Source organism: Xenorhabdus sp. SGI 60, assembly GCF_056632175.1.
Window position 1 is genome coordinate 1 of sequence record NZ_CP196860.1, and the last position, 57,671, is coordinate 57,671.

At 44.7% G+C, this 57,671-nt stretch carries 45 protein-coding genes, 1 tRNA gene, 3 rRNA genes and 4 pseudogenes; 18 read left to right on the plus strand and 35 right to left on the minus strand.

Annotated features, from left to right (window positions below):
• The 5 genes from ACSJJG_RS00005 to ACSJJG_RS00025 all read left to right on the plus strand — a co-directional run.
• Nucleotides 1–498, plus strand: a 498-nt coding sequence (locus ACSJJG_RS00005; protein ID WP_045973253.1) for a helix-turn-helix domain-containing protein, incomplete at its 5' end; no start/stop codon positions are given.
• A gap of 4 nt (nt 499–502) precedes the next feature.
• Nucleotides 503–1,603 carry a DNA polymerase III subunit beta gene (dnaN, locus tag ACSJJG_RS00010; protein WP_481087999.1) on the plus strand — a complete coding sequence of 367 codons (1,101 nt, stop codon included), beginning with the start codon at nt 503–505 and terminating at the stop codon, nt 1,601–1,603.
• 17 nt (nt 1,604–1,620) lie between these two features.
• On the plus strand, nt 1,621–2,712 hold the full coding sequence (gene recF, locus ACSJJG_RS00015) for a DNA replication/repair protein RecF (RefSeq protein WP_481088000.1): 1,092 nt from the start codon (nt 1,621–1,623) through the stop codon (nt 2,710–2,712).
• An 18-nt stretch (nt 2,713–2,730) separates the two neighbouring features.
• The gene (gene gyrB / locus ACSJJG_RS00020) at nt 2,731–5,145 is read left to right on the plus strand and encodes a DNA topoisomerase (ATP-hydrolyzing) subunit B (protein WP_481088001.1); all 2,415 of its coding nucleotides are present in this window, start codon (nt 2,731–2,733) and stop codon (nt 5,143–5,145) included.
• Nucleotides 5,146–5,568: 423 nt separating this feature from the next.
• Nucleotides 5,569–6,210 carry a hypothetical protein gene (locus tag ACSJJG_RS00025; protein ID WP_481088002.1) on the plus strand — a complete coding sequence of 214 codons (642 nt, stop codon included), beginning with the start codon at nt 5,569–5,571 and terminating at the stop codon, nt 6,208–6,210.
• A 92-nt stretch (nt 6,211–6,302) separates the two neighbouring features.
• Here the strand turns inward: ACSJJG_RS00025 and asd are convergent, their stop codons facing one another.
• The 3 genes and pseudogenes from asd to ACSJJG_RS00040 form a co-directional block, all read right to left on the minus strand.
• The gene (gene asd, locus ACSJJG_RS00030; protein WP_481088003.1) at nt 6,303–7,412 is read right to left on the minus strand and encodes an aspartate-semialdehyde dehydrogenase; all 1,110 of its coding nucleotides are present in this window, start codon (nt 7,410–7,412) and stop codon (nt 6,303–6,305) included.
• Nucleotides 7,413–7,801: 389 nt separating this feature from the next.
• Nucleotides 7,802–9,250 carry a flavin-containing monooxygenase gene (locus ACSJJG_RS00035; protein ID WP_481088004.1) on the minus strand — a complete coding sequence of 483 codons (1,449 nt, stop codon included), beginning with the start codon at nt 9,248–9,250 and terminating at the stop codon, nt 7,802–7,804.
• Nucleotides 9,251–9,492: 242 nt separating this feature from the next.
• Nucleotides 9,493–9,603, minus strand: a pseudogene (locus ACSJJG_RS00040) (IS1 family transposase); the annotation flags it as partial.
• Here ACSJJG_RS00040 and ACSJJG_RS00045 point away from each other — a divergent pair.
• Nucleotides 9,550–9,744 (plus strand): hypothetical protein, encoded by a 195-nt coding sequence (locus ACSJJG_RS00045; protein WP_481088005.1) that lies wholly within the window; start codon nt 9,550–9,552, stop codon nt 9,742–9,744. The pseudogene ACSJJG_RS00040 and the gene ACSJJG_RS00045 sit on opposite strands and share 54 nt — an antisense overlap.
• Before the next feature lie 190 nt (nt 9,745–9,934).
• Here the strand turns inward: ACSJJG_RS00045 and glmS are convergent, their stop codons facing one another.
• From glmS to asnC, 15 genes are all read right to left on the minus strand, one after another.
• Nucleotides 9,935–11,764 carry a glutamine--fructose-6-phosphate transaminase (isomerizing) gene (gene glmS / locus ACSJJG_RS00050; RefSeq protein WP_481088006.1) on the minus strand — a complete coding sequence of 610 codons (1,830 nt, stop codon included), beginning with the start codon at nt 11,762–11,764 and terminating at the stop codon, nt 9,935–9,937.
• Between the two features lie 117 nt (nt 11,765–11,881).
• Entirely contained in the window at nt 11,882–13,285 is a 1,404-nt protein-coding gene (gene glmU / locus ACSJJG_RS00055) for a bifunctional UDP-N-acetylglucosamine diphosphorylase/glucosamine-1-phosphate N-acetyltransferase GlmU (protein WP_481088007.1), read from the minus strand.
• 143 nt (nt 13,286–13,428) lie between these two features.
• On the minus strand, nt 13,429–13,851 hold the full coding sequence (locus ACSJJG_RS00060; RefSeq protein ID WP_047770884.1) for a F0F1 ATP synthase subunit epsilon: 423 nt from the start codon (nt 13,849–13,851) through the stop codon (nt 13,429–13,431).
• 21 nt (nt 13,852–13,872) lie between these two features.
• On the minus strand, nt 13,873–15,255 hold the full coding sequence (atpD, locus tag ACSJJG_RS00065; RefSeq protein ID WP_481088008.1) for a F0F1 ATP synthase subunit beta: 1,383 nt from the start codon (nt 15,253–15,255) through the stop codon (nt 13,873–13,875).
• Nucleotides 15,256–15,289: 34 nt separating this feature from the next.
• Nucleotides 15,290–16,153, minus strand: a complete 864-nt coding sequence (gene atpG, locus ACSJJG_RS00070) for a F0F1 ATP synthase subunit gamma (protein ID WP_481090334.1) — start codon at nt 16,151–16,153, stop codon at nt 15,290–15,292.
• 72 nt (nt 16,154–16,225) lie between these two features.
• Nucleotides 16,226–17,767 (minus strand): F0F1 ATP synthase subunit alpha, encoded by a 1,542-nt coding sequence (gene atpA / locus ACSJJG_RS00075; protein WP_481088009.1) that lies wholly within the window; start codon nt 17,765–17,767, stop codon nt 16,226–16,228.
• Nucleotides 17,768–17,781: 14 nt separating this feature from the next.
• Nucleotides 17,782–18,315 (minus strand): F0F1 ATP synthase subunit delta, encoded by a 534-nt coding sequence (gene atpH / locus ACSJJG_RS00080; protein WP_047770881.1) that lies wholly within the window; start codon nt 18,313–18,315, stop codon nt 17,782–17,784.
• A gap of 12 nt (nt 18,316–18,327) precedes the next feature.
• The gene (gene atpF, locus ACSJJG_RS00085) at nt 18,328–18,798 is read right to left on the minus strand and encodes a F0F1 ATP synthase subunit B (protein WP_481088010.1); all 471 of its coding nucleotides are present in this window, start codon (nt 18,796–18,798) and stop codon (nt 18,328–18,330) included.
• Nucleotides 18,799–18,856: 58 nt separating this feature from the next.
• On the minus strand, nt 18,857–19,096 hold the full coding sequence (gene atpE, locus ACSJJG_RS00090; RefSeq protein ID WP_045967711.1) for a F0F1 ATP synthase subunit C: 240 nt from the start codon (nt 19,094–19,096) through the stop codon (nt 18,857–18,859).
• 51 nt (nt 19,097–19,147) lie between these two features.
• A complete protein-coding gene (gene atpB / locus ACSJJG_RS00095; RefSeq protein ID WP_047770879.1) occupies nt 19,148–19,972 on the minus strand; it encodes a F0F1 ATP synthase subunit A in 825 nt (274 codons plus the stop codon).
• 31 nt (nt 19,973–20,003) lie between these two features.
• Nucleotides 20,004–20,381 carry a F0F1 ATP synthase subunit I gene (atpI, locus tag ACSJJG_RS00100; protein ID WP_481088011.1) on the minus strand — a complete coding sequence of 126 codons (378 nt, stop codon included), beginning with the start codon at nt 20,379–20,381 and terminating at the stop codon, nt 20,004–20,006.
• Nucleotides 20,382–20,989: 608 nt separating this feature from the next.
• The gene (gene rsmG, locus ACSJJG_RS00105) at nt 20,990–21,610 is read right to left on the minus strand and encodes a 16S rRNA (guanine(527)-N(7))-methyltransferase RsmG (RefSeq protein ID WP_481088012.1); all 621 of its coding nucleotides are present in this window, start codon (nt 21,608–21,610) and stop codon (nt 20,990–20,992) included.
• 11 nt (nt 21,611–21,621) lie between these two features.
• A complete protein-coding gene (gene mnmG, locus ACSJJG_RS00110) occupies nt 21,622–23,511 on the minus strand; it encodes a tRNA uridine-5-carboxymethylaminomethyl(34) synthesis enzyme MnmG (protein ID WP_481088013.1) in 1,890 nt (629 codons plus the stop codon).
• 375 nt (nt 23,512–23,886) lie between these two features.
• A complete protein-coding gene (gene mioC / locus ACSJJG_RS00115; RefSeq protein ID WP_481090335.1) occupies nt 23,887–24,327 on the minus strand; it encodes an FMN-binding protein MioC in 441 nt (146 codons plus the stop codon).
• A gap of 91 nt (nt 24,328–24,418) precedes the next feature.
• Nucleotides 24,419–24,880: a transcriptional regulator AsnC gene (gene asnC / locus ACSJJG_RS00120; protein ID WP_074018962.1), complete on the minus strand. Its 462-nt coding sequence runs from the start codon at nt 24,878–24,880 to the stop codon at nt 24,419–24,421.
• A 166-nt stretch (nt 24,881–25,046) separates the two neighbouring features.
• Between asnC and asnA the strand changes: the two genes are divergently transcribed.
• Nucleotides 25,047–26,039 carry an aspartate--ammonia ligase gene (asnA, locus tag ACSJJG_RS00125; protein WP_481088014.1) on the plus strand — a complete coding sequence of 331 codons (993 nt, stop codon included), beginning with the start codon at nt 25,047–25,049 and terminating at the stop codon, nt 26,037–26,039.
• A gap of 3 nt (nt 26,040–26,042) precedes the next feature.
• Here asnA and viaA read toward each other — a convergent pair.
• Nucleotides 26,043–27,499 (minus strand): annotated as a pseudogene (gene viaA, locus ACSJJG_RS00130) (ATPase RavA stimulator ViaA).
• Between the two features lie 4 nt (nt 27,500–27,503).
• Nucleotides 27,504–28,991 (minus strand): ATPase RavA, encoded by a 1,488-nt coding sequence (gene ravA / locus ACSJJG_RS00135; RefSeq protein ID WP_481088015.1) that lies wholly within the window; start codon nt 28,989–28,991, stop codon nt 27,504–27,506.
• A gap of 528 nt (nt 28,992–29,519) precedes the next feature.
• On the opposite strand from ravA, the gene rbsA reads away from it, so the two are divergent.
• The 5 genes and pseudogenes from rbsA (at nt 29,520) to rbsR (ending at nt 34,929) form a co-directional block, all read left to right on the plus strand.
• Nucleotides 29,520–31,040, plus strand: a complete 1,521-nt coding sequence (rbsA, locus tag ACSJJG_RS00140; RefSeq protein ID WP_481088016.1) for a ribose ABC transporter ATP-binding protein RbsA — start codon at nt 29,520–29,522, stop codon at nt 31,038–31,040.
• 5 nt (nt 31,041–31,045) lie between these two features.
• Nucleotides 31,046–32,017: a ribose ABC transporter permease gene (gene rbsC, locus ACSJJG_RS00145; RefSeq protein ID WP_481088017.1), complete on the plus strand. Its 972-nt coding sequence runs from the start codon at nt 31,046–31,048 to the stop codon at nt 32,015–32,017.
• A 24-nt stretch (nt 32,018–32,041) separates the two neighbouring features.
• Complete coding sequence (gene rbsB / locus ACSJJG_RS00150) at nt 32,042–32,932, plus strand: ribose ABC transporter substrate-binding protein RbsB (RefSeq protein ID WP_481088018.1); 891 nt, start codon at nt 32,042–32,044, stop codon at nt 32,930–32,932.
• Between the two features lie 64 nt (nt 32,933–32,996).
• Complete coding sequence (gene rbsK / locus ACSJJG_RS00155) at nt 32,997–33,926, plus strand: ribokinase (RefSeq protein ID WP_481088019.1); 930 nt, start codon at nt 32,997–32,999, stop codon at nt 33,924–33,926.
• Nucleotides 33,927–33,928: 2 nt separating this feature from the next.
• A pseudogene (rbsR, locus tag ACSJJG_RS00160) lies at nt 33,929–34,929 on the plus strand (ribose operon transcriptional repressor RbsR).
• A gap of 4 nt (nt 34,930–34,933) precedes the next feature.
• On the opposite strand, the gene mdtD reads toward rbsR, so the two are convergent.
• Entirely contained in the window at nt 34,934–36,319 is a 1,386-nt protein-coding gene (gene mdtD / locus ACSJJG_RS00165; protein WP_481088020.1) for a multidrug transporter subunit MdtD, read from the minus strand.
• A gap of 583 nt (nt 36,320–36,902) precedes the next feature.
• On the opposite strand from mdtD, the gene ACSJJG_RS00170 reads away from it, so the two are divergent.
• From ACSJJG_RS00170 to rrf, 4 genes are all read left to right on the plus strand, one after another.
• Nucleotides 36,903–38,445: ribosomal RNA gene (locus ACSJJG_RS00170) — 16S ribosomal RNA — on the plus strand.
• A gap of 87 nt (nt 38,446–38,532) precedes the next feature.
• Nucleotides 38,533–38,608: transfer RNA gene (locus tag ACSJJG_RS00175), tRNA-Glu, on the plus strand.
• A gap of 189 nt (nt 38,609–38,797) precedes the next feature.
• Nucleotides 38,798–41,709 (plus strand): 23S ribosomal RNA (locus tag ACSJJG_RS00180).
• Between the two features lie 80 nt (nt 41,710–41,789).
• Nucleotides 41,790–41,905, plus strand: a 5S ribosomal RNA gene (gene rrf / locus ACSJJG_RS00185).
• Together the 16S, 23S and 5S rRNA genes with 1 tRNA gene alongside form the textbook arrangement of a ribosomal RNA operon.
• Nucleotides 41,906–41,983: 78 nt before the next feature.
• On the opposite strand, the gene actP is transcribed toward rrf, so the two are convergent.
• The 3 genes from actP to acs form a co-directional block, all read right to left on the minus strand.
• Nucleotides 41,984–43,633, minus strand: coding sequence for a cation/acetate symporter ActP (actP, locus tag ACSJJG_RS00190; RefSeq protein ID WP_481088021.1), 1,650 nt, complete (start codon nt 43,631–43,633; stop codon nt 41,984–41,986).
• Nucleotides 43,630–43,941, minus strand: coding sequence for a DUF485 domain-containing protein (locus tag ACSJJG_RS00195; RefSeq protein WP_481088022.1), 312 nt, complete (start codon nt 43,939–43,941; stop codon nt 43,630–43,632). The genes actP and ACSJJG_RS00195 overlap by 4 nt, the downstream gene beginning before the upstream one ends.
• A 127-nt stretch (nt 43,942–44,068) precedes the next feature.
• Nucleotides 44,069–46,024, minus strand: a complete 1,956-nt coding sequence (acs, locus tag ACSJJG_RS00200) for an acetate--CoA ligase (protein ID WP_481088023.1) — start codon at nt 46,022–46,024, stop codon at nt 44,069–44,071.
• A 380-nt stretch (nt 46,025–46,404) separates the two neighbouring features.
• Between acs and sodA the strand changes: the two genes are divergently transcribed.
• The gene (sodA, locus tag ACSJJG_RS00205; protein ID WP_481088024.1) at nt 46,405–47,031 is read left to right on the plus strand and encodes a superoxide dismutase [Mn]; all 627 of its coding nucleotides are present in this window, start codon (nt 46,405–46,407) and stop codon (nt 47,029–47,031) included.
• Between the two features lie 129 nt (nt 47,032–47,160).
• On the plus strand, nt 47,161–47,832 hold the full coding sequence (yiiM, locus tag ACSJJG_RS00210; protein ID WP_481088025.1) for a 6-hydroxyaminopurine reductase: 672 nt from the start codon (nt 47,161–47,163) through the stop codon (nt 47,830–47,832).
• Nucleotides 47,833–47,892: 60 nt separating this feature from the next.
• On the opposite strand, the gene trpS is transcribed toward yiiM, so the two are convergent.
• From trpS to pilM, 11 genes and pseudogenes are all read right to left on the minus strand, one after another.
• Nucleotides 47,893–48,927, minus strand: a complete 1,035-nt coding sequence (gene trpS, locus ACSJJG_RS00215; protein WP_481088026.1) for a tryptophan--tRNA ligase — start codon at nt 48,925–48,927, stop codon at nt 47,893–47,895.
• 4 nt (nt 48,928–48,931) lie between these two features.
• Nucleotides 48,932–49,654, minus strand: a complete 723-nt coding sequence (locus ACSJJG_RS00220) for a phosphoglycolate phosphatase (protein ID WP_481088027.1) — start codon at nt 49,652–49,654, stop codon at nt 48,932–48,934.
• Nucleotides 49,654–50,328 (minus strand): ribulose-phosphate 3-epimerase, encoded by a 675-nt coding sequence (gene rpe, locus ACSJJG_RS00225; RefSeq protein WP_481088028.1) that lies wholly within the window; start codon nt 50,326–50,328, stop codon nt 49,654–49,656. Before rpe ends, ACSJJG_RS00220 begins: the two co-directional genes overlap by 1 nt.
• Nucleotides 50,329–50,386: 58 nt before the next feature.
• Nucleotides 50,387–51,205: an adenine-specific DNA-methyltransferase gene (gene dam / locus ACSJJG_RS00230; RefSeq protein ID WP_481088029.1), complete on the minus strand. Its 819-nt coding sequence runs from the start codon at nt 51,203–51,205 to the stop codon at nt 50,387–50,389.
• An 85-nt stretch (nt 51,206–51,290) separates the two neighbouring features.
• Complete coding sequence (locus ACSJJG_RS00235; protein WP_481088030.1) at nt 51,291–52,223, minus strand: SPOR domain-containing protein; 933 nt, start codon at nt 52,221–52,223, stop codon at nt 51,291–51,293.
• A 260-nt stretch (nt 52,224–52,483) separates the two neighbouring features.
• The gene (gene aroB / locus ACSJJG_RS00240) at nt 52,484–53,581 is read right to left on the minus strand and encodes a 3-dehydroquinate synthase (protein ID WP_481088031.1); all 1,098 of its coding nucleotides are present in this window, start codon (nt 53,579–53,581) and stop codon (nt 52,484–52,486) included.
• 45 nt (nt 53,582–53,626) lie between these two features.
• Nucleotides 53,627–54,148, minus strand: coding sequence for a shikimate kinase AroK (aroK, locus tag ACSJJG_RS00245; protein WP_038237472.1), 522 nt, complete (start codon nt 54,146–54,148; stop codon nt 53,627–53,629).
• Between the two features lie 435 nt (nt 54,149–54,583).
• Nucleotides 54,584–55,641 (minus strand): annotated as a pseudogene (locus ACSJJG_RS00250) (secretin N-terminal domain-containing protein).
• Entirely contained in the window at nt 55,638–56,192 is a 555-nt protein-coding gene (locus ACSJJG_RS00255; RefSeq protein WP_481088032.1) for a hypothetical protein, read from the minus strand. The pseudogene ACSJJG_RS00250 and the gene ACSJJG_RS00255 overlap by 4 nt, the downstream one beginning before the upstream one ends.
• Nucleotides 56,182–56,622, minus strand: a complete 441-nt coding sequence (locus ACSJJG_RS00260) for a PilN domain-containing protein (protein ID WP_481088033.1) — start codon at nt 56,620–56,622, stop codon at nt 56,182–56,184. The genes ACSJJG_RS00255 and ACSJJG_RS00260 overlap by 11 nt, the downstream gene beginning before the upstream one ends.
• A 107-nt stretch (nt 56,623–56,729) precedes the next feature.
• The gene (gene pilM / locus ACSJJG_RS00265) at nt 56,730–57,578 is read right to left on the minus strand and encodes a type IV pilus biogenesis protein PilM (protein WP_481088034.1); all 849 of its coding nucleotides are present in this window, start codon (nt 57,576–57,578) and stop codon (nt 56,730–56,732) included.
• Nucleotides 57,579–57,671 lie beyond the last annotated feature (93 nt).

Sequence of the window (57,671 nt, forward strand, 5' to 3'; positions counted from 1 at the left end):
GTTGCCATTCTGATGAAGAAAGCTGATGAGAATCAAATCCAGTTGCCAGGGGAAGTGGCTTTCTTTATTGCTAAACGCCTGCGATCTAATGTTCGTGAACTCGAAGGCGCTTTGAATCGAGTCATCGCCAATGCCAATTTTACAGGCCGTGCGATTACTATTGATTTTGTACGCGAAGCATTACGTGACTTATTGGCTCTACAGGAAAAGCTGGTAACCATCGATAATATTCAGAAAACGGTGGCTGAATATTACAAAATCAAGGTTGCAGATCTGCTTTCCAAGCGCCGTTCACGCTCCGTTGCCCGTCCGAGACAAATGGCAATGGCGCTGGCAAAAGAGCTGACCAATCACAGCTTGCCTGAAATCGGGGATGCCTTTGGTGGACGTGACCATACAACTGTACTTCACGCTTGTCGTAAAATTGAACAACTGCGTGAAGAGAGTCACGATATCAAAGAAGATTTTTCTAACTTAATCAGAACATTGTCTTCCTAGCGCTATGAAATTCATCATTGAACGTGAGCAATTATTAAAACCTTTACAACAGGTTAGCAGCCCCTTGGGTGGTCGCCCTACCCTGCCTATTTTAGGCAACTTATTATTACAGGTAACAGAAGGTTCCCTGCTGCTGACAGGCACCGATTTGGAAATGGAAATGAAGGCTCGGGTGACACTTACCCAGCCACATGAACAAGGTGCAACAACTGTCCCCGCACGTAAATTTTTTGATATCTGGCGTGGGTTGCCTGACGGAGCAGAAATCAGTGTAGAACTGGATGGCGAGCGCATTCTCGTCCGTTCTGGTCGCAGCCGCTTTTCACTCTCTACATTACCTGCGGCTGATTTCCCCAATCTTGATGACTGGCAGAGCGAAGTCGAATTTTCTCTGCCTCAGGCCACACTGAAACGCCTGATCGAATCCACCCAATTTTCCATGGCGCATCAGGATGTTCGCTATTACTTGAATGGTATGTTGTTTGAAACTGAAGGTGAAGAACTGCGTACCATTGCCACAGACGGCCACCGTTTGGCCGTTTGTTCCATGAGCATCGGGCAAGATCTGCCGTCCCATTCAGTGATCGTACCCCGCAAAGGCGTCATTGAATTAATGCGTCTGCTCGATGGCGGTGACAATCCGCTGCAATTGCAGATTGGCAGCAATAACATTCGTGCTCATGTTGGTGATTTTATCTTCACATCGAAGTTGGTTGATGGCCGTTTTCCTGATTATCGTCGTGTATTACCCAAAAATCCTGATAAAACGTTGGAAGCCAATTGTGACACGCTTAAGCAAGCATTTTCGCGGGCAGCAATTTTGTCCAATGAAAAATTCCGCGGCGTTCGCATCTACTTGAGCGAAAATCAACTTAGAATTACCGCCAATAACCCAGAGCAGGAAGAGGCAGAAGAGATTGTTGATGTCAGTTACCAGGGTGCTGAAATGGAAATTGGCTTCAATGTCAGCTACGTACTGGATGTTCTGAACGCATTGAAATGCGAGCAAGTGAGTCTCCTGCTAACAGATGCCACATCCAGCGTAAAAATTGAGAATTCAGCCAGTCAGGCTGCGACTTATGTCGTGATGCCAATGCGCCTGTAACAAAATTTACTCATTATATGATTCTCTCGCGTTTGCTGATCCGCGATTTCCGTAATATCGCGGATGCTGACCTGCCACTGGCAACCGGTTTTAATTTTCTGGTTGGGCCGAACGGTAGCGGCAAAACAAGTATATTGGAAGCCATTTATACCTTAGGCCACGGCCGTGCTTTTCGCAGTATTCAGGCAGGCAGGGTAATTCGTCATGATTGCGAAGAATTCATTCTTCATGGGCGAATTGATCAGCAATCCCATGAACGTACTTTATCGGTAGGATTAAGCAAAAACCGTCAGGGCGATAGCAAAGTCAGGATAGATGGCAGTGATGGGCACAAAATTGCTGAATTAGCGAAAATACTACCGATGCAACTTATCACACCAGAAGGTTTTACGTTGCTAAATGGTGGCCCGAAATATCGTCGGGCCTTTATTGATTGGGGATGTTTTCACAATGAGCCACGCTTTTTTACTGCCTGGGCGAACCTGAAAAGGCTGCTTAAGCAGCGGAATGCCGCATTGCGACAAGTCACCCGCTACAGCCAAATCCGGCATTGGGATCGAGAACTTGCCCCATTGGCAACCGAAATTAGTCAATGGCGGGCTGAATATATTGCAGAAATTTCCGAGGATATAGAAAAAACCTGCAAACAATTTTTACCTGAATTCACACTGAGTATCAGCTTCCAGCAAGGTTGGGACAAAGAGAGTGAATATGCGGAACTGCTCGCGCGGCAGTTTGAGCGCGACAGATCGCTAACCTACACCGCTTCCGGCCCGCATAAAGCCGATCTGCGGATCAGGGCGGACGGTACACCAGTAGAAGATATGCTGTCCCGTGGTCAGTTGAAGTTACTGATGTGCGCATTGAGGTTAGCACAGGGTGAATATTTCACCCGACAGAGCGGGCAAAAATGCCTGTATCTGCTTGATGATTTTGCCTCAGAACTGGATGCCGGCCGTCGTCAGCTATTAGCCGAGCGTCTAAAATCTACGCAAGCCCAGGTGTTTGTCAGTGCAATCACATCCGGGCAAGTTACAGACATGATTGATGTAAATAGCAGGATGTTTCGCGTAGAACATGGCAAAATAGAGGTTCAACCACAGGATTAAGATGAGCGAGAAACGTTGATGTCGAATACATATGACTCCTCAAGTATCAAGGTATTAAAAGGGCTGGATGCCGTCCGTAAACGTCCAGGCATGTATATCGGTGATACCGATGATGGTACTGGCCTGCACCACATGGTCTTCGAGGTTGTTGATAACGCTATCGACGAAGCCCTCGCAGGTCATTGTGACAAAATAACTGTCACTATCCACGCAGATAATTCAGTTTCTGTGCAGGATGATGGCCGCGGTATTCCGACCGACATACACGAAGAAGAAGGTGTTTCAGCAGCAGAAGTTATTATGACTGTGCTGCATGCGGGGGGTAAATTCGATGATAACTCCTATAAAGTTTCCGGTGGACTGCATGGCGTGGGAGTGTCTGTTGTTAACGCCTTATCGGAAAAACTGGAACTGACTATCCGCCGTGACGGTAAGGTGCACGAACAAACCTATGGTCTGGGCGTGCCACAGTCACCATTGAAAGTCGTCGGAGATACTGAGCAGACAGGAACGACTGTCCGTTTCTGGCCAAGTATGGATACGTTTAAGATTAACACTGAGTTCGAATACGAAATTCTGGCAAAGCGTCTGCGTGAATTATCATTCCTTAACTCCGGTGTTGCCATTCGTTTAGTTGACAAGCGTACCAATGCCGAAGATCTCTTCCACTATGAGGGGGGCATCAAAGCGTTTGTTGAATTCCTGAGCCGCAATAAAAACCCCATTCACCCGAATGTCTTCTATTTCTGCACCGAAAAAGAGGGTATCTGTGTTGAAATTTCCATGCAATGGAATGACGGTTTTCAGGAAAACATTTACTGTTTCACCAATAATATTCCTCAGCGTGATGGGGGAACCCACCTGGTTGGTTTCCGTACCGCGATGACCCGTACCCTCAATAGCTACATGGACAAAGAGGGTTACAACAAAAAATCTAAAGTCAGCGCTACCGGTGACGATGCCCGTGAAGGCCTGATTGCGGTGATTTCCGTTAAAGTGCCTGATCCTAAATTCTCTTCTCAGACCAAAGATAAGCTGGTTTCTTCCGAAGTGAAAACGGTGGTCGAAACCCTGATGAATGAGAAGCTGGTGGAATACCTGCTGGAAAACCCAAACGATGCCAAAACCGTCGTCGGCAAAATCATTGATGCAGCCCGCGCCCGTGAAGCCGCCCGTAAAGCGCGTGAAATGACCCGCCGTAAAGGTGCCATGGATCTGGCTGGGTTGCCGGGCAAACTGGCTGACTGTCAGGAGCGCGATCCGGCGCTGTCTGAACTCTATCTGGTGGAGGGTGATTCCGCAGGCGGTTCAGCAAAACAGGGACGTAACCGTAAGAACCAGGCTATCCTGCCATTGAAAGGTAAAATCCTGAACGTTGAGAAAGCGCGCTTTGACAAGATGCTCTCCTCACAGGAAGTTGCCACGTTGATCACAGCCTTGGGTTGCGGCATTGGCCGTGATGAGTACAATCCAGACAAGCTGCGTTATCACAGCATTATCATCATGACCGATGCCGACGTTGATGGATCACACATCCGCACCCTGTTGCTGACATTCTTCTATCGTCAGATGCCGGAAATCATTGAGCGTGGCTATGTCTATATCGCTCAACCACCGCTGTATAAAGTGAAGAAAGGTAAACAAGAGCAATACATCAAAGATGACGATGCAATGGAAGCCTACCTGATGTCCATCGCATTGGATGGTGCAGCGTTGTATACCAATCCACATGCACCAGCCCTGAAAGGTGAAGCATTGGAAAAATTGGTGACTGAATTCAATGCCGCTCATAAAATCATCCGTCGCATGGAACGGCTGTATCCGCTGGCCCTGCTGAACAACCTGATTTACCATCCAAAACTGACCGAAGATACCTTGAACGATCAGGCAGAAGTGGAAGAGTGGGTAAGCACACTGGCTATTCGTCTGAATGACAAAGAACAGAATGGCAGCACTTACAGCTATCAAATCCATGAGAACCGTGAACGCCAAATTTTCGAACCCATTCTGTGCATTCGTACACATGGCGTTGATACCAACTACAATCTGGATTTCGATTTTATCCACGGTGGCGAATATCGCCGTATCACCAAACTGGGTGAATTGATCAGGAATTTGATTGAGGAAGGTGCATACATTGAACGTGGTGAACGCCGTCAGGCCGTAAGCAGCTTTGAACAGGCTCTGGAATGGCTGACTAAAGAGTCACGCCGTGGTCTTGCCGTCCAACGCTATAAAGGTCTGGGAGAGATGAACCCTGATCAGTTGTGGGAAACGACCATGAACCCAGAAACCCGTCGCATGATGCGTGTAACAGTGAAAGATGCGATTGCAACTGACCAACTGTTCACAACCTTGATGGGGGATGCGGTTGAACCTCGCCGGGCATTTATTGAAGAGAATGCCTTGAAAGCGGCGAATATTGATATCTGATATTCCCGACACTATTTACAGAACTATACTTAATAAATTTCAAGTTGCAGACAATAAAGCTGCAACTTGAAAAATGACAGGTTTATATCCACCAGAAAAATAAAAAATTATAACAATCTATAAATATAAACCTGCTGGATAATATAATATAAATATCCTCACCATGATATAGGGAAATTAACTATACATGAATTATCCCTATCTCTTAATATATAGTCACTCCCTATTATTAAGTTTGTTCTGCGCAACAAAATCTGAACAATGACCGCCTTAAAAAATTATTGACAATATCTGACTTATAAAGTTAATTAATATCCAAATTCATTCATCTAATCCGATTTATCGGAAGCTATATCATTATCCGTAGAGATATTTACATATTTATATATCTATATATTTAGTAATGTCATTTAGGAGAAGATCATGCAAAACTTTACTACCCAAACATCCACCATGCCTCATATTATTGATGCCGCGATGGTGAGTCAAAATGAGCTATGTCGTATATCCGACAATGCCGATGCTCTCCGGGCTAAAGCAATGGAACTGACTGATTCGTGGGAAGGTGTCATGTTCGCATTAACTCATGAAGAAATTGAAAATATCGCTCTCGCTGTTGGTTTCATTCCAGAAGTAGCCAGTAAAATTCACCATGAAATTAAATCACTTTCCTATGCCAAAATCCAATCCAACACAGGCTCAGATTCACTTGCTACCAAACATAACATGGATATTAGTCTTCTTGCGCTTCGGGGTGTAACAGACTTTGATTGTGCTTTATCTCATGTTAATGACAGTAATCTGGAAGAAATTCTGGATGAAAACCAAGAGATATTCCAGAAAATCCGTAATGCACTTCCCACTTATGAAGCCCGAATGAATTTTAGGCCCGAAACGGCCTCTGCTGTGCTTAAGTCTCTGGGTGCAGATATATCACCTGAATTGCTTTATGAAATTTGTCCAAAATACCATACGACATCGGTTATAGACCTTGAAAACCGCAAAGGGGTCAGTACCGAGTTTATTCGTTGTGTCACGTTAACATTGGGTACAACCATTTGCTAAAAGCAAAAAATAATCAATGCCGCCAATATTTCTATCGGATGGCGGCATTATCCCAACAAATACAGTGCTTCAATAAAAAACGTAACTCTTTTCTACAGCAGAATACGCAACATACGGCGCAAAGGCTCTGCTGCTCCCCATAGCAACTGATCACCCACCGTAAAGGCAGATAAATATTCCGGCCCCATATTCAGCTTACGCAGACGTCCTACTGGTGTATTCAACGTGCCGGTAACCGCTGCCGGCGTTAACTCCCGCATCGTTAGCTCCCGATCATTTGGAATAACACGAACCCAATCATTATGGGAAGCCAATAGCATTTCAATTTCCTGGATCGGGATATCTTGTTTCAATTTCAAGGTAAATGCCTGACTATGGCAACGCAATGCCCCAATACGGACACACAAGCCATCAATCGGGATCACATTATTGCCTGTGTTCAAGATCTTGTTGGTTTCCGCCTGACCTTTCCACTCTTCGCGGCTCTGCCCGTTTTCCAGTTGCTTATCGATCCACGGAATTAAGCTCCCCGCCAAAGGAACACCAAACTGGTCAGTTGGCAATGCACCACTGCGGGTAAAATCCGTTACACGTTTTTCAATATCCAAAATTGCGGAAGCGGGGGTCTGTAATTCTTTAGCAACCAGATTATGCAACATCCCCATTTGCACCAACAGCTCACGCATATGGCGAGCACCGCCGCCAGAAGCGGCCTGATAGCTTGATACCGACGCCCACTCAATCAAATCATTGGCAAACAATCCTCCCAACGACATCAACATCAAGCTGACGGTACAGTTACCGCCAACAAAGGTTTTGATGCCTTTATTCAGGCTATTTTGAATATGTTGGAGGTTAACAGGATCAAGAATAATGACAGCGTCATCATTCATACGTAATGCAGAAGCGGCATCAATCCAATATCCCTGCCAGCCGGTTGCTCTCAGTTTAGGGTAGATTTCATCGGTATAATCTCCACCCTGACAGCTAATGATAATATCCAGCGTACCCAGTGCCTCAATATCAAAAGCATCTTGTAACACACCTGATTTTCCGGCGAATTCTGGCGCAGGAAGCCCGTGCTGGGAGGTTGTGAAGAAAACCGGATTTATTGCGTCAAAATCCCGTTCTTCTACCATTCGCTGCATCAATACTGAGCCGACCATACCGCGCCAGCCGATAAAACCTACACACTTACTCATGTTTACCCTGCCTTGAAAGATGTTCATCTGATACCACTGATATCATTAAAACTGACAAAATATAGCAAAAGGTGCAAGTATATTTATGAGCTATAGCACTAGAACTTTTAAAGCGATGGGTCCAAAGCTATTGGATGCCCCGCTAATTTAGAAAATACCGCTAAATGCCATTTTTAAGCTATATTGAGATTTGCCCCGCTAATTTAGAAAATACCGCTGTAAAAGATCTCTTCTTTGTAACTGGTGATTATCTACTACAAAGGAACTGCCCTCGGTTTATTACCATGGCAAGAATGTATTTCAACCGAAGGGCATATTTTTGGCGCTATCTCAGGAATAGTTTTCTTTTGGATGACCAAGAAATCTCATCACAAATCGTTAGTTAAAATTTACTTCCATCGTAATGCTGTATCATCAATAGCTTGCCCCAATATCTCTTTATCCTTTTTATAATTATGGGAAACACGCCAATTTTGGCTGCGTCCCTGACGAGGAAGACCAGATTCACCACGTTTCACATAACCTGAACGCAATTCGCCAAAAATATGCTCATTAACCACGACTTCATCTGGTTGCGCGTGTGGTGTGACCGCCTTGGCATGACGACGATCCATTTCATTTAACAAACGACAAATATATTCGGCTGAGAGATCAATTTTTAATGTCCAGGCATTATTGATATAGCCAACCAGATAAGCAAAATTAGGAATATTCTGTACCAATGCTCCCTTATATAACAATTGGCTATGACTTTGTGGCTTTTGTCCATCAATAAAAAGTTCTATTCCTCCCATAAGATGTAATTGCAGCCCTGTGGCTGTCACTATGATATCTGTGGGTAATTCCTTACCAGATTGCAACAAAATGCCATTTGCAGTAATACGTTCAATCTGGTCGGTAACGATAGACGCTTTGCCTTCTTTCAATACTTTAAACAGATTACTGTCGGGAACAAAGCACAACCGTTCATCCCATGGCATGTACTTTGATGTCAAGTGTTTCATGTCAAAACCAGAGCCAACCTTTCTGCGAGCCAATCCCAATAAAAACGATTTGAGCAACTTAGGAAAATATCGACTTATCTTATATAGCGAACTGAAAAATAAGATATTGCGATTTTTACTTAACGTGTAAATCCAACGTTGGGGAATAAAGCCCTTTAGCAATTCTGCAATCTTATCCCTTCCGGGTATTGATAAAATGTAACCAGGAGAACGCTGTAGCATAGTGATATGTTCAGTATCATTAGCCATTGCCGGCAGTAAAGTGATTGCGGTTGCGCCACTTCCAATCACAACGACTCGCTTTCCTTTGTAATCCAATGCGTCGGGCCAATATTGAGGATGAATGATAGGGCCTTTGAAATCTTCAAGACCGGAAAATTTGGGGGAATAAGGTTCATCATAGTTATAGTAACCTGTCGCCATGATAAGAAAATGACAGATAAATTGCCGAGTGTTTCCACTGACTTCATCAATGGCAGTCACAGTCCATTGACAAGTTTCATTTGACCAGTCAGTTTGAGTGATTTTTAACCCGAACTGCATTTTCTTATCAACTTCATACTCTGTCGCCACTGAATGGAGATAGCGCCTAATTGCAGGACCATCAGCGAAAATACTGGTATCTGTCCAAGGACGGAATTTATAGCCATAGCTCATCATATCCGAATCTGTACGAATACCGGGATAGCGAAATAAATCCCAAGTTCCTCCCATATTATGGCGACGTTCTAAGATCCCCACTTTTTTATCAGGACATTCCCTTGCCAAATGACACGCCATACCAATGCCAGAAACTCCGGCCCCTATGATCAAAACATCATAATGGTTGCTCATGTGACCTCTCCTGCAAAAAGATTCTCTTAACCAGATAAGTAACTGATTCAATATGTCATGTTATTTTTTATTTGCAGGAACAACCATTTGCATTTATGTGGGGGGAGTATCAGGATGTTAATGATTGGTTATTCAAAAAATAAATAGCTGTTACTTTATAGCAGCCAATAAATCCTGAATTTTTAGAAAAATGGGCGTTGTTCTATCGGGCGCAGAATTCCCAATTCAACAAATCCGAGGGTCGCGTATTCAAGTTGAAAGGTTCGTTTGCAGGATAAACAGCAAAAGAGATAGCGTTGATGTCCTGCATCGCCTTTACCGTGTTTTTTGACGAATTCAGTTTGTTGACAAAATTAGACATTAACTATTTCAATTGTCGCCATTTAATCTCTCCGAAAAAAGAGCGATTATACACATATCGCCCATCAACGGTGTTGACGATACGTCAGACCGAAATGACGGCTACCACCAACGATTACCGTCATTTCATTTAATGTCGCCATTTAATCTCTCCAAAAGGATACACAACATCAACGGGAAGGACCAAGAGCAACCAACAAAAAGTATGATACTTTAATACTAAGTATGGATCTTTATTACTCAGTATGGGACTTTATTCCTCCCCTACATTTTTTACACATAATATTTTTTATGACTTCCCCCCACATTCAAAATAGGAGACTCTTACTCCACCGTCACCGATTTCGCCAAATTCCTCGGCTGATCCACATCCGTACCTTTGATCAATGCAACGTGGTAGGACAGTAATTGCAGTGGCACGGTATAGAAGATCGGTGCGATCAACTCTTCTACGTGTGGCAGGGAGATGATCTTCATGTTTTCACTGTTGGTGAAACCTGCATCCTGATCGGCGAAGACATACAACAAACCGCCACGGGCACGGACTTCTTCGATATTGGATTTCAGTTTTTCCAGCAGTTCGTTGTTTGGTGCAACGATGATGACCGGCATATCCGCATCGATCAGTGCCAACGGACCATGTTTCAATTCACCGGCAGCGTAGGCTTCTGCGTGGATATAGGAGATCTCTTTCAGTTTCAGTGCACCTTCAACCGCGATCGGGTATTGATCGCCACGGCCAAGGAACAGGGCATGATGTTTTTCAGAGAAATCTTCTGCCAATGCTTCAATCATCTTGTCTTTAGATAACATACTTTCAATACGGCTTGGCAGGGCGTGTAGAGCATGAACAATATCTTGTTCCAGTGCTGCATCCGCACCTTTCAGGCGTCCGATGTAAGCCACCAGCATCAGCAATACAGTTAGCTGGGTGGTAAAGGCTTTGGTGGATGCCACGCCGATTTCTGACCCTGCTTTGGTCATCAGGACAAATTCAGATTCACGTACCAAAGAGGAACCAGCAACGTTACAGATGGTCAACGAAGTCAGATAGCCTAGTTCTTTAGATAAACGCAGGGCAGCCAGGGTATCAGCCGTTTCACCAGATTGGGACAGGGTGATCAGCAGGCTTCCTTTACGGCGAGCCGGCTTGCGATAACGGAATTCAGAAGCGATTTCAACATCACATGGAATACCTGCCAGTGATTCGAACCAGTAGCGCGAAACCATTCCCGCATTGTAGGAAGTACCGCAGGCAACGATTTGGATATGCTCAACTTGTGACAGTAATTCCGCCGCATTAGCGCCCAACTCTGACAGATTTACCTGACCATTGCTCAAACGGCCTTCCAATGTGCTTTTGATCGCCATTGGCTGTTCGTAAATTTCTTTCTGCATGTAGTGACGGTATACCCCTTTATCACCGGCATCATACTGAATGTTGGATTCAATTTGCTCGCGCTCAACTGCTTCACCCTGTACATCAAAGATGCGAACGGTACGACGAGTGATTTCTGCGATATCACCCTCTTCCAGATAGATAAAGCGACGAGTCACTGGCAGTAATGCCAATTGGTCAGATGCCAGGAAGTTTTCACCCACCCCTAAGCCAATGACCAACGGGCTGCCAGAACGCGCAGCAACCAGCACATCAGGATGACGGCTATCCATAATTACGGTGCCATAAGCGCCACGTAATTGTGGGATCACACGCTGCACCACTTCCAGCAGTGAACCGCCTTGTTGCTGTTCCCAATGAACAAGATGGGCAATGGTTTCTGTATCTGTATCAGAAGAGAAGGTGTAACCACGCACTTTTAATTCTTCGCGTAGTTCTTCGTGGTTTTCAATAATGCCATTATGTACAACCACAATATGTTCAGAAACATGGGGATGGGCATTACGTTCGTTTGGTTCACCGTGAGTCGCCCAACGAGTATGAGCAATCCCCGTTCCGCCAATGACAGGCTGTTTGTCTACTTCATCAGCCAACATCTGCACTTTACCTACTTCACGCAGGCGAGTCATGCGGTTTTCACTGTCAATGACAGCCATACCCGCAGAATCATAACCCCGATACTCCAGGCGACGAAGGCCTTCGATCAGTATTTCTGCAATATCCCGTTGTGCTACTGCACCAACAATTCCACACATTTTGTTTTATTCCCAAAAACAGGGCGATGAAGCCCTTTTATGTCGCCAACCTGATTGTGTTTCGGCTTTGCCGTCCCCGAGCTTTGTAGAGATGGGGATTTTTATTATGGATATATCTTATTTATTTTTCTTCACTGGACGCTGCCAGTTTTTAATATGGGTTTGCTTTACACGACTGATAACCAAGTCATTCTCAGCAACGTCTTTTGTTACTGTGGTTCCGGCACCAATCGTCGCGCCTTTCGCAACCGTAACTGGCGCAACAAGCTGTGTGTCAGAACCAACAAAAACATCATCACCAATGATGGTCTTAAATTTATTGGCGCCATCATAGTTACAAGTAATGGTTCCCGCACCAATATTGACATTATTGCCAATTTCAGAATCACCAAGATAAGTCAGATGACCTGCCTTGGAACCTGTGCCAAGCGAGGATTTTTTCATTTCAACGAAATTGCCCACATGCGCTTTTTCCGCCAATTTGGAACCCGGGCGTAAACGGGCAAAAGGCCCAATAGTACACTCTGCCGCAATTTCAGAATCTTCAATGACGGTGTACGGGTCAATAACTGCCCCATCACCAATAACACAATTTTTCAGGATACAACCAGAGCCGATTTGAACATTATTTCCCAGTGTGACATGACCTTTAATAATCACATTGGTATCAATCACCACATCACGACCGTGTTCTAGTGTTCCGCGCAAATCAAAACGGGCAGGATCTAACAACATGACGCCCGCCAGCAGTAATTTGTCCGCTTGCTCAGATTGGTAAATACGTTCCAGAGCAGAAAGTTGCAGACGATTGTTGACCCCTTCCATTTCACTTAAACGGCTTGGGTGTACGGCCTTGATTTGACGGCCTTCTTTGTGTGCAAGCGCAATAACATCCGTCAGGTAATATTCGCCCTGTGCGTTATTGTTTTCCAGCCTGGATAACCACCGTTTCAAATCACCGCTATTCGCCACCAAAATACCGGTGTTAATTTCGTTGATTTTACACTGTTCTTCCGTTGCATCTTTATGTTCGATAATACCCGTCACTTCACCATCTTCACGGATGATACGACCATAGCCCGTTGGATTATCCAGTATGGCAGTTAATAAACCAATTCCACCCTCTGGTTTAGCTTCAATCAAACGCGCCAAGGTATCTTTGCCAATCAAAGGCACATCACCGTACAGGATCAAAATATCTTCATCATCCGAAAAATACGGAGCAGCTTGCTGCATGGCATGACCTGTACCAAGCTGTTCAGCTTGCAGTACCCAATTCAGATCCTGGTTGAGAAGTGCTTGTTTCATCAAATCACCACCATGCCCATAAACCAGGTGAACATTTTGGGCGCCCAACGCCATTGCGGTATCAATAACATGCTGAACCATTGGCTTACCGGCCAGCAAGTGCAGAACTTTAGGAAGAGCGGAATACATACGAGTTCCCTTGCCTGCGGCAAGGATCACGACACTTTTTGTACCGACATTATTTGCGTTGTCATTATTTACAATGATAGACATAAGAAACCTGACAATCCCAATTTTTAAGTATGAAAGTAAACCTGTTTGCGAAATAAATTGCCACATATTTCGTAATGCAAAAAAGCCAGTTAGTTTTCACCAACTGGCTTTTTATCTAACTGCCTATACCCTTTGGGTATTTATTACATCATTTTTTTTGTCAATTCGATAACACGAAGTTTCGCGATCGCTTTCGACAATTCAGCAGATGCCTGAGCATAATCAACATCGCCGTGAGAATTACGGATGTGTTCTTCCGCCTTGCGCTTGGCTTCAAGCACTTTAGCTTCGTCCAAATCCTTACCACGGATCGCTGTATCGGCCAGTACGATAACGCCATTTGGCTGAACTTCAAGAATACCACCAGACAGGTAGATAAATTCTTCTTCACCAAACTGCTTAACAATACGTATCATGCCCGGTTTTATGGCAGTAAGCAGTGGTGTGTGTTGAGGATAGATCCCCAGTTCACCTTCACTACCTGTCACCTGAATTTTCTGTACCAGCCCTTCAAACAACAGTTTTTCAGCACTGACTACGTTCAGGGAGAACGTCATTGCAGCCATATCAACCTCCCGTCAGCCGTATTAAAGCGTTTTCGCTTTTTCCATCGCTTCTTCGATGGTGCCAACCATGTAGAACGCCTGCTCTGGCAGATGGTCATAATCACCGTTCAGGATGCCTTTGAAGCCTCGGATAGTGTCTTTCAGAGGAACAAATTTACCTGGTGAACCGGTGAAGACTTCTGCAACGAAGAATGGCTGAGACAGGAAGCGCTGGATCTTACGGGCACGTGCCACAACCAGTTTGTCGTCTTCAGACAGTTCGTCCATACCCAGAATAGCGATGATGTCTTTCAGTTCCTGATAACGTTGCAGGATAGACTGAACACCACGAGCCACGTCATAGTGCTCCTGACCAACAACCAGTGGGTCAAGCTGACGGCTGGTTGAATCCAGTGGATCAACCGCAGGGTAGATACCCAGAGATGCGATCTGACGGCTCAATACGACGGTTGCATCCAAGTGAGCAAAGGTTGTCGCAGGTGATGGGTCAGTCAAGTCATCCGCAGGAACGTAAACGGCCTGTACGGAGGTGATAGAGCCAGTTTTAGTCGAGGTGATACGCTCTTGCAGAGCGCCCATCTCTTCCGCCAATGTTGGCTGATAACCTACCGCAGATGGCATACGCCCCAACAGTGCAGATACTTCAGTCCCTGCCAGAGTATAACGATAAATGTTATCAACGAACAACAGAACGTCGCGGCCTTCATCACGGAATTTTTCTGCCATCGTCAAACCAGTCAATGCAACACGCAGACGGTTTCCTGGTGGCTCATTCATCTGACCATACACCAGAGATACTTTATCCAGTACGTTTGAATCGGTCATTTCATGATAGAAGTCGTTACCTTCACGGGTACGCTCACCTACACCAGCAAATACAGAGTAACCGGAGTGCTCGATCGCGATGTTACGGATAAGCTCCATCATGTTAACGGTTTTACCTACACCCGCACCACCGAACAGACCCACTTTACCACCCTTAGCGAATGGGCAGATCAAGTCCATAACTTTAATACCGGTTTCCAGCAGTTCCTGAGAGTTAGATAACTCTTCATAGGATGGTGCTGTACGGTGAATTGACCAGCGCTCTTCTTCGCCGATTTCACCTTTCATGTCAATGGGATCGCCCAATACGTTCATGATACGGCCCAGTGTTGCTTTACCCACTGGTACTTCGATTGGGTGTCCTAAATCAGTCACGTCCAAATTACGGCGCAGGCCATCGGAAGTACCCATTGCGATACAACGAACGATACCACCACCTAACTGCTGCTGAACTTCCAGCACCAGTTTTTCTTCACCGTTTTTAACCTCAAGGGCATCGTATACTTTTGGTACGCTGTCCTGAGGGAATTCGACGTCCACCACGGCGCCGATTACCTGGATAATCTTTCCAGTAGCCATCTTGAATCCTCTACGTAATTCGTAAACCTAGCTGTTAAACCGCAGAAGCACCCGAAACGATTTCGGTGAGTTCCTGAGTGATGCTGGCCTGACGAGCCTTGTTGTAAACCAACTGCAACTCTTTGATCAGGTTGCCACCGTTATCGGTCGCGGCTTTCATCGCTACCATTCGTGCGGCCTGTTCACTAGCCAGGTTTTCAACGACGCCCTGATAAACTTGCGATTCTATATAACGACGCAGCAGGGTATCCAACAGCGCCTTAGGATCAGGTTCATACAGATAGTCCCAGGACTTCTTCTTCAGTGTTTCATCGTCTCCGGCGGGCAGAGGCAATAACTGAGTGATCGTCGGAACCTGAGACATTGTATTCATGAACTTGTTTGTCACTATATACAGTTTATCCAGACGCCCTTCGTCATATGCTTGCATCATGACGTGGACTGGCCCGATCAGTTCGGATAATGATGGGTTATCTCCCATCCCTGTTACTTGAGCAACAATGTTGCCACCAACAGAAGAAAAGAAGGAAACCGCTTTTGATCCAATAAGCGCCAAATCAACTTGAACGTTTTTATCAGACCAGTCTTTCATTTCTATCAGCAATTTTTTGAACACGTTAATGTTCAAACCGCCACATAAACCACGGTCAGTCGAAACAACCACGTACCCAACACGCTTCACTTCGCGCTCTTCAAGGTATGGATGTTTGTATTCCAGATTACCTAACGCAAGGTGTCCAATCACACTGCGAATGGTTTCTGCATAAGGACGGCTGGCTGCCATGCGATCCTGCGTTTTACGCATTTTGGACGCGGCGACCATCTCCATCGCTTTAGTGATTTTTTGCGTGTTCTGCACACTGGCGATTTTGGTACGTATCTCTTTTGCGCCGGCCATTTCTGCTTCTCCGAATTCAACCAGACGGCCCATTTTTTATTCATCAACAGAATAAAACTGGGCCGAATAGTGTTACCAGGACTGAGTCGCCTTGAAGGATTCCAACAGAGCTTTCAGCTTCGCTTCGATCTCTCCATTGTAATCACCAGACTGGTCAATCTCTTTCAGAAGATCAGCATGTTCACGGTTAGCATAAGCCAACAGCGCAGCTTCGAAACTGACCACTTTTGCGATTTCGATATCTTCCAAATAACCACGTTCAGCAGCAAACAGAGACAGAGCCTGCTGTGCAATGGACATCGGCTGATATTGTTTCTGCTTCAACAACTCAGTGACTTTCTGACCATGATCTAACTGCTTACGCGTTGCATCATCCAGATCAGAAGCAAACTGGGAGAATGCTGCCAGTTCACGGTACTGAGCCAGAGCGGTACGAATACCACCAGACAGTTTCTTGATGATCTTAGTCTGAGCAGCACCACCTACACGGGATACGGAAATCCCTGGGTTAACCGCTGGACGGATACCTGAGTTAAACAGAGAAGATTCAAGGAAGATCTGACCATCAGTGATGGAGATAACGTTTGTTGGTACGAACGCAGAAACGTCACCCGCCTGAGTTTCAATGATTGGCAGTGCAGTCAGAGAACCGGTTTTACCCTTCACTTCACCATTAGTGAATTTTTCAACATATTCAGCGTTAACACGCGCTGCACGCTCCAGCAAACGGGAGTGCAGGTAGAAAACGTCACCAGGGTATGCTTCACGTCCGGGTGGACGACGCAGCAACAGGGAAATCTGACGGTATGCTACAGCCTGTTTAGACAGATCATCGTAAACAATCAGAGCATCTTCACCGCGATCACGGAAGTATTCACCCATCGCACAACCAGAGTAGGGTGCCAGATATTGCAGGGCCGCAGATTCAGAAGCGGATGCAACAACAACGATGGTGTTTTCCAGGGCGCCATGTTCTTCCAGTTTACGAACTACGTTAGCAATGGTAGAGGCTTTCTGGCCAATCGCAACATAGACACATTTGATACCAGAATTACGCTGGTTGATGATCGCATCAATAGCCAGAGCAGTTTTACCGGTCTGACGGTCGCCGATAACCAGCTCGCGCTGGCCGCGGCCGATTGGGATCATGGCATCAACGGATTTGTAACCAGTTTGGACAGGCTGGTCAACGGATTGGCGATCGATAACACCTGGCGCGATAACTTCTACCGGTGAGAAGCCATCGTTCTCAATAGCGCCCTTGCCGTCAATTGGCTCACCCAGTGTGTTAACAACACGACCCAGCAGACCACGACCAACAGGCACTTCCAAAATACGGCCAGTACATTTGACTTTCATGCCTTCGGCCAAGTCAGCATACGGACCCATCACAACCGCACCTACAGAGTCGCGCTCCAGGTTCAGTGCAATTGCGTAACGGTTGCCAGGCAGAGAAAGCATTTCACCCTGCATGACATCAGCTAAACCGTGGATACGAATGATACCGTCGTTAACGGAAACTATCGTACCTTCATTGTGAGCTTCGCTCACGACATTGAACTGAGCAATACGCTGTTTGATCAGTTCGCTGATTTCGGTGGAATTCAGTTGCATATGCTCCAGTCCCCTTAAGACTGCAAGACGTCTGTTAAACGATTCAGACGGCCACGAATACTGCCGTCAATCACCATGTCACCCGCGCGGATAATCACGCCGGCAATAACAGACTTGTCAATTTTGCAATTCAGCTTCACTTTGCGTGACAGACGTTTTTCCATCGCCGCAGAAATTTTAGCCTGCTGCTGCTCATTCAGTTCGGTCGCAGAAGCCACTTCAACATTGATAGTCGATTCAAGTGACGCACGCAATTGGATAAATTGCTGGAAGACTTCTGGCAGTACCAGCAAGCGACCATTTTCTGCCATTACACGAATAAAGTTCTGAGCATGCTCATCAACCTGCTCACCACAAAGGGTGATGAAGGTTTTAGCTAACGTTTCCGGTGCTAATGAACCGGAAAGCAGCTCACCAACCTGCTCATTGCGAGTAACCTCAGCAATAAACGCCAGCATATTCTGCCAGTGTTCAAGCGACTGGTGTTCTACAGCAAAGTCAAAAGCTGCTTTGGCGTAGGGGCGAGCTACCGTAGCGAATTCAGACATGCCCCTCCCTCCTTACAGTTCAGCGACCAGTTTATCAACGATGTCGCTGTTAGCAGCTTCATCCACGGAACGTTCGATGATTTTCTCGGCACCTGCGATAGCCAACATCGCAACCTGTTTACGTAACTCTTCACGCGCACGCTTGCGTTCAGCTTCAATTTCAGCATGAGCTTGCGCCACAATTCTGTTACGTTCCAGCTCTGCTTCTGCTTTCGCATCATCAATAATTTGGGCTTTTTGTTTATTAGCCTGCTCAATGATAACTTGTGCATCAGCTTTCGCTTTTTTCAGTTGGTCGGTCGCATTGGCTTGCGCTAAGTCCAGGTTCTTTTTGGCACGCTCTGCTGAAGCCAAACCGTCAGCAATCTCTTTCTGACGTTTTTCAATGGCCGCCATAATTGGTGGCCATACATACTTCATGCAGAACAAAACAAACAGGACAAACGCGAAGGCCTGGCCGAGGATTGTTGCGTTAATATTCACGACACAATACCTCTATTTCAATTAATAAATTGGCGTAATTTTAAGTTCTGCTATCTTATTAACCGCCAACAGCGAACATCATAAACAAGCCCAGGCCCACAGCAATCATCGGGATGGCGTCAACCAGGCCCATGACGATAAAGAACTGCGTACGCAGCAGAGGAATCAGATCAGGTTGGCGAGCAGCGCCTTCCAGGAATTTACCCCCGAGGATGCCGATACCGATCGCAGCACCGATAGCAGCCAAACCCATCAGAATAGCGGCAGCTATGTACAGCAGATCCATGTTTATATCCATGACAGTCTCCAGTTTGTTTCAAGTTAAAACACAATTATTGATTGATAAAAATTAATGCTCTTCAGATGCCATCGACAGATAAACAATCGTCAGAACCATGAAAATAAAGGCTTGTAACGTAATAATTAGTATGTGGAAAATCGCCCAAGGCAGGCTGAGTAACCACTGTGCTCCCCACGGTAGAAGGGCCGCAATAAGAATAAAGATCAATTCGCCAGCATACATATTACCAAACAGTCGCAGACCGAGTGATATAGGTTTAGACAGCAAGCTGACCCCTTCCAAGATTAAGTTAATTGGAATAAAGAGTGGATGATTGAAAGGCTGCAATGTCAGCTCCTTCGCAAAGCCACGAATTCCTTTCATCTTAATGCTGTAGAACAGAATGAGGACAAAAACACCGAGGGCCATCGACAAAGTGACACTGACGTCTGCGGTTGGAACAATACGCAGAGCAGGCAAGCCGAAGAAGTGTTCACCGATTAGAGGAATAAAATCGATTGGCAGCAAATCCAATGCGTTCATAAGTAACACCCAGACGAACACAGTCAAAGCCAGAGGAGCTATCACTTTGCTCTTGCCGTGATACATATCACGCACGGTGTTATCAACGAAGCCGATTACCATTTCTATTGCAGTCTGAAATTTGCCCGGAACACCGTCAGTGGCGCGAACCGCGACTCTTCTGAATACAAATAGAAACAACATCCCTAATACGATGGAGAAAAAAAGCGAGTCGATATTCAACGTCCAAAACGTCGCCTCATAACCACTAGCGTGGGGATTGACCAACTCAAAGGTACGCAAGTCCAACTGAAGGTGCTTCAGGTGATGACTTATGTACTCCGAAGTTGAAACTTCTCCTGATGCAGACATGATGCTTTTTACCCTTTTGTTGTTAAAAACGCTAACCGTTCATTACGGCAGGTGCGATGATCTGCACAATCAGCACCGCTAAATAGGCCACACCAAGTGGTGCAAATGCCGCCTTGAACACCCCTAAAGCGACTATCAGCACGGTTATCGTAATGATAACCTTCACCCCTTCGCTAATCGCGAAAAACCATGCAATCCGTACTGGAACCCCTTCTTCTTTTACCTTTTGGAAGCGGCTAAGTAGCATAAAAACGGCATTTGGTAGCCAACATGCTAGCCCACCAGCAAAAGCAGAAGCGCCCCACTCTATACTTTTGGTACAAAAAGCTACACTGAGAATAACAAAAGTCATTAACTGCAAAAATAACAGTTTCAGTGCCATTCTACCGCTGTAAAGGGATACAGACATGACTTTTGTTTTCTCCCTGTGGTACACCATCACATATCAGGCTTTGCTGAATGTTGTATAAAACTGGCTTTGCTTAAGAGTGTCAAGTGACAAAAACGTGCAAATTATACGGGCCGCCAAAATGAATTCAATCCATAAGTAGCGAAAAAGTGAATAATTATTTAAATTTCTAACTTTGATGCTAGATCGCTCACAAATACCATTTAATATTCTGCAATGACTAATGGTATGACCTCAAAATTAAACGTGATATACATCACATTAAACAAAAATCATTAATTATGTTTATCATTAAATATGTGATAAAAATCTTTTATTTTTTATCGAAAATCAAACTATTAATATTATAGCTATGAAGTTTTATCTGATATACCGATAAAAAAGGTTAAATGATTATTTTCTCACTTTCTCTAAAATTTATTTATAAAGAAAATCGATAGCAATCTTTGAAAAGAGAAATTCTACCAATATAAAAATAACGTTGGTTTTCTGTGAATCACCTGTAAATAAAGTTGAATCCATGGAAGAGAATAATGAGTAACGCCAGTTACATTTTAAATGTCGTTGGCGTCACTCATTATTTAGATTTTTATTGACAAATAGCAAAGTTAGTTTGACTTAAGTATTACCAGATGACGCTGTTCATCTAACTCTGTGACTTGGAGAGGAACGACCGTGTCGAGCACAATCCCCGTTGGCAATTCAGCCAATTCATCTTCCGGCAGTACACCTTTCAAAGCATAAAAACGCCCTTCAAGTGGTTTAGGAAGATGGTTGCACCATGACAGCATGTCTTGCAGTGAAGCAAATGCACGGCTAATCACCCCATCAAAAAGAGGTTCAGGAATAAATTCTTCAACCCGACGCTGCACAGGTTCAATATTGTTTAAGCCTAATTCATGTTGAACCTGACGCAAAAAGCGAACGCGTTTTCCCAAACTATCCAATAAAGTGAAATGGGAATCCGGACGTACAATGGCCAGTGGGATGCCTGGCAAGCCAGGCCCTGTTCCAACATCAATAAAACGCGTCCCACGCAGGAATGGATTAACAACGATGCTATCCATAATATGCCTAACCAGCATTTGTTCCGGATCGCGGACAGATGTCAGGTTATAAGCTCTGTTCCATTTATTCAGCATGTCAACATAGGCAATGAGCTGCTGTTTTTGTGGCAGTGATAACGTAATGTCAGTTTTCGCCAGCAGTGATTCCAATTTATTAAGCAAAATCTGTCCTCTTAGGCGCTACGACGCAATAAACCTTGTTTTTTCAGCCATACCAGCAAAATAGAAATTGCTGCTGGAGTGATGCCTGAAATCCGTGAAGCTTGGCCAATTGAACTTGGTTTATGGTCATTCAGTTTTGCAACAACTTCATTGGAAAGCCCGCTCACTTGTTGGTAATTCAAATCAACAGGCAATGCAGTATTTTCATTACGTAACTGTTTTTCGATCTCTTCTTGCTGACGGGCAATATAGCCTTCATATTTCACTTGAATTTCAACCTGATCCGCAGCTTGAGGCTCAGTCAGCCCAGGAGAGAAACGCGGTAACGACGTCAATAATTCATAATTCATCTCAGGGCGGCGCAGCAAATCTTCACCGTTGGCTTCTTTTGACAGCGGTGTTTTCAGCATCTGGTTGATATCCTCTAAGTTATCAGAGTGAGGATGAACCCAGATATTGCGCAGGCGCTGGCGTTCTTGCTCGATCATGTCAAATTTGCGGCAAAAATGCTCCCAACGGAGATCATCCACCAAGCCAAGTTTACGGCCTTGTTCAGTCAGACGAAGATCTGCATTGTCTTCGCGCAGCATCAAACGATATTCAGCGCGGGAGGTGAACATGCGATAAGGCTCTTTGGTGCCAAGTGTGCATAGATCATCAACCAATACGCCAATATAAGCCTGATCACGGCGTGGGAACCAACCTTCTTCACCATAAGCATAGCGTGCAGCGTTAAGACCAGCCAGTAATCCTTGCGCGGCGGCTTCTTCATATCCTGTGGTGCCATTGATCTGACCAGCAAAAAACAGGCCGTGAATAAATTTACTTTCCAGTGTTTGCTTTAAATCACGTGGATCGAAGAAGTCATATTCGATCGCATAGCCAGGGCGAATAATACGGGCATTCTCCATGCCTTTCATGGAGTGAACAATTTGCATCTGAACATCAAATGGCAAACTGGTAGAAATACCGTTTGGATAGATTTCGTTACTGGTTAATCCTTCAGGTTCCAGGAAGATCTGGTGAGCGTTACGATCTGCAAAACGCATAACTTTGTCTTCGATGGAAGGACAGTAACGAGGGCCGATCCCTTCAATGATCCCCGCATACATTGGACTGCGATCCAAGTTATTGCGGATCACTTCATGGGTTTTTTCATTGGTATACGTGATGTAACACGGGATTTGCCGTGGGTGTTGATCAATGTTACCCATGAATGAAAATACGGGTGTAGGGTTATCGCCCAGTTGTTGTTCAAGCTGGCTAAAATCAATGGTTCGTGCATCAATGCGAGGAGGTGTCCCTGTTTTTAGGCGAGCTACACGCAATGGCAATTCACGTAAACGGTGAGATAATGAGATCGCTGGAGGATCACCTGCCCGTCCTCCACTGTAGTTTTCCAGTCCGATGTGAATTTTTCCATCAAGGAAAGTCCCTACGGTCAGAACTACAGATTTAGCTTTGAATTTCAACCCCATACGAGTAACAACACCTGTAACTGTGTCATTTTCAACAATGAGATCTTCAACGGGTTGCTGGAAGATCATTAAGTTAGGTTGATTTTCCAGTGCTGTTCTTACAGCTTGTCGGTAAAGTACTCGATCCGCTTGTGCTCGTGTTGCCCGAACAGCAGGGCCTTTGCTGGCATTGAGTGTTCTAAACTGAATCCCGGCTTGATCCGTGGCTTTTGCCATTAGGCCACCAAGTGCATCGATCTCTTTTACCAGATGCCCTTTACCGATCCCACCAATGGCTGGATTACATGACATCTGGCCCAAAGTATCAATATTGTGAGTCAGTAGTAAGGTTTGACGCCCCATACGTGCGGAGGCCATCGCCGCTTCAGTACCGGCATGACCTCCGCCGATAATGATGACGTCAAAGTGCTCTGGATAAAACATGTGCGAACCTTCAATAGTGAGAATGCTTCATATGCATCAGGGAGAGAATTCTACCTAAGTTTGGAGCTTAGACCAAGAGGTGAGAGATCGTCATTAATTAAAAGAAGATCTTTTTATTTAAAGATCTCTTTATTAGATCTTTTATTAGGATCGCGATCATCTGTGGATAAGTGGATTTTCCATATAAAGATCATGATGCTGTAAAGGATCATTTACTGTGAATGATCCGTGATCCAACTCAGTATAAGCTGGGATCTAAATGCCTAGTTATTCACAGCCTCTCAATTGTAACTCGGTTATTAAATGGATAACTACGGGTTAACCCCTGCTTTTCAGACAAGTTATCCACAGTTGATCGTTATATTTTTAATCGGATCAGAGTAACTTTGCCCACTCTTTAACCCATTCTTCGGCTGGATCTTCGGGGATTTCATATTGCAGAATGTCGATTTCCAATCGATCACCGATCCGTTTTGCTCCGTGATCTTCTAATAAGCGTTCCAGTGATCTTATCGCGCCACAGAAGGTATCATATTCGGAACTGCCGATACCGACGGCACCAAATATGATATTGCTGAGATCCGGTTGCTGTTGTGTGATCTCATCTGCCAGAAGTTGGAGATTATCAGGTAAGTCCCCAGCTCCATGCGTTGAAGTAACTACAATCCACAACCCTTCACGTGGGAGATCTTCCAGTGAGGGGCCATGAAGCATCTTCGTTGAAAAGCCATCATTTTCTAAGATCTCAGCCATATGTTCTGCGACGTATTCGGCGCTACCCATTGTGCTGCCGCTGATTAAGGTTATTGTGCTCATCATGATCCTTGCTAAATTAAAGAATATCTATTGTACGTAGTGAATCTACTGGGATCTACCTGTGGATAATGTGGTTAACTGGTTTTTCGTTTTAAGGTTTTATTGTCCTCATTATCGGGTTTTGCAGGGAGATCAACGTTTCTGTTGACTGGATTTCGTCAATCGTCTGGATCTTGTTGATAAGTACGTCCTGAAGAGCTTCTATGGATCGGCACATGACTTTAATGAAGATACTGTAGTGCCCCGTGGTGTAATAAACTTCAACAACTTCATCAAGCATGTCGAGTTTCTTCAATGCTGCCGGATAGTCTTTGGCGCTTTTTAATATGATGCCAATAAAGCAGCACACATCGAACCCCAGTTGTTTAGCACTGATATCAACCCGAGTTCCTGTAATGATCCCAGATTGTTTCATTTTTTCTACGCGGACATGAATCGTTCCTGGGCTTACTGCGAATTTTTTGGCTAATTCTGCATAAGGTGTACGTGCGTTCTCCATTAAAGCGTGAAGTATGTCACGGTCTAAATTATCGATCTGATAAATTTCCGCCATTTTCAACCCCTGTTTTTGAATAATATTCATTTTTATAGTGTAAAAATTATTGTTTATAAATATTTTACACTATTTTTATCATCATATATTGAATTTGTACCTCATTTTGTTGCTTAATCTATATCAACAGGACACAGGGCCACTAAAAAATTTTGAGAGCTGCATCATGAAAACATCCTTTATTGAAAAGCAACAGCAGATTAGTTTTGTGAAATCATACTTTTCCCGTCTGTTAGAGAAAAAACTTGGCTTAATCGAAGTGCAGGGACCTATCTTAAGTCGTCTTGGTGATGGTACTCAGGACAACTTATCGGGTCATGAAAAAGCAGTTCAGGTGAAAGTGAAAACTTTGCCAGACGACACATTCGAAGTGGTTCATTCTCTGGCGAAATGGAAACGTAAGACATTAGGTCGCTTTGGTTTTCAAGCTGAACAAGGATTGTATACTCACATGAAAGCTCTGCGTCCTGATGAAGATCGCTTAACGCCTATCCACTCTGTTTTTGTTGATCAGTGGGATTGGGAGAAAGTGATGGGTGAAGGTCAGCGTTCACTCGACTATTTAAAACAGACAGTAGGTAAAATTTACGAAGCAATAAAAGAAACACAACAAGCAGTAAGTAAGGAATTTGGTCTGGCACCGTTCCTGCCAGATCAAATTCACTTTATTCACAGTGAAGAGCTTCTGAAACGTTACCCTGATCTGGATGCTAAAGGTCGTGAACGTGAGGCTGCCAAAGAGTTTGGTGCTATTTTCCTGATGGGCATTGGTGGTAAGTTGTCCGATGATCAGGCTCATGATGTACGTGCGCCGGATTACGACGATTGGACTACACCAAACGGTGATGGTTTCTTTGGCTTAAACGGTGACATTATTGTCTGGAACCTCGTTTTGCAGGATGCTTTTGAAATTTCTTCTATGGGTATCCGTGTTGATGCAGAGACGCTGAAACGTCAGCTTGCACTGACTGGTGATGAAGATCGTCTGCAATATGATTGGCATCAAGCGCTGATCAGCGGTGATATGCCACAATCTATCGGTGGTGGTATCGGGCAATCCCGCTTGGTGATGTTGCTGCTGCAAATGGCACATATCGGTCAGGTTCAGTGCGGTGTCTGGTCACCTGAGATTATTGAATCCGTTGAAGGTGTACTCTAAGTTTTAATTTTGCCATCTTCTTTGTAAACGGCTTATAAGCCCGGTATCAAAACACCAGATATAGTCGAATATCTGCATAATACCGGGCTTTCCGTAATGGGAAAGGGAGACCGCATGGAAGCGGTGTTGCTGATGTTGTTGCAGATTTTTTATCTGATGGATTAGGGAGCCTGGCAAACGTTGGGCAATGAAATCTGAAATAACAACAGCATCAGCATCTTCCCAAATATTTTCTTTCATTTTTTCAACGGTTGCATTTAAACAAGATGCCAGATCGGTTCCTCCCCTAAAGGTTTGTCCCAGAAAATGCATTGCTTGAGTGAGTCCATCCGGTGAGGTTAAGTCATAATGAATAAGTTGTGTCGAGAACAACATAATATGACAGTGACGATTATCCGCTAGTGCAATACGCATCAAAGCCAGACAGAATGTTTTTGCACATTGCTCATTAAATCCGCCCATTGAACCTGAAGTATCGACACAAACAATAAATGGTCCTCGAGGTTGTTTTTCATTATGGTGATGTGTAACGGGTTTGAGAGTGGTTTTCGGTTGCCAATCGTCTCCTTGTAGGCGATAGGATAGTAATTTTTTCTCCACCAACCGCCGGTAAAATTCGTATTCCAACGCTTCAATACCCAGCATAGCCATCTCGGTGGGTAATAACCTTAAGATATCGTCGCTTTGCCTAATCCCGCTAATTTGCTCCGGTATAGTATCTGGCGCCCTTTCAAGTCGGGTGAATGGCTCCAGAACGGCATTTTCTTGAGGGATTGCTTTTGCTGCCTGACTGCGGCCAAGTAATTGCGCCATTTTTTCCAGCTCAGGTTGCTGTTTAAGAAAGTCAGCATAGAGAGTAAATAGTCGTATATTTTTCGTGGTCAGGTGAAGTTGTCCTTTACTCATATCCCATAATCGGCCTGCCGCGTGATCATTGTGATCAAATATGGGATCAAAGTTACCACTGAGTGTTAATCGCTTCTGGATCTCTGCAAATAGTTGCTCTTTTTCTTGTTCTAATAGTGTTTTGTTAAAGGACGTCGCTTGCAGGATCAGGCTGAAACGCCAGCGTTGGATAAATAAAACCTGTTCTGAATGGGTGTGTTCAGATAACGCGTTGAACAGTGTGTCAGCTTCTTTGCCAAAGGGGGATTCGAGTTGTTGAAGTTTCTCTATGATACCAGATAACTGTTGATAGAAATCTGTCGTATCAATTGTCTGCATGTGTTGGTATAACTGAAACTCTTCGGCTAATGGAGCAGGGATAAGTGTCTCGTTTATTTTCTGCTGCAATGCTTGTTGCCATGAGGAAGATCTTTCAGCAATGCGTTCTTAAGCCTTGGGAACTTGCTAAAGAAAATAACGAGCTGGGGAGAACCTAACAGTACCAAAATGATCTCTTCGATCAGCTCGCTTTCATTGATAGAGAGCAAGAGATCGAGTGTAGCTAGTGTTAACATGTCGTTATCCCATTTTTGATCTCAACTGTTTCTGTTTTTCAGTTAATTGCAGGAAACTCTGTTCAATGTTGACAAGCCAATGTTCTTCGATAAATAAACAGGGTTGATGCTGACTGAATAAATTGCGTTGTTGTTGAATTTCATCGCTGATGGATATCAGTTTTTCATGCCATTCTGTATTGGTATTTTTTGACGTACTAAATAGGCAGAGAACGGCGCTATTACGGCTAATATCCAGCACTGTAAGCAGGTTCTTTTCATTGATTTCTGCCGTGATAGTTTGAGGAAAACCAATGCCATTTAAACAGGCAGAGAGTTCTCCGGTATTATTTTTTAGAGCGTTTTCCAGAGAGTTTTTATCTATTTCGATGAAATTGACTTCAATATTATGCAGGTGTAATGAAGGACGTAAAAATAGGGTCAGTTTTTCATCTGCTATATCTTCGGGCAGTGAATAAAGGGTCTTACGGCCAAACAGAGAGGATTTGGCGACTAATTGCAGAGGATGGTCATTTTCTTCTTGGTTGGATTGTACCCATTGCTGGTATAACTTCTCCATTTTTTGCATGAGGGAATGTTGTCGATAAGCCTGTTCTGTCAATAAGATATGCAAAAATTGGGACAAGAATTTTAAGCTATTCAAGTCGTGCCATAGGCAATCTTTTAATAGCACGATATCTAACGGGGATATCTCATTTCTGCCACTGAAAAAGGTACAGGCTTGCAGTAAACGGATGGATTTTTTCCAACGGCGATCTGAGACATCAGCCGTGCTCTCAGTCGCATTGACTTGCTGGCGTAATTGATAAATCAGCTCGAAGATATGATCTGGCAGGGATACATGATTGATCTTGTCTTGCCATTGCTGAAATTCATCATCGGTGATTTGAATATGGGCAGGCACGGGATTGCCATTTTCATTGTTTCGGTCAGTTAGCAAGGCGCGAAAATTTTTCTTTTCCTGAATCTTGTCCAGCCAGAGTCGAATCAACATGCGATCGTAGAGTGCTTCCAGACTGCTATCACTATCCGGGAGTTCATTGGATGCAGTAACCAGTAAACGCATCGGTAGTTGTTCTTCCAGGTTGCCATTTCTGAATTTCTTTTCATTAATCGCGGTGAGTAACGTATTCAAAATGGCGGGACCTGCTTTCCAAATTTCATCCAAGAAAACGATTTCCGCTTCGGGTAAATAACCTTCAGTAAGGCGCTGATAACGGCCTTCATCTTTGAGCGCTTGAATGGAAAGTGGGCCGAAGATCTCTTCTGGGGTGGAAAAACGGGTCATCAGATACTCAAAAGCGCGGGCGTTTTGGAATGCAAATTTGAGCCGGCGCGCGATAAGACTTTTAGCTATTCCTGGGGGACCAAGAAGAAAAATGCTTTCTCCACATAAGGCCGCCAGTAGACACAGGCGGATAGCTTGTCGTCTTTCATAGAGACCGCTTTCTAGATACTGACCTAACTGGGATATTTTTTCGACCAATTGCATATGATTTACACCATGGTTCGGATAGTTACCTTCCTTTATTTATAGATAAAATTCACTCTATGCAAAGATTTTGATGATAATTTATTAAGCTTCAATGGCCTGTTTTAAAAAATCGATTCAGCATAAATTATTCAATAAGTTAGCTTTTTTTCTTTATTTATCTCCCCATTAAACGTTTCTATGATGATCACATTTTTATATTAATCATGTTGTCTTTGATGGTTAGCTTTATATGATGACGGTTTAGCGAAACGTTTCGCTAAACCGTTTATAAAAATGAAAAAAAGCGTTTTATTACATTCTGATATTTCAGTCGTTATTTCGGGTGGGGGGCACCCCGGTCCGGGTGGTGAGGGGGGGGGGGGGGTCTATCCCGTCGTCTACCCAAAGAATTGATTTAGCGCTAACCCAGGGAACACCCGATCTGTTTTTGATGTTGTTGTTCAGGAAGTACAAGTTGAAGCGGCCATTTTGGCCGCTGAAATTATTGAACACAATTCGCAACTGCATGAGCAAATTGAGGTTATTATGGAGCCATTACTAGAGTTAAAAGGGATTGATAAGGTTTTTCCCGGGGTAAAAGCATTGTCAGGAGCTGCACTGCGTGTTTATCCCGGAAAAGTGATGGCGTTAGTCGGCGAAAACGGTGCCGGAAAATCCACAATGATGAAAGTCTTGACCGGTATTTATACAAAAGATGCGGGTACAATTCGCTATCTTGGGCAAGATGTCGTTTTCTCTGGTCCTAAATCCTCCCAGGAAGCTGGTATTGGTATCATACATCAAGAGTTAAACCTCATCCCCCAACTAACGATTGCAGAAAACATTTTTTTGGGTCGTGAATTCGTCAATAAACTGGGCATCATCAACTGGAAAAGAATGTATGAAGAAGCCGATAACTTGCTCAGGCGTCTAAATATCCGCTACAGCAGCCATCGGCTTGTTTCTGAATTGTCCATTGGTGAGCAGCAAATGGTAGAAATTGCCAAGGTGCTGAGTTTCCAATCCAAAGTTATCATTATGGATGAACCTACAGATGCCTTGACGGATACCGAAACAGAATCCTTGTTTCATGTCATACGGGAACTGAAAGCACAAGGATGTGGCATTGTCTATATTTCCCATCGTTTGAAAGAGCTTTTTAAAATTTGTGATGATGTGACGGTATTGCGTGATGGTCAATTTATTGGTGAACAGCCGATTAATGCCCTGAGCGAAGAGCGATTGATCGAAATGATGGTGGGGCGCAAGCTGGAAGATCAATACCCGCGTTTAGATCTACCGAGAGGTGAAAAAAGGTTGGAAGTTGAAAACCTCTCTGGATCGGGGATCAATAATGTCAGCTTTTCTTTGTTTAGTGGAGAAATTCTGGGGATTTCAGGGTTAATGGGCGCTGGCCGTACTGAATTAATGAAGGTGATTTACGGGGCTTTGCCAAAAATTAAAGGCAAGATCTTGCTTGATGGAAAACCGCTGACGATCCGTCGTCCACAGGAGGGATTAGCCAATGGTATTGTCTATATTTCGGAAGACCGCAAACGGGATGGATTAGTCTTGGGAATGTCGGTTAAAGAGAATATGTCCCTCACCGCATTACGCTATTTCAGCCGAAATTTTTGTCTCTTGAATCATTCCGCAGAACAACAATCCGTTGCCGACTTCATTAAGTTATTCAATATAAAAACTCCCTCAATGGAACAAACTACAGGATTGCTTTCCGGTGGTAATCAGCAGAAAGTTGCGATTGCCCGTGGATTGATGACTCGTCCAAAGGTGTTGATCCTTGATGAGCCAACCCGAGGCGTAGATGTTGGGGCGAAAAAGGAAATCTATCAGCTTATCAACCAGTTTAAAAAAGAAGGCTTGAGCATTATTTTGGTTTCTTCTGAAATGCCTGAAGTGATGGGAATGAGTGATCGTATTCTGGTCATGCATGAAGGTTGTATCAGTGGGGAATTCAGTGTGAATGGTATTTCTCAGGAAGTGTTGATGGCCGCTGCTGTTGGTAAACAGAATACGATGCAATTAAAAGAGAATGGTCAAGGATAATGGATATGAATTCTAGTACAGCGCCAGCCTCCCGACGTTGGTTCACGAAAACATGGTTGATGGAGCAGAAATCACTTATTGCGCTCTTATTTTTGATTGCCGTCGTTTCTTCCCTTAGCCCCAATTTTTTCACATTGAATAACCTGTTTAACATCCTCCAGCAAACTTCTGTCAACGCTATCATGGCGGTAGGCATGACGTTGGTTATTCTGACATCAGGAATTGATCTATCAGTTGGTTCTTTGTTGGCTCTGACTGGTGCTGTAGCGGCATCAATGGTTGGAGCAGATATCAATGCTTTGGTCGCTGTTGCTGGGGCTTTGGCATTGGGGGCTACAATTGGGGCCTGTACTGGTGTGATTGTTGCAAAAGGCCAGGTTCAAGCATTTATTGCAACATTGGTGATGATGTTATTGCTACGCGGAGTGACTCGGGTTTATACCGATGGGAGTCCGATTAATACCGGTTTCAGTGACAATGCTGATCTGCTTGGTTGGTTTGGTATTGGGAGTCCATTAGGAGTGCCTGCGCCTGTGTGGATTATGTCGCTGGTGTTTGTCGTGGCATGGTTCATTCTTCACCACACTCGTCTTGGTCGTTACATCTACGCATTAGGCGGAAATGAATCTGCAACACGTTTATCAGGTATTGGTGTTGATAAAATAAAAATAATCGTTTATTCCCTATGTGGCCTGTTGGCTGCACTGGCCAGTATTATCGAAGTTGCCCGATTATCTTCTGCTCAACCGATGGCTGGAAGCGGTTATGAACTGGATGCTATTGCAGCAGTCGTACTGGGGGGAACCAGTTTGGCAGGAGGCAAGGGGCGAATTGTTGGTACGTTGATTGGTGCGCTAATCTTAGGATTTTTAAACAATGGATTGAATTTATTAGGAATTTCTTCCAACTACCAGATGATCGTCAAGGCAGTTGTTATTTTACTGGCGGTCTTGGTTGATAAAAAAAGCAGCAAATAATCTTACCCTATAGGAAAAAATAATATGAAAATGAAGAAACTGGTAACTATTTTCTCCGCCATGGCATTAAGTGCCACTATCAGTGCTAATGCATTGGCGAAAGATAGCATAGCATTGGTTATTTCAACCTTGAATAACCCTTTCTTTGTCACAATGAAAGATAGCGCGCAGAAAGAGGCTGATAAACTGGGTTATAACTTGATTGTACTTGATTCCCAGGATAATCCAGCCAAAGAATTAGCCAATGTGCAGGATTTGACGGTTCGTGACATAAAATTGATGTTAATTAACCCAACTGACTCAGATGCCGTTGGTAATGCCGTGATCATGGCAAATAAGGCGAATATTCCGGTTATTACGCTTGACCGTTCAGCGCATAAGGGCAATGTGATCAGCTATATTGCTTCTGACAGCCGTTTAGGTGCCAAAATGGCCGCTGATTTTATCGCTAGAAAATTAGGTAATAATATCAAGGTCATTCAATTAGAAGGTATTCCCGGCGCTTCAGGTGCACGTGAACGTGGTGAAGGTTTTGGTCAGGCAGCCCAAAAACACAAATTCAACATGTTGGCTAGTCAGCCCGCTGATTATGATCGCACAAAAGGGATGAATGTTATGCAGAACTTGCTGACAGCTCATCCGTCGGTACAAGCTGTTTTCGCTCAAAATGATGAAATGGCTCTTGGTGCATTGCGAGCGTTGCAGGCAGCCGGTAAAGAAGATGTGTTGGTTGTCGGATTTGATGGTACTGATGATGCTCTTAAGGCTGTACAGAGCGGTAAATTGGCAGCAACGATTGCACAGCGTCCGGATCAAATAGGTATCATCGGTGTTCAGACTGCGGACAAAGTACTAAAAGGTGAAAAAGTTGATGCCATCATTCCGGTTGAGCTGGAATTAGTTGTGAAGAAATAATCAACATTATTCATGCAGCCATTAATTTTTATGGCTGCATTATTTTTACACAGGAATAAATGTAATGAGTGTGGCAAAACTGGTTGTGATGGGTAGCATCAATGTAGATCACATATTGAATCTCAACTCTTTTCCTCAACCAGGGGAAACAGTGAGAGGAAAACAATATAAGGTTGCCTTTGGAGGAAAAGGGGCAAACCAGGCCGTTGCTGCTGGTCGTTGTGGTGCTGACATTACATTTATTGCTTGCGTTGGCCAGGATGATGTCGGCATACGTGTTTGCCAACAGTTGGCGAAAGATAATATCAATACTTCCTCAATTGAGGTGATTGAAGAGGAAACAACGGGCGTAGCTCTGATTTTTGTCAATCGGCTGGGTGAAAATGTTATTGGCATTAATGCCGGGGCGAATGGGAGGCTAACTCCTAATTATTTCCTTCGTCATGAACAGATTGTCAAAGAAGCTGATGCATTGTTATTGCAGCTTGAAACGCCATTGGAAACCGTACAACTTGCTGCTGAAACGGCCAAGAAACATCATATTAAAGTGATCTTGAATCCAGCACCGGCACAGAAAATCTCAGATCAATTACTGTCGCTGGTGGATATTATCACGCCGAATGAAACTGAAGCGGAATATTTGACTGGCATTGCCGTCAAAGATGATGTTGGCGCGGAAAAAGCCTCTCAGGCCTTACATCATAAAGGCATAGAAACGGTCATTATCACATTGGGTAGCCGAGGCGTATGGCTGAGTGAGAAAGGTAAGGAAGGGAAAATTGTTCCTGGATTTAAAGTAAAAGCGATCGATACAATTGCTGCTGGGGATACATTTAATGGTGCCTTGGTAACAGGATTGCTGGAAGAAAATACAATGTTGTCTGCTATCCGCTTTGCTCATGCGGCGGCAGCGATTGCCGTTACGCGTCAGGGAGCACAACCTGCGATTCCGTGGCGGAATGAAATTGACGCATTTCTATCTGAACAGGATTAACCGTGGCTACCATGAAGGACGTTGCTCGTCTGGCGGGCGTATCAACATCAACCGTTTCTCATGTGATTAATGGCAATCGTTATGTCAGTGAAAACGTGAAAAAGAAAGTCAATGCAGCGATTGAGGAATTGAATTATGCACCGTCTGCTTTGGCAAGAAGCTTGAAAATCAAGCAAACCAAAACCATTGGTATGTTGGTTACAGCCAGTGATAACTCTTTTTATTCTGAAGTTGTTAGAGGGGTAGAAAAGAACTGTTACGAACGGGGATACAGCTTAATTTTATGTAATACTGAAGGTAATGTTACCCGTATGATTAGCAGTATAGAAACTTTGCTGCAAAAGCGTGTTGATGGCTTGTTAATCATGTGTACTGAAACTCAGTGGCCGTCCAGCGACATCCTTTGTCGCTATCCATGGGTTCCAATGGTAATCATGGATTGGTCTCCTTTTGATACTTGCAATGACATTATCAAGGATAACTCCCTGCAAGGGGGAGAGATGGCAACTAATTACCTAATCAGTCGAGGTTTTCGAAAAATCGCTTGTATCACTGGTCACCGTATAAGACACCCGCCTGTCAACGTTTGGCTGGATATCGAAAAGCGATGCAGGATGCTGAACTGGAAATTCCCACTGGATATGTGATCTACAGTGATTTTGAATTTGCCGGCGGATTTTCATCAATGAAACAACTTCTCCAGTTACCTGAACCACCGGAAGCTTTATTTGCGGGTAATGATGCTATGGCGATTGGTGCTTATCAAGCCTTATATCAGCAGGGGCTTTCTGTGCCAGATGATTTTTCTATCATCGGATATGACGATATCGCAGTCGCACCTTACCTGATTCCTCCGTTGACAACGATTCATCAACCAAAGAATGAATTGGGTAAGCTGGCAATTGATAGCCTGCTTTATCGAATGGAAAATCCAGAAAGCGAACCAAAGCAACTGATTTTGACACCTAAATTGATCGAGCGAAGTTCTGTAGCAAGTCGCTAACGGGTTATTTCTTCTTAATTAAGTTATTACCGTCTTCTTTATTCAGTAATAGAAAAAAGTAGAAGAGAATCAAGGTAATCACTCCCATCGTGATTAAAGTATAGTGGAAATGGTTGATGGCTGAACCATATTCCATTGACTCATAAAATCGCAGAACTGCCGCACTGATGGTCACCCCAAAACTGATGGATAACTGCTGAGTGACTGATAACAGGCTATTACCGGCACTGGCATTATTATCATTCAGATCAGCTAAAGTGATTGTATTCATCGCTGTGAATTGTGTGGACATGACTACTCCCAATATAAAAAGAGGAATTATCAAAAATATGATGGGGAGTTCCGGTGTTTGTAGCGAAAATTGTGAAATCATTATGCCAATAATAATCGTGACCCAAATGAGTGTTTTTCGATATCCAAAGCGGGTCAGTATCTTGGTGACAAAAGATTTGGCTAAAATTGAACCAATTGCATTCGGTGCCATCATGACGCCAGCAATGACTGCTGGAAATCCAAACCCCACTTGGAGCATTAAAGGAATAATAAATGAAAGCGAGCCAGTACTTAGCCGAGTAGCAATATTGCCGGCGATGCCAATTGAAAATGTACGTGTCTGGAACAACTGGAGATTAATGAGGGGATTTGAGTGTCTTTTTGCATAGAAGACATACCCTAATAACATAATGATACCGCTACAAAATAAAGCGGGGGAAAGATAACCAGAGAATGTGTGATCTCCAAATAAATCAAAACTGACTGAAATCATCACCAGGCCCATACTAAACAACATGAATCCCAGAAAATCGAAAGGGCATTTGGGCATAGTTAAATTAGGCATATTCTTTCTGGCGTAAATGATACCTAATAAACCAATGGGAATATTGATGATGAAAATCCAGTGCCATGTTGCATAAGTTACTAACAATCCGCCAAACATTGGACCCAAAATTGGGCCTAATAACCCTGGCATGGTGACAAAATTCAAAATAGGTAGCAGTTCACTACGTGGATATGATCTTAATAGAGCCAGGCGAGCAACGGGCATCATCATAGCTCCACCTATACCTTGAATAACTCTGGATGCGACTAAGAAAGAAAAGTTATGTGATAGCGCGCAAGCAAGCGAGCCTAAAGAAAAGAAGGAAACAGCATAAATGAATACTGTACGAGTACCAAATCTATCGGCAAGCCACCCGCTTACGGGAATTAGCATCGCTACAGTTAAAGTATAACTGACAATAGCGGGCTGCATTGCCAGTGGAGAGTGATCAAGACTTTTTGCAATTGCCGGTAGCGCGGTGTTAAGAATTGTGGCATCTAAAGACTGCATAAAAAAAGCCATCGCTGCGATCCAAGGTAACCCCGACATACTGCGTGCGGATTTGACCATTAGATATCCTGTTTATTTTTTAATGATAGTGAATACATAATATCTTACTATATCAAATTCAAACCATTTATTGGTTATTAATCAATCAATAACTTCCTCTAGGGCCAATTGACAGTTGTTGTAGGCAATTGCACAACAATCATTGTATAAGAACTTTGCCTTTATGGTTGTTGTTTAAATCCTCAATTTTAGGACGTAAAACACACATAATTACCGTTTTTGTTGAAAAAAACCACGAACAGAAAAAAAATTCAAAAAAACTATTGTCAGCGCCGTAAAACACCCTATAATGCGCCACCACTGACCGACGCTGCGCTGAAACAGGCCGCGAAGGGCAGTGAGAGAAAAGCGAAAATAATCGCTTGACTCCCGAGGCAAAAAGCGTAAGATACGCAGCCTCGCAACCCGGAAGAGGCTTCCGGTTGCCCCCGCTCTTTAACAAATTAATCAGACAATCTGTGTGGGCACTCGCAAGACACTCTCTGACGCCGCAAGGCGAAAAAGATTAAACAGTCTTGAAGAGTGACTGAACAGTTAATTCATTATGAACGAACAGTCAGAATTCTTTGAGCATCAAACACTTTAATTGAAGAGTTTGATCATGGCTCAGATTGAACGCTGGCGGCAGGCCTAACACATGCAAGTCGAGCGGCAGCGGGGGAAAGCGTGCTTTCCTGCCGGCGAGCGGCGGACGGGTGAGTAATGTCTGGGGATCTGCCCGATGGAGGGGGATAACCACTGGAAACGGTGGCTAATACCGCATAACCTCGAACGAGCAAAGTGGGGGACCTTCGGGCCTCACGCCATCGGATGAACCCAGATGGGATTAGCTGGTAGGTGGGGTAATGGCTCACCTAGGCGACGATCCCTAGCTGGTCTGAGAGGATGACCAGCCACACTGGGACTGAGACACGGCCCAGACTCCTACGGGAGGCAGCAGTGGGGAATATTGCACAATGGGCGCAAGCCTGATGCAGCCATGCCGCGTGTATGAAGAAGGCCTTCGGGTTGTAAAGTACTTTCAGCGGGGAGGAAGGCACAGGACTGAATAAGTGCTGTGATTGACGTTACCCGCAGAAGAAGCACCGGCTAACTCCGTGCCAGCAGCCGCGGTAATACGGAGGGTGCAAGCGTTAATCGGAATTACTGGGCGTAAAGCGCACGCAGGCGGTCAATTAAGTTAGATGTGAAATCCCCGGGCTTAACCTGGGAATGGCATCTAAGACTGGTTGACTAGAGTCTCGTAGAGGGGGGTAGAATTCCACGTGTAGCGGTGAAATGCGTAGAGATGTGGAGGAATACCGGTGGCGAAGGCGGCCCCCTGGACGAAGACTGACGCTCAGGTGCGAAAGCGTGGGGAGCAAACAGGATTAGATACCCTGGTAGTCCACGCTGTAAACGATGTCGATTTGGAGGTTGTGGCCTTGAGCTGTGGCTTCCGGAGCTAACGCGTTAAATCGACCGCCTGGGGAGTACGGCCGCAAGGTTAAAACTCAAATGAATTGACGGGGGCCCGCACAAGCGGTGGAGCATGTGGTTTAATTCGATGCAACGCGAAGAACCTTACCTACTCTTGACATCCACGGAATTCTGCAGAGATGCGGAAGTGCCTTCGGGACCCGTGAGACAGGTGCTGCATGGCTGTCGTCAGCTCGTGTTGTGAAATGTTGGGTTAAGTCCCGCAACGAGCGCAACCCTTATCCTTTGTTGCCAGCACGTCATGGTGGGAACTCAAGGGAGACTGCCGGTGATAAACCGGAGGAAGGTGGGGATGACGTCAAGTCATCATGGCCCTTACGAGTAGGGCTACACACGTGCTACAATGGCAGATACAAAGAGAAGCGACCTCGCGAGAGCAAGCGGACCTCATAAAGTCTGTCGTAGTCCGGATTGGAGTCTGCAACTCGACTCCATGAAGTCGGAATCGCTAGTAATCGTAGATCAGCATGCTACGGTGAATACGTTCCCGGGCCTTGTACACACCGCCCGTCACACCATGGGAGTGGGTTGCAAAAGAAGTCGGTAGCTTAACCTTCGGGAGGGCGCTGACCACTTTGTGATTCATGACTGGGGTGAAGTCGTAACAAGGTAACCGTAGGGGAACCTGCGGTTGGATCACCTCCTTACCGAAAAGATAGTGGATTTTGTTGCAGTGCTCACACAGATTGTCTGATGAAATAAAGCAGAGCAAGCGTCTGCGAAGAAGACTTTGAGTCCCCTTCGTCTAGAGGCCTAGGACACCGCCCTTTCACGGCGGTAACAGGGGTTCGAATCCCCTAGGGGACGCCATCTTGCTCAGGTATCGGGTGAAAGACGGTGCCACCGAAATATTGTTAAGCGGACGTGCGCGTCGGTTTAGCAATATTAGCTCTTTAACAATCTGGAACAAGCTGAAAATTTGAAACAGCCCGTGAAATGAACTCATGGCACGGGTGAGTCTCTCAATAACTCCGACTCGAAGACACCTTCGGGTTGTGAGGTTAAGCGACTAAGCGTACACGGTGGATGCCTAGGCAGTCAGAGGCGATGAAGGACGTGCTAATCTGCGAAAAGCGCCGGTGAGCTGATATGAAGCGCTATCAGCCGGCGATGTCCGAATGGGGAAACCCGGTGCAATCCGTTGCACCATCATTAACTGAATCCATAGGTTAATGAGGCGAACCGGGGGAACTGAAACATCTCAGTACCCCGAGGAAAAGAAATCAACCGAGATTCCCCCAGTAGCGGCGAGCGAACGGGGAGGAGCCCAGAGCCATCAGCGATACACACGTCAGGAGAACGGTCTGGAAAGGCCGGCAGTAAAGGGTGACAGCCCCGTATCCGAAGAGGTGTGATATTGTGAGCTCGAAGAGTAGGGCGGGACACGTGGTATCCTGTCTGAACATGGGGGGACCATCCTCCAAGGCTAAATACTCCTGACTGACCGATAGTGAACCAGTACCGTGAGGGAAAGGCGAAAAGAACCCCGGCGAGGGGAGTGAAAGAGAACCTGAAACCGTGTACGTACAAGCAGTGGGAGCCCTGATTTATCAGGGTGACTGCGTACCTTTTGTATAATGGGTCAGCGACTTATATTCTGTAGCAAGGTTAACCGTATAGGGGAGCCGCAGGGAAACCGAGTCTTAACTGGGCGTTAAGTTGCAGGGTATAGACCCGAAACCCGGTGATCTAGCCATGGGCAGGTTGAAGGTTGGGTAACACTAACTGGAGGACCGAACCGACTAATGTTGAAAAATTAGCGGATGACTTGTGGCTGGGGGTGAAAGGCCAATCAAACCGGGAGATAGCTGGTTCTCCCCGAAAGCTATTTAGGTAGCGCCTCGTGAACTCATCTTCGGGGGTAGAGCACTGTTTCGGCTAGGGGGTCATCCCGACTTACCAACCCGATGCAAACTGCGAATACCGAAGAATGTTATCACGGGAGACACACGGCGGGTGCTAACGTCCGTCGTGAAGAGGGAAACAACCCAGACCGCCAGCTAAGGTCCCCAAGTCATGGTTAAGTGGGAAACGAAGTGGGAAGGCTCAGACAGCCAGGATGTTGGCTTAGAAGCAGCCATCATTTAAAGAAAGCGTAATAGCTCACTGGTCGAGTCGGCCTGCGCGGAAGATGTAACGGGGCTAAACCATGCACCGAAGCTGCGGCAGCGACATGAATATGTCGTTGGGTAGGGGAGCGTTCTGTAAGCCGTTGAAGGTGAACTGTGAGGTTTGCTGGAGGTATCAGAAGTGCGAATGCTGACATAAGTAACGATAAAGCGGGTGAAAAACCCGCTCGCCGGAAGACCAAGGGTTCCTGTCCAACGTTAATCGGGGCAGGGTGAGTCGACCCCTAAGGCGAGGCTGAAAAGCGTAGTCGATGGGCAACAGGTTAATATTCCTGTACGGGCCATAATTGCGATGGGGGGACGGAGAAGGCTAGGCAATCCGGGCGACGGTCGTCCCGGTTTAAGTGTGTAGGTGGGATAATCAGGCAAATCCGGTTATCCTTAACACTGAGGCACGATGACGAGGCACTACGGTGCTGAAGTTGCTGATGCCCCGCTTCCAGGAAAAGCCCCTAAGCTTCAGATTATGGTCCATCGTACCCCAAACCGACACAGGTGGTCAGGTAGAGAATACTCAGGCGCTTGAGAGAACTCGGGTGAAGGAACTAGGCAAAATGGTGCCGTAACTTCGGGAGAAGGCACGCTGGCGTTAGGTGAAGGACCAGGCGTCCGGAGCTGAGGCCAGTCGCAGATACCAGCTGGCTGCAACTGTTTAATAAAAACACAGCACTGTGCAAACACGAAAGTGGACGTATACGGTGTGACGCCTGCCCGGTGCTGGAAGGTTAATTGATGGGGTTAGCGGCAACGCGACGCTCTTGATCGAAGCCCCAGTAAACGGCGGCCGTAACTATAACGGTCCTAAGGTAGCGAAATTCCTTGTCGGGTAAGTTCCGACCTGCACGAATGGCGTAATGATGGCCAGGCTGTCTCCACCCGAGACTCAGTGAAATTGAACTCGCTGTGAAGATGCAGTGTACCCGCGGCAAGACGGAAAGACCCCGTGAACCTTTACTATAGCTTGACACTGAACCTTGAGCCTTGATGTGTAGGATAGGTGGGAGGCTGTGAAGTGTGGACGCCAGTCTGCACGGAGCCATCCTTGAAATACCACCCTTGAATGTTTGATGTTCTAACGCGGACCCGTTATCCGGGTTGCGGACAGTGTCTGGTGGGTAGTTTGACTGGGGCGGTCTCCTCCCAAAGCGTAACGGAGGAGCACGAAGGTTGGCTAATCCTGGTCGGACATCAGGAGGTTAGTGCAATGGCATAAGCCAGCTTGACTGCGAGAGTGACAGCTCGAGCAGGTGCGAAAGCAGGTCATAGTGATCCGGTGGTTCTGAATGGAAGGGCCATCGCTCAACGGATAAAAGGTACTCCGGGGATAACAGGCTGATACCGCCCAAGAGTTCATATCGACGGCGGTGTTTGGCACCTCGATGTCGGCTCATCACATCCTGGGGCTGAAGTAGGTCCCAAGGGTATGGCTGTTCGCCATTTAAAGTGGTACGCGAGCTGGGTTTAGAACGTCGTGAGACAGTTCGGTCCCTATCTGCCGTGGGCGTTGGAAGATTGCAAGGGGCTGCTCCTAGTACGAGAGGACCGGAGTGGACGCACCACTGGTGTTCGGGTTGTCATGCCAATGGCATTGCCCGGTAGCTAAGTGCGGAAGAGATAACCGCTGAAAGCATCTAAGCGGGAAACTTGCCTTAAGATGAGTCTTCCCTTACTCCTTTGAGGGTACTGAAGGACCGTCCGAGACGAGGACGTCGATAGGCCGGGTGTGTAAGCGTTGCGAGACGTTGAGCTAACCGGTACTAATGAGCCGTGCGGCTTAACCTGACAACACCGAAGGTGTTTTGGGGATTGAGAGAAGGTTTCAGAGAGCACAGCAGCTTGTTCGGGATTGAATACAGCATTTGTCTGGCGGCAACAGCGCGGTGGTCCCACCTGATCCCATGCCGAACTCAGCAGTGAAACGCCGTAGCGCCGATGGTAGTGTGGGGTCTCCCCATGCGAGAGTAGGACACTGCCAGACATCCATTGAGTCAGAGAAGCCATCCGTCACCGGATGGCTTTTTTGCGTTTAGGAAAAACCAAAATAATTAACCATAAGTTAATGTACTTTTCCTTGTTCCATACCAATACCCGTTTGCGAACGAATAAACTGACTGCGAAACATTTTCCTTTCCTGCATTCCTTGTGCCGAAGTATCGGTAATCGAAGATAACCAAGCTCCGATAAATGCGATAAACATGGAAAACAGAGCTGGATATTCATAAGGATAAATTGGTTTCTCATGACCAAGAATGCTAACCCAGATCGTAGGGCCTAGAATCATTAATACAACTGCTGTCAGTAACCCCAACCATCCGCCAACTAACGCTCCACGTGTAGTCAGCTTGCTCCAGTACATAGACAATAAAATAATAGGGAAATTACAACTTGCGGCGATGGAGAAAGCCAAACCGACCATAAAGGCAATATTTTGTTTTTCGAATAAAATACCCAAGCCAATAGCAACTAATCCCAGAATAACGACGGTAATTTTGGAGACTTTTAGCTCATCTCGCTCATTCGCTTTTCCCCTTTTAATCACATTGGCATAGAGATCATGGGATACTGCGGAAGCGCCTGCTAATGTTAACCCGGCTACTACAGCTAAAATAGTGGCAAAAGCAACAGCGGAGATAAAACCAAGGAAAAAATCACCGCCAACGGCATTTGCCAGATGGACAGCAGCCATATTTGTACCACCAATTAATGTGCCAGTTGTGTCTTTGAAAGAAGGATTGGCGCTGACCAATAGAATTGCACCAAATCCAATAATAAACGTCAGGATATAAAAATAGCCGATAAAGCCCGTTGCATAGAAAACACTTTTACGGGCTTCTTTAGCATCACTGACGGTAAAAAACCGCATGACAATATGGGGCAATCCCGCAGTACCGAACATCAATGCCAATCCTAAAGAGAGTGCAGAGATAGGATCTGATACCAATCCTCCAGGACTCATAATGGCAGGTCCAAGAGAATGTACCGCAATGGCTTCTTTAAACAGGGTATGAAAATTGAAATTAACTACTTTCATGACCATCAAAGCCATGAATGTTGCTCCTGCCAGCAATAGAATTGCTTTAATAATCTGAACCCATGTTGTCGCCAGCATTCCGCCAAATAAGACATAAAGCACCATCAAAATACCGACCAAGACAACAGCGACGTAATAATTTAATCCGAATAGCAACTCGATCAGTTTTCCAGCTCCGACCATCTGAGCTATTAGATATAAGGCAACAACAACTAACGAACCCATTGCGGATAAGGTACGAATGGGGCGTTGCTTCAACCGATAAGAAGCGACATCAGCAAAGGTGTAACGCCCCAAATTTCTTAATCTTTCGGCAATGAGGAATAGAATTATTGGCCAGCCAACGAGAAAGCCAATGGAATAGATCAACCCATCATAGCCAGAGGTATATACTAACGCTGAAATTCCCAGAAACGAGGCGGCTGACATATAGTCACCTGCTATTGCCATACCATTCTGGAAACCAGTAATACGTCCGCCAGCGGTATAGTAATCTGAACGTGAAATAGTCCGCTTTGAAGCCCAGTAAGTAATACCAAGCGTTAACCCGACGAATAACAGGAACATGATAATTGCCTGAATATTCAAAGGTTGTTTTTCTACATTACCTGAAATGTCATCTGCTTGAGCTAGGATAGGGAAGAGGGAAGAAAATAGTAATACGATTTTTTTCATTTTCTCACCTCGTTGAGAATAGTTGATGTCAGACGATCAAATTCACCATTCGCCCTGATTATATAAATTCCGGTCAGTATGAAAGATATGAAAATGATCCCAACTCCTACAGGAATTCCCCGTGTCATACTGGTGTTTTCATGAAGTGGTGTTCCAAGCCATTCAGGAGCAAAAGCAATAAGGAAAATAAAACCAACATAAAGCACTAACATGATGATGGATAACAGCCAGGCAAAACGCCCTCGCTTCTTAACTAACTCCTTAAAGCGGGGATTATTTTCAATCTCTTGATAAATGCCGTCACTCATTGGAGTATCTCCTGTTGATGTTTAAACGTCACACCTTAAGCACACCATATCCGAGGAATTTGCTAAGCCTACGGCTCCGCACTTTTGGTGATACGTTATCAGGCCGCCTTACGGCGGCGCATATGTTTTACGACATATTGATGGATTGCTTTTCTTCCAGCAGTTTTTCAACAACTCCCGGATCGGCCAGCGTGGAGGTATCTCCTAAGTTACTGGTATCACCAGAAGCAATCTTGCGCAAAATACGTCGCATAATTTTCCCGGAACGTGTTTTGGGCAGAGAGTCTGTCCAATGAAGGATATCAGGTGTTGCAATTGGGCCGATTTCTTTACGAACCCAATCTCTGACCTCGGTATACAGTTCAGGGGAAGGCTCTTCACCATGAACTAGCGTGACGTAGGCGTAAATAGCTTGTCCTTTGATATGATGGGGGATACCAACAACGGCAGCTTCAGCGATTTTGGGGTATGCAACTAAGGCTGATTCAATTTCTGCGGTTCCCAAACGATGGCCTGAAATATTCAGAACATCATCAACACGGCCAGTGATCCAGTAATAGCCATCTTCATCACGTCGAGCGCCATCGCCACTGAAATACATTCCCTTGAAAGTGGAAAAATAAGTCTGTTCAAAACGCTCATGATCGCCATACAAAGTTCGTGCCTGTGCTGGCCAGGAATCCGTGATAACCAGGTTGCCTTCACTCACACCCGCTAAAATTTCTCCAGAATTATCAACCAAGGCCGGACTAATACCAAAAAATGGCAGAGTGGCGGAGCCTGCTTTGAGATCGGTAGCGCCTGGTAGCGGTGTGATCATGAATCCACCGGTTTCGGTTTGCCACCATGTATCTACGATAGGACATTTACTGTTGCCTATTTTTTTGTAGTACCATTCCCATGCTTCTGGGTTAATGGGTTCGCCCACAGAACCCATAATGCGCAAGGATGTACGCTTAGTCCCTTCTATGGCTTTATCACCTTCGGCCATCAATGCCCTGATGGCGGTTGGCGCAGTATAAAGAATATTAACTTTATGCTTATCAACCACCTGACAAAGACGGTTAACATCGGGATAGTTGGGGACACCTTCAAACATTAACGTCGTGGCACCACAAGACAAAGGCCCATATAGCAGGTAGCTATGCCCTGTTACCCAGCCTATGTCGGCTGTACACCAGTAAATCTCCCCTGGTCGATAATCAAACGTGTATTTAAACGTTAAAGATGCGTAGACTAAATAACCACCAGTCGTATGCAGGACACCTTTAGGTTTACCTGTAGAGCCTGAAGTATAAAGAATGAATAATGGATCTTCGGCACCTATTTCTTCAGCAGGACACTCAGCACTCACACTCTCGGTCAGTTCATGCCACCATAAATCACGATTGTTATTCCAGTTTTTGGTATTTCCGGTACGTCTGAAAACAACCACATTAGTTACACTAGTAACGTCAGAATGGTTCAGAGCCTCATCGACATTTTTTTTCAACGGGATTGTGCGGCCCGCTCGCAAGCCTTCATCTGCGGTAACCATGAGTTTAGCGTTGGAATCGATAACTCGGCCTGCGATGGCATCAGGAGAGAAACCACCAAAAATTACGGAATGGATCGCTCCGATACGGGCACAGGCCAACATTGCGACGGCGGCTTCTGGCACCATTGGCATATAGATAGCAACAATATCGCCTTTTTTGATCCCCAGTTTTTTCAACACATTAGCAAATTGGCAGACGTCATGATGTAATTCTCGATAGGTAACATGGCGGGATTCTGCGGGATTATCTCCTTCCCATATAATGGCGGTTTGATCACCACGCTCTTGCAAATGGCGATCAAGACAGTTGGCACTTAAGTTCAGGGTGCCATCTTCAAACCAGCGGATGCTGATATGCCCAGGATCGAAAGAGGTATTTTTGACCTTGGTGTAAGGCTTAATCCAGTCAACTACTTTACCTTTTTCACCCCAGAAGCCCTCTGGGTCTTGCAATGACCTTTGATAGTCATGTAGGTACTGTTGCTTGCTTATCAGGGCCGTATCTGCAATATCAGCAGGAATAAGATGCTTGATTATTTGAGTCATATTTTTATCTCCTTGCAATTGTTAATACTATGTCAAAACAAGGTTAACTAAAGTGTAAGAAGAATTTTTGTTTCTTTTTTGCGCGGAAGATCACGCAATAAAGAGAATGAATTTTATGGAATGATCATTTAATGCTGTAGATTTAAGCAATGCTAAGTAATGAGTTTATTATTTTTATTGGATTTATATTCTGTTATTTAAGTTAATTATTGATATTTTTATCTATGAAGAGGCATGAAATGTGAGTGTATAAAGAAAACCATAGCGATATTATGGAATTGATAATCATTTTCATTATTGTTCAATTCACTATAATAATCATGCTGTTCACAAGGTGTGAGCTTTATATATTCTAAATTCTAAACAACTGGAGATATGATATGAGCCATTCATTGCCTTCTCTACCTTACTCCTATGATGCGCTAGAGCCTCATTTCGATAAACAAACGATGGAAATTCACCATACTAAACACCATCAGACATATGTTACTAATACGAATACTGCTCTGGAAACCTTCCCAGAATTAAGCAAACTTGATATTAATGATCTCATTCAGCAGCTTGATAAAATTCCAGCCGATAAACGCACTTTTATTCGCAACAATGCGGGTGGTCACTCAAACCATAGCCTGTTTTGGAAGGGTTTAAAATTAGGCACAGTATTGGATGGTGCCTTGAAAACCGCGATTGAGCGTGATTTTGGCAGTATCGACAGTTTCAAGGAAAAATTTGAACAAGCGGCCGCAACTCGCTTTGGTTCTGGCTGGGCTTGGTTGGTACTGAAAGAAGATGGCAAACTCGCAGTTGTTTCAACAGCCAATCAGGATAGCCCACTAATGGGTGAAGAAATAGCCGGTGCTTCTGGTTACCCGATTGTGGGTCTGGATGTATGGGAACATGCTTATTACCTGAAATATCAGAATCGTCGCCCTGATTACATCAAAGCATTTTGGCATGTAGTAAACTGGGATGAAGCGGCGAAACGTTACGAAGAAAAAACGAAATAATCTTCTAATTAGTTTTTCACAAGAATGCTGGCCATCGCTGTGACCAGCATTTTTATTGCCTGTAATCTTGGCTATTATGCCAGGATAATACGTGTTCATCTTCACCAGCTCATTGAGAGGGAATAAAGAATGTATTATCCACAAATATATAGAGGAAAAATATCATCGTCAGAAACACTGGGTTTCAGTGCGATCAATAAACTGGTGGTGAATGGTCGTCTACAGCTAACCTCTCTTGGGTTAGAAGGCGATGAACAAGCGGAAACTCGTTTTCATGGTGGAGTTGATCGTGCGCTTTGCCATTATCCAAGAGAGCACTACCTATTTTGGAAAAGGCAATTTCCTGAATTGATGGAATTATTTGTCTCTCCCTTGTTTGGTGAGAATATATCCACAGAAGGAATGACAGAAGATAATGTCTATATTGGTGATATTTTCCAATGGGATGAAGCTCTGATTCAAGTAACTCAACCACGCTCTCCTTGTTATAAACTCAATTTTATTACAAACATCAGTGAGTTTGCTGCGATAATGCAAAATAATGGGCGTTGTGGTTGGTTATATCGTGTTATCTCTCCGGGTTTGGTTAATGCTGGTGAACCGATAAAACTGTTAAGCCGTAATAGCGATGTTTCTGTTAAGGAAGCCATTTCCATTGCTTTTCATAATCCATTTGATGAAGAGCTGTTTCGTCGTTTAATGGGGGCTGCTGGGCTGTCTGCCAGTTGGAATCTAACGATGCAAAAGCGCATATTGCATGGAAAAATCGAGAATTTTAATCGTCGTTTATTTGGTCATTAAGGAATCTATATGCCAAAGGGGGAAATGGGATACCCTTTGGCATTCATATAAGGTCGTCTGTTACGGATGAGCTATCAAACCTACCGCTTCATAGACTTTATCCAAGGTTGCCTGGGCACGAGCCTGAGCCTTTGCCGCACCTTCTGCCATGATTTGGTTAAGTAAAGCTTCATCGTTACGGAAATGATGGAAACGTTCCTGTAAGCCTGTCAGCATTTCACTTACAGCCTCTGCGACGGCTCCTTTCAAATGACCGTACATTTTACCTGCAAACTCGGTTTCTAATTCAGGAATAGTTTTACCTGTTACACCCGCGAGGATATCCAGTAAGTTGGAAACGCCGGGTTTGTTTTCCTGATCATAACGTACGCAAGGTGGCTCGTCAGAATCGGTAACCGCACGTTTAATTTTCTTGGCGACAGATTTAGGGTCTTCCAGCAGGGCAATGACGTTATTGCGGTTATCATCCGACTTCGACATTTTCTTGCTCGGATCTTGCAATGACATTACGCGGGCGCCACCTGTTGGAATGAATGGCTCTGGAACAGTGAAAATATCGCCGTATAAAGCGTTAAACCGCAGCGCCAAATCACGGGTTAATTCAAGGTGTTGCTTCTGGTCAATACCCACAGGGATCTGATTAGCCTGATAAAGCAAAATATCAGCAGCCATTAGAACCGGATAATCAAACAGGCCCGCATTGATATTTTCTGCATGACGGGCTGATTTATCCTTGAACTGAGTCATGCGGCTAAGTTCACCGAAATAAGTGTAGCAATTCAGCACCCAGCTTAACTGAGAATGTTGTGGAACATGTGACTGAACGAAGATGGTGCTTTTCTTTGGATCAATACCACAGGCAAGGTAAAGTGCCAGCGTATCCAGCGTGCGTTTTTTCAGTTCATTGGGATCTTGACGCACAGTAATGGCATGCTGGTTAACGATGCAATAGATGCAATCGTATTCATCTTGCATTTTAACCCACTGACGTAACGCCCCCATATAGTTACCGATGGTCAATTCACCGGAGGGTTGTGCGCCGCTGAATACAATAGGTTTTTGGGAGTTTGGTTTCATTGCAGTGGGTTCATTCATTTTATTAAGCTTCCTGTATTTTCAGACTGGATAATGGGTTCAAAGTGGATAGTCCAATAATTGGGAGTAAATCCGAAAAATGGTCCAATACATAATTTGGGTGGCTTGATGCTATCGACTCTCCATAGTTATATCCATAGGTTAAGCCAATACACGGGCAACCAGCGGCTTGTGCCGCCAAAATATCATTACGGGAATCGCCAACAAAAAGCAATTCTTCTTTATGCAAACCAAACATACCCATTGTTAGATAGAGTGGTGCGGGATGAGGCTTTTTCTCTTTAACATCGTCACCGCCCAGTATTAATGAAAAGTATTCACTGATACCTAATGATTCCAGTAATGGAGCAATAAAAGGGGTTGGTTTGTTCGTAACAATCGCCATCGGCAAATGGTATTTTGCCAGTTCTGCCAACGTCTCTTTTACCTGGGGAAACAGTTGGCTGCCTGTGGTTACACTGGTTTCATAAAATTTATCAAACAGCTTGCGTGTTTCGCTATGCAATTCGGCAGACAGTTCTGCTCCAGCCCACTTTAATGCGCGTTCAACCATGACATCAGCACCATTGCCTATCCAGACGGTGACGTGTTCTTTGCCCGCAGCGGGTAAGCCTTTGGCCATCAAAGCCTGATCCAAAGCATCTGCCAGACCACCGGCACTGTCCACCAGTGTGCCATCCAAATCAAATGCAATGGCACGAATTCCTTTTACGACGTCATTTTTCATTATGCTACCTTCGATAATTCGCGGCGCATCTCATCAATAACTGCTTTATAATCTGGCTGACTGAAAATAGCAGAACCGGCAACGAACATATCTGCGCCAGCTTGAGCCGCCTCAGCAATATTATTGGGTTTGATACCACCATCAACTTCAAGATGGATATCGTATCCGCTGTCATCAATGATTTTGCGTACCTGATGCAATTTTTTCAGTGTTTCTGGAATGAAAGACTGACCACCGAAACCTGGGTTAACAGACATCAGCAGGATTACATCCAATTTATCCAATACATAATCAAGATAGCTAAGCGGGGTTGCTGGGTTGAAGACCAAACCCGCTTTGCAGCCATGTTCCTTGATAAGTTGCAGTGTGCGATCGACATGCTCACTCGCTTCAGGATGGAAAGTAATATAGGTTGCACCAGCCTTGGCAAAATCAGGAATAATGCGATCAACCGGTTTTACCATTAAGTGAACATCAATTGGCGCAGTAATGCCATAGTCGCGCAGTGCCTGGCAGACCATTGGACCAATCGTCAAATTTGGCACGTAATGGTTATCCATGACATCAAAGTGCACAACATCAGCGCCTGCTGCCAGAACCTTAGCGGTATCTTCACCTAATCGGGCAAAATCTGCGGATAGAATGGATGGGGCAATCAGAAAGTCTTTCTTCATTGTTATCTTCTCCAATTCATTGTTTTATCCCTGTTATTTCAGGGACTGGAAACCTCAATCACTTCTGGCAGTATAACGCCAAAAGTTCATCAACTTTACTGCGGGCAAGAATATTTCTGCTGATTGTCCGGCGGGCTTTAACAATGTAAAGGGAAGCCTGATGATACCATTCTCGTGTCATCGGTGTGTCATGGTTAGATATGAGTACCGGAATGCCTTTTTGAGACGAGATATAATAGGCGATATTTGCTAGCTTTTCCTGATCGAGAAGGTTAAAGCTATTTGTATGGTAAGCGGTAAAATTGGCCGTAGCCGAAAGTGGGGCATACGGAGGATCACAATAAACCACTGAACCCGTTGAAGCATTATTCAATGCTATTTCGTAATGTTGGCAGATGAAAGTTGCCTTTTGGGACTTTTCAGCAAACCAGTAAAGCTCATCTTCAGGAAAATAAGGCTTTTTATAGCGCCCAAAAGGAACGTTAAATTCACCTCGTGAATTATAGCGACAAAGGCCGTTATAGCAGTGGCGATTCAGGTAAAGAAACAGCATACTGCGGCGAAAGGGATCTTTGCTTTTGTTAAACTCTTCTCGCAGGCGATAAAAGTTTTCGGCAGTGTTGAACTCCGATGAAAATAATGGACGGACATGACTAATAAATTCATCCGCACGAGATTTTACGGCATTGTACAGATTGATCAGATCGTTATTGATATCTGACAAAATGTAAAAATCATAATCGGTATTGAGAAATACCGAGCCTGCGCCAACAAATGGCTCAATCAAGCAATCGCCCTCTGGCAGATGATGTTTAATATCACCTACTAAGGGGTATTTTCCACCGGCCCATTTTAAGAAAGCGCGTTTTTTTTTCATGCCGTCAAATTAGTTATTCAATAATTTCAGAGCCGCAGATTGTACTCTGTTTAGGACAGCATATCAGCGCCTAATCAAAATAGTTTTATTTTTTCAGATCTTGCTGAACTTGTTGTAGTTTTCTGACCCAAGGCTTTTTAGCCTGAACTTCAGCAGGCAGTGAGGAAATGGCCCTTTTAGCGTCAGAAACAGAACTATAATTACCGTGGATCAAGATAAACCATGTTTTGCCATCGCGTTTAGTTTCATAAACCTTGTAATTAATAAGGTTATTTTTTTTCGCGAAGGCGCTTAAGGTATCAGAACGGCTGGCACTACTCAATTGTAGTGTGAATCGATTTGCTGGTGCTTTCAGCAGATCACCCCCAGCATCGGCGATGCTCTTTTTATTGGCCTGATATTGACCAGCTGCTTTGGCGTGATTGTCTTCTCTGACCTTATTCTCTATTTTGGGGGGCGTAACCTTCTCTGGTTTGCTTGGTTCAACAGGTGATGTAGTGGGTTTAGCCTGCGGTTGTGTCAGATTGTTTTGCACAGAATGATTAATGGTGCTTTGTTGTTGATTTAAAGCATCAGAAATATCACCAGGTAACTCTATGCGCTGGTTGTAGCCATCCGTTCCAATTTCGGCAGGAAGATCTTTACTTGGCGTACTACTAATTGGTGGCGGACTGATTTCATGTGCGCCATGAGTTGCTGGTTCTGACAGGTTTTCTTGCTCGTTGCCTGGGGAATTGGTAGAAAGTGAAGAAGAACCAGAAAGGTTAATACTCTTTTCCGCGGCATTTTGCTGTGATTGCTGTTTTTCATGCTCAGTGGGTGATTTCAATGCAGAGCTGATAGCAATAATCAGAAGTAAAAGTACCAGAATGCCAACACCGATCATTATTTGTTGGCGGGATATTGCGAGCTTAGGTTGATTGAATTGGCTTCTGGAGCGCTGAGGATTGCGATCAGAAGTATCAGGCTTTAATTCACTTTCTGTTTTTTGTTTGTTTTCTGATTTTAATTCGTCCACATGCCCTCCTAACAGAGATAGTTCTGCCAATTGTTATTGAAGAGGTTTGGCAGTCTGACCTAACTAAAACCGATGATGCTTTATTTGATAATCTAGCTATTGTATAGCATAACAGCTAGAGGATAATTCATCATTCAGCTTTTATTATCAGCGCAAATTTTGCCATATCCAGAAATTCCCTTCATCTTCCAAATCTTAGCCTGGCAGTAAAATTCACTGCCAGAGCAATAAGTTGGAATTAATTAGAGAGTATCAAGTATCTAGCGAGGGGATGGCTGAGATAGACGAACGGCATCCAATATAACTTCTTTCCCAATATCAGAACGAAGTTTTGCTTCCCCAATGGCTGTTGGTAGTACCAGATGCAGTTTTCCGGCAGAAACTTTTTTGTCACGCATCATATGAGGTAGATAGGCATCAGGGGACATTGCTTCAGGGCCATTGACAGGTAATTCTGCTCGTTCCAGCAAGCGGATGATTCGTTGGGTGTCCTGTTTTGAGAATGTGCCGACAAGTTCAGATGCTCTGGCCGCCATCACCATACCCGCAGCAACAGCATGACCATGCAGCCAGACGCCATAACCCATTTCAGCCTCAATCGCATGCCCAAAGGTATGACCGAGGTTTAACAGTGCCCGCATTCCACTCCGTTCTTGTTCATCAGCCGCAACAACCAACGCTTTGAGTTCGCAGCAACGACGGATGCAATAAGCCATTACCTGACTGTCAAGAGCCAGTAATTTCTCAATATTCTCTTCAAGCCAGCTAAAGAATTCGCCATCCAGAATAATGCCGTATTTAATCACTTCAGCCAGACCTGAATGTAACTCTTGAGCCGGTAATGTTTTCAGGCAATTGAGATCGACAATAACCGAAGCCGGCTGGTAGAAAGCGCCTATCATGTTTTTGCCGAGGGGGTGGTTGACTCCTGTTTTTCCACCGACGGAAGAGTCAACCTGAGAGAGCAGCGTGGTGGGTACTTGGATGAAACGAACACCGCGTTGATAGCTAGCTGCGGCAAACCCCGTCATATCACCGATTACACCACCACCAAGGGCGATAAGCGTTGTGTCACGACCATGATTCTTTTCCAGCAAGGCGGAAAAAATGTCATTGAGCACAAAAAATGATTTGTGCTGTTCACCGTCAGGCAAGATAACTTCATTTACCCGAAGATCCATTCTCTGCAATGTGGATTTCACCTGTTCGAGATACAGGGGAGCAAGCGTCTCATTGGTCACTATCATGACCTGTTGACCCGCTTGCAGGGGCTTGAATGCCTCACTGTCAGAAAATAGCCCTTCGGCTATGGTAATTGGATAGCTTCTTTCACCTAACGTAACAGTCACTTGTTCCATATCAGCTTTCGCCTTATCGTTTGCCGCTGTGCGGACTCGCTATAATCAGTTTTTTTCCAGTAGTTCAATGATTTGGTTAGCGACGACTTTGGCGCTTTGCTCATCTGTGCGAATAGTCACGTCAGCAATTTCCTCATAAAGAGGATTGCGCTCATCAGCCAAATTCTCTAAAACTTCTCGTGCTGGTGCATCAACTTGAAGTAAAGGGCGTTTTTTATCGCGCTGGGTACGAGCCAACTGTTTTTCGATGGTTGTTTCTAAATAGACGACCACACCACGGGCAGACAGGCGATTGCGGGTTTCTTTTGATTTAACAGAACCCCCTCCAGTAGCCAATACGATGCCTTGTTTTTCAGTCAGTTCGTTTATTATTTTTTCTTCGCGATCGCGGAAGCCTTCTTCGCCTTCCACATCAAATACCCAGCCCACGTCAGCTCCGGTACGTCGCTCAATTTCTTGATCAGAGTCGTAAAACTCCATATTGAGTTGCTGAGCTAACTGACGACCAATAGTGCTTTTGCCGGCACCCATAGGCCCAACCAGAAAGATATTGCGTTTCTCTGCCATGTTTTTGGTATTACTAAGACTGTTTGTTAATGATAACCCGCCCCGCCAATCAGATTAGCCACGGGACCTAAACTGAAACCTCATGAGTGATAATGTGAGATCAGATAGGAAAATTATCTCAGCACATCAGCCTGTATTGCAACTATATAAATTCCGCACGAACTGAATCATCGGGTTCATGCTTTTGCTGGCTGATTGAGAGCCTATTGTATCTACCTTCTATCCTACAACTTGCTGTTTTGCTGCAATTTGCCATCTATTGGGTATAAGCTCTTGCTTGCGATATTAGATCTGCTCACTCAATTAGTTAATCCTTGTATGCTAAATTACTCTCAGCGTCAAATCCATAAACAGGCCAGACCAAGAAAAGGTGGTGTTTTACAAAACACAATAACGTTATTAATGTTTTGATTTTTATATCATATTTTTCATTGGTTAAATATCGGTCAGTTGAGGTGTGATAAAAATTACGAGTTCCCGGCGACTATGTTGCTCTCCTTTTTGGTTAAATAATGCCCCCAATAGGGGAAGATCTGACAAATAAGGAACTTTTTGTAAACTTGCGGTTTTTTTCTGTTGAAGATCCCTCCGAGAATCAAGGTCTCCCCGTTTCTAATTGTAACTTGAGTTATTATCTCTTGTTTATCAATGGACAAATTTTCATTTCCTCCCTGGTTGATGGGAAAACCGGGGGCATTCTGACTAATTTTCAGCGCGAGCCGGATTTTTCCCTGCCTTAAAATATGGGGAGTAACTTCCATGCCCAATACCGCCTCTTTAAATTGAACGGTAGTTTTGTCCTTGTCCTGAACAATATAGGGAATATCAGAACCTTGCTTGATACTGGCTGTTTGCTGGTGTGAAGCTGTTAGTCGTGGGCTGGCAATGATATCAAGCTGGTTTTCCTGCTCTAGTGCACTGAGTTCCAGCTCTAGTAAGTTTGCATGAATGCGGGCGGTATTCAGTACCAACCTATGGCGCTGGTTGCCAGCGGGTTGATGCAGATTTAAGCGGTTTAGACCTATTGATTGATTATGCGGATCGGCGTTTACTCCCCAGTGAATCCCCAATTCATGCAGGGCTTCCTGACTGCTGGTAACAATATGGGCCGTGATCTGTACTTGTTGCTGTGGGGTATCGACTTCTTTCAGCCAGTTTTTAATACGAGTAATGGCATCAAATTTATCTTCCAGGATCAGACTGTTGGTTAAGGGATCATGTTCAACCTTCCCCCATTTTGTCAGTAGCGCAGGATGATTTTGCTGTAATTGTTCTGCCACTTGCCCTGCATCGGCGTATTGCAAAGTAATAGCTTGATATTCGATCTCTTGTTCTTGCTCATTTTGCTCTGCCGGAGAAAAGTCAGTTGCATTCTCTATTATTGGAGGCTGGAACGGATCTCTTATTGGCATTTCAAAATTGGGTTCTTCTCCGGTAAAACCGAATAGGGGGAATAAGAGACAGATCAGGAGAATCAAAGGATGGCGGTTCATGATTTCTCCTTATCTGAAAAAGCGGTGTCTGAAAAAACCATGTGAATTGTCAGGTTATCATCGGCAGGTGTAATTGTGATGTGCTTAATTAATAACGGTGGCTGCAATTTTTGAATTTCATTCAAGAAATGGAGAAATTGGCCGTAATTTAGCGACAGCATGATATGCCAGAAAACGTGTTCGTTTTCTTTGTGGATTTTCCATTCCATTAGCTGACTACCGGAGTGGGTTAGTGGTATATGCAGTCGTTTGAGTATGGTCGTATTATTTTTTGAGGATGAAAGATGACCGTTTGGGGTAAGGCTTGTGGTCATATGCTGGATCTGCTGTTGCGTTTCAGGCAGAGATGGCAGTTCAGCAAGCTTCTGCCGGGATAGTACTACATTGTGTTGCTGCTGCTTAATATTGCTCTGGAGGGTATGAATTTCATACCGATTTTTCTGCCAGACTAAAAAATAGAACCCTAACAGCAGTGAGATGATGAGCAATTGTTGCAAGACAAACTGTTGCCAGACAGGCCGATAAAACCATTCAAGATAATTATTTCTCATCGGACTCTCCCATCAACCAATTGGCATCAATGGTAAAAACCTTGAAATGATCTTCTGTTGTGGTCATTTTCCTTAGCTGCACATTGATAAGCGAAGTATCGTCAGTCAGGCTATCCAACAAATTGGAGATATCGGTATAGTTTTGACTGCGGGCGGTAAAAATTAATTGTCCACTGTCGTCACTAAATGCAGTCAGCCAACTGTTCTCTGGTAACAAATTGGGGAGTTGACGAAATAGTTGTAAATAACGTTGATTCTGTTCCATGAATATGCATTTTTTCCGTAATCGTTGTGACAATTGTTGGTGCTGTTGCACGGCGTGGTCTGTTGCGCTGATAGTTTGTTGTAATTGAGCCAATTGGTGAGTCATTTCCGTTAATTGTCCGCGATATTGTCTAATCTGGTTTGTTTGTAGCGCAGAAATAAACATGAATACTGCTGTCCACAACGTAAGTTGTAAGCAAAGTAGTACTCCCCATATTTGGCATTGGCGTTTCAGCCGATTCTGCCGCCAGGGTAAGAAATTGACTTGATACATCACTGATCACTCGGCCTGAGCGCTAAACCTGCGGCAATAATGAACGCATTCGTTTTATCGGGCAGCGGGGGATGATAATGACGGAACGCCATTAAGAGTTGCCAAATATTGGCCGATTTTGTTGATACTGATATCGCTTTTACTGATGTCGATTGCTCTTCATCGCTGTAATAAATTGCATAATCTTCTGTTTCTGACGTGATGGGGAGCTGGTTGATGATCTGAGCCAGATGGGAATCCGGTTGTGAAGATATCAGGCCATAACCGAAAGGTCGGTTGGCAGGAGCTACCCATAGCCAGTTTGTTATACGTTTGTGAACCAGCCAACTGTCGTCAGGCACTCCCGCAAGTTTGGCGACATAACGTAATGCACAGGGTGCAATATCAATAGCATCAAGGGATAAATTGATCTCCGCGAATAGATTCAGCCAGCGGTTGAGATCTTTTTGACGGGTCGCACTAATGCAAATTTGCTGACCATGAACACGATAATCCAACGCCAGGTCACTGGCAGGAAATTGTTTTTCAGCATTGGCGTGCACAAACCAGCCGAGTTCTGGCTCCTGCAAGGCAGTATGGTCAGGTAAGGCGATCTGGCGCTGTAAGGTTTGCTGAACAGGGAGGGCTAATCTTAGGCTAAGATTCTTAGGTAAGATTTTTCGCCATTGCATTAAAATGTGGAGTAATTTTTCAGGATCTTGTAGCCGTCCTCCTGAAATAATCTCGCTGGGTAAGAGATATTGCCAGCAATGCCGAAGTTGCCAACCGTCACGGCGTTTAATAGCGGCAAGAGCACGAATGTAATGATCTTGGATATCCAATCCGATATACCATTTAGGTGGATACATAGAGAGATCTCCTTATCTACTATCAACGGAAACATCAAATTAATGAAAACGTAATGAGACATGAAAGGGGGGATTGGTAAAGGTGATATCTAT

Coding starts and splice junctions, on each gene's coding strand:
- dnaN (WP_481087999.1), top strand. CDS start 503: ATGAAATTCATCATTGAACGTGAGCAATTATTAAAACCTTTACAACAG.
- recF (WP_481088000.1), top strand. CDS start 1,621: ATGATTCTCTCGCGTTTGCTGATCCGCGATTTCCGTAATATCGCGGAT.
- gyrB (WP_481088001.1), top strand. CDS start 2,731: ATGTCGAATACATATGACTCCTCAAGTATCAAGGTATTAAAAGGGCTG.
- ACSJJG_RS00025 (WP_481088002.1), top strand. CDS start 5,569: ATGCAAAACTTTACTACCCAAACATCCACCATGCCTCATATTATTGAT.
- asd (WP_481088003.1), bottom strand. CDS start 7,412: ATGAGTAAGTGTGTAGGTTTTATCGGCTGGCGCGGTATGGTCGGCTCA.
- ACSJJG_RS00035 (WP_481088004.1), bottom strand. CDS start 9,250: ATGAGCAACCATTATGATGTTTTGATCATAGGGGCCGGAGTTTCTGGC.
- ACSJJG_RS00045 (WP_481088005.1), top strand. CDS start 9,550: ATGTCCTGCATCGCCTTTACCGTGTTTTTTGACGAATTCAGTTTGTTG.
- glmS (WP_481088006.1), bottom strand. CDS start 11,764: ATGTGTGGAATTGTTGGTGCAGTAGCACAACGGGATATTGCAGAAATA.
- glmU (WP_481088007.1), bottom strand. CDS start 13,285: ATGTCTATCATTGTAAATAATGACAACGCAAATAATGTCGGTACAAAA.
- ACSJJG_RS00060 (WP_047770884.1), bottom strand. CDS start 13,851: ATGGCTGCAATGACGTTCTCCCTGAACGTAGTCAGTGCTGAAAAACTG.
- atpD (WP_481088008.1), bottom strand. CDS start 15,255: ATGGCTACTGGAAAGATTATCCAGGTAATCGGCGCCGTGGTGGACGTC.
- atpG (WP_481090334.1), bottom strand. CDS start 16,153: ATGGCCGGCGCAAAAGAGATACGTACCAAAATCGCCAGTGTGCAGAAC.
- atpA (WP_481088009.1), bottom strand. CDS start 17,767: ATGCAACTGAATTCCACCGAAATCAGCGAACTGATCAAACAGCGTATT.
- atpH (WP_047770881.1), bottom strand. CDS start 18,315: ATGTCTGAATTCGCTACGGTAGCTCGCCCCTACGCCAAAGCAGCTTTT.
- atpE (WP_045967711.1), bottom strand. CDS start 19,096: ATGGATATAAACATGGATCTGCTGTACATAGCTGCCGCTATTCTGATG.
- atpB (WP_047770879.1), bottom strand. CDS start 19,972: ATGTCTGCATCAGGAGAAGTTTCAACTTCGGAGTACATAAGTCATCAC.
- atpI (WP_481088011.1), bottom strand. CDS start 20,381: ATGTCTGTATCCCTTTACAGCGGTAGAATGGCACTGAAACTGTTATTT.
- mnmG (WP_481088013.1), bottom strand. CDS start 23,511: ATGTTTTATCCAGAGCACTTTGACGTCATCATTATCGGCGGAGGTCAT.
- mioC (WP_481090335.1), bottom strand. CDS start 24,327: ATGAGCACAATAACCTTAATCAGCGGCAGCACAATGGGTAGCGCCGAA.
- asnC (WP_074018962.1), bottom strand. CDS start 24,880: ATGGCGGAAATTTATCAGATCGATAATTTAGACCGTGACATACTTCAC.
- asnA (WP_481088014.1), top strand. CDS start 25,047: ATGAAAACATCCTTTATTGAAAAGCAACAGCAGATTAGTTTTGTGAAA.
- ravA (WP_481088015.1), bottom strand. CDS start 28,991: ATGCAATTGGTCGAAAAAATATCCCAGTTAGGTCAGTATCTAGAAAGC.
- rbsA (WP_481088016.1), top strand. CDS start 29,520: ATGGAGCCATTACTAGAGTTAAAAGGGATTGATAAGGTTTTTCCCGGG.
- rbsC (WP_481088017.1), top strand. CDS start 31,046: ATGAATTCTAGTACAGCGCCAGCCTCCCGACGTTGGTTCACGAAAACA.
- rbsB (WP_481088018.1), top strand. CDS start 32,042: ATGAAAATGAAGAAACTGGTAACTATTTTCTCCGCCATGGCATTAAGT.
- rbsK (WP_481088019.1), top strand. CDS start 32,997: ATGAGTGTGGCAAAACTGGTTGTGATGGGTAGCATCAATGTAGATCAC.
- mdtD (WP_481088020.1), bottom strand. CDS start 36,319: ATGGTCAAATCCGCACGCAGTATGTCGGGGTTACCTTGGATCGCAGCG.
- actP (WP_481088021.1), bottom strand. CDS start 43,633: ATGAAAAAAATCGTATTACTATTTTCTTCCCTCTTCCCTATCCTAGCT.
- ACSJJG_RS00195 (WP_481088022.1), bottom strand. CDS start 43,941: ATGAGTGACGGCATTTATCAAGAGATTGAAAATAATCCCCGCTTTAAG.
- acs (WP_481088023.1), bottom strand. CDS start 46,024: ATGACTCAAATAATCAAGCATCTTATTCCTGCTGATATTGCAGATACG.
- sodA (WP_481088024.1), top strand. CDS start 46,405: ATGAGCCATTCATTGCCTTCTCTACCTTACTCCTATGATGCGCTAGAG.
- yiiM (WP_481088025.1), top strand. CDS start 47,161: ATGTATTATCCACAAATATATAGAGGAAAAATATCATCGTCAGAAACA.
- trpS (WP_481088026.1), bottom strand. CDS start 48,927: ATGAATGAACCCACTGCAATGAAACCAAACTCCCAAAAACCTATTGTA.
- ACSJJG_RS00220 (WP_481088027.1), bottom strand. CDS start 49,654: ATGAAAAATGACGTCGTAAAAGGAATTCGTGCCATTGCATTTGATTTG.
- rpe (WP_481088028.1), bottom strand. CDS start 50,328: ATGAAGAAAGACTTTCTGATTGCCCCATCCATTCTATCCGCAGATTTT.
- dam (WP_481088029.1), bottom strand. CDS start 51,205: ATGAAAAAAAAACGCGCTTTCTTAAAATGGGCCGGTGGAAAATACCCC.
- aroB (WP_481088031.1), bottom strand. CDS start 53,581: ATGGAACAAGTGACTGTTACGTTAGGTGAAAGAAGCTATCCAATTACC.
- aroK (WP_038237472.1), bottom strand. CDS start 54,148: ATGGCAGAGAAACGCAATATCTTTCTGGTTGGGCCTATGGGTGCCGGC.
- ACSJJG_RS00255 (WP_481088032.1), bottom strand. CDS start 56,192: ATGAGAAATAATTATCTTGAATGGTTTTATCGGCCTGTCTGGCAACAG.
- ACSJJG_RS00260 (WP_481088033.1), bottom strand. CDS start 56,622: ATGTTTATTTCTGCGCTACAAACAAACCAGATTAGACAATATCGCGGA.
- pilM (WP_481088034.1), bottom strand. CDS start 57,578: ATGTATCCACCTAAATGGTATATCGGATTGGATATCCAAGATCATTAC.